Genomic DNA, 46,022 nt, shown 5'->3' on the forward strand with positions numbered 1-46,022 from the left:
GTCGGGCATGACACGTAACTAGAGAGGTGAAAGTCCTCTTGCCAGGTGTTCGCAGGCGGATGGCGGCCCCAGCCGAAGGCTAAGAGAAGGGCAAGGGCGTTGTCGCGTGGCAGGGACTCCGGAGCGCCGGCCGGCCGCAAGCGCCTCCCTATCCCGATTACATTTTTGGTTGAGACTGAGCGAAATGAATTACATTAAAAGTGGGTTGTTTGTTTTTACTTTTACGGTTGCTCCTTTTCTGATGTGGTATTTGTTACAGACAACACACGCTTAAAACAACGCGGCCTATGGCCGCTTGCTTCTCAACAAGTTGCTCGCCGTTTAGGCTCGTTGAGGCTGTAGAAAAACCTCGGAGCTAAAACACTAACGTACGCTATGTTAAAAGTTTTTGTTGTTCAATGGTGAAGCCTATCCAGATTTCTCGTAGCGATGCGTTATTAAGGTGTATTTTGGCTAATTTTTATATTGAATTTTAAGTTGAGGGCTTTTCTACACCCTCGTTATATTTTGGGAGAGCTTAATGAAGCGTCTATTATTAGCTTTAGCGTGCTTTTCACTTGCGGCATGCCAGTCAACACCTGCCGTTTACAACCCATCTGGTATAGCTACTAATGAGCTTGCTGAGCTTTCAACAAAGTCAGTAGGGTTCTTTGAAAATGAAGTTCAGGCCATGATTGTTGGTGTATATGACCTCGATGGAAAACAACTAATCGGATATACATCACCATTTTCGACAGATAGGTGGAAAACCGTCTATTTAGATTCTGGTGTATACACCATAGTAGCGATCTGTATGTTAGGAAACAGTTACGCTCATCCAAGAGCTGTGGTACCTATTGATGCAGAGGCAAAATACACTTATAGCTGTTTAACTGAATATAAAAAGAATTTTTTGGGTTTAGAGCAACCGGATAAATCAACGTTGGTGTTTGAAAAAATATAACATGCAAATTTTATCGCTAGCAAAAAGCGCTGGCTGCGAGCTCAACCCGCTGCACGGCTTCCGCGCTAAATTTGGGCGTTAAGGCTCAATTCGCTCAAAGCAAACAGTAATGGCTTCTCAATTTAAACCTGCGCATACAGATTACAACCACGAGGATGTCATGGTTTCTATTCGCGCTTTAATGCCTTTGAGCATGACAAGCGTGTAGTTGAGGTATTAATAGGGGCGCCCAATCCAGGTGACGTGGGCGCCCAACAAGCGAGACCTTATCCCAACCAGGGTTGGCTGGCTTTACGGCTTTGTTCGTAGTCGGTAATTTGCGCGGTTAGCTGCTCACTGGAGCCGATAAAATCCAGCCCGGATAACAGCCGTTGTTTAATGTCGGCATCGATTTTAAAGCCCAACGCCGCATTATTACCGAACATAATTTCCTGACTGGCTAAGTCAATCTGCCACTGCTGTGGCCCTTGCTGACAACGGTTAAACAGTAAATCGATATTGGTTTTACTTAACTGAATTAATAACATGCCGTTATTAACGCTGTTATTAAAGAAAATATCAGCAAAGCTTTCGGCGATAATCACATTAAAACCATATTGCTTTATAGCCCAGGGCGCATGTTCGCGGCTAGAGCCGCAGCCAAAATTGGCGCGGGTCAGCAAAATACTGGCTCCCTGATACTCAGGCTTATTGATCACAAAATCCGGATTAGGGCTGCCGTCGGCTAAATAGCGCCAGTCAAAAAACATCGCCTCGGCAAAACCATCGCGACTAACACTGGTTAAAAACTGCTTCGGGATAATTTGATCGGTATCGACGTTATTTTTATCTAACGGGCACACCAGGCCCTGTGCAAAAACTTTACTCATGGCAGCTCTCCCGTGCCGCTCGCTGCGGCAATACTTGTAGTAGCAATATTGACAAACTTACCGGCGATTGCCGCTGCGGCGGCCATGGCCGGGCTCACCAAATGAGTGCGGGCACCGCGGCCCTGCCGGCCTTCAAAGTTACGGTTACTGGTGGAAGCACAGCGCTGGCCGGCTGCAACTCTGTCATCGTTCATGCCCAGGCACATACTGCAGCCCGGCTCACGCCACTCAAAACCGGCGTCTTTAAAAATAGCGGCCAGGCCTTCGGCTTCTGCCTGACGCTTTACTACACCTGAGCCCGGCACCACTAAAGCGCGCACGCCGGCGGCGACTTTTTTGCCCTGTACTACAGTAGCGGCAGCGCGTAAGTCTTCAATGCGGCTATTGGTGCAACTGCCAATAAATACCACATCGACCTGGCAATCGGTTAACCTTTGGCCGGCAGCTAACCCCATATAGGCCAGTGCCCGCTCGGCGGCATCGCGTTTCGTGGCATCGCTGAAACTGTCGGGCGCTGGTATTGGTTGATCAACCGCAATCACCTGCTCAGGGTTGGTGCCCCAGGTAATTTGCGGGCTAATGCTGCTGGCATCAATGTTGACGACTTTATCAAATTGCGCATCGGCATCCGAATACAGGCTTTGCCAGTAAGCGACGGCGGCATCCCAATGCTGTGCTCCAGGCGCATGGGCTTTGCCTTTGATGTAGTCAAAGGTGGTGCTATCCGGCGCAATCAGCCCGGCTTTGGCGCCCATTTCAATGCTCATATTGCACAGTGTCATGCGCCCTTCCATGCTCATGGCGGCGATAGCACTGCCGGTAAACTCGGCGACATAGCCATTACCGCCAGCAGTGCCTAACTGGCCAATTACCGCTAAAATCACGTCTTTTGGCGTAACATGGGCGCTTAATTCGCCATTAATCTCGATTTTTAACGTTTTTGCCTGCTGCTGTGGCAAGGTTTGGGTGGCCAGCACATGCTCCACTTCTGAGGTGCCAATACCAAAGGCCAGCGCGCCAAAGGCACCGTGGGTAGAGGTATGTGAATCGCCACAAACGATAATCATGCCGGGCTGGGTTAAGCCTTGCTCCGGGCCAATCACATGCACTATGCCCTGATCCGGGTGGGTTAAATCCAGCAACGGGATCTGGTTAGCGGCACAGTTTGCTGCCAGTGCTTCCAGCTGCTTGCGTGACGTGTCACCGGCAGCATCCAGACTACGGCGCTGAGTGGAGACGTTGTGATCCATAGTCGCAAAGGTCAGATCAGGGCGACGCACGCTGCGCTTGGCCAGTTGCAGCCCGGAAAAGGCCTGTGGCGAGGTTACCTCGTGGATTAAATGCTGATCGACATATAATAAGTCGGTGCTGGCATTTAACTGACCAACAACATGGCTGTGATAGATTTTCTGGTATAAGGTCTGGCCCATTACACGGCCTCCTGTTGCGAAATAGTGGCAAGAATAGCCGCCGCGACTGCGGCTGTGCCATAGGTAGATTTACTGTCAATGTCACGGGTAACAATATGCTGCTCTAAGCAGTGCTGTACCGCTTGCTCAATGGCACTGGCGGCGGCTTCTTCGCCAAAACTGTAACGCAGCATTAAGGCCGCGCTTAAAATTTGCGCTATGGGGTTGGCAATGCCCTGGCCAGCAATATCCGGGGCGCTGCCACCGGCCGGTTCATACAAACCAAAGCCACTGCCGTTTAAGCTGGCCGAGGGTAATAAGCCCAGCGAGCCGGCGATAGCGGCAATTTCGTCAGATAAAATGTCGCCAAATAAGTTATCGCATAACAGCACATCAAATTGCTGCGGGCTGCGGATCAGCTGCATAGCGGCATTGTCGATATACATATGCTCCAGTGTCACCTCCGGGTAGTCTTTGGCAACCCGCTCTACTGTTTCACGCCATAAAATACTGGTTTGCAGCACATTGGCTTTATCTATAGAGGTCACTTTGTTGCTGCGTTTTTGCGCTGCAGCAAAGGCGACCCGGGCAATACGTTCAATTTCCCGCACACTGTAGCGCTGGGTATCAAAGGCATCGTGCTCGCTGCGGCCTTTTTCACCAAAGTAAATGCCACCGGTCAGCTCGCGTACGCACAGCACATCCATGCCAAGGCTGCTGACGCGCGGGTGCAGCGGTGATAGCTCGGCAAAAGCCGGGTAAATCTGGCCGGGGCGTAAATTGCAAAACAAATCAAAGGTTTTGCGCAGTGGCAATAAAGAGCCGCGCTCCGGCTGTTGCTCAGGCGGCAAGCCGTTCCACTTAGGGCCACCCACTGAGCCAAATAAAATGGCATCACTGTCGTGGCACAGTTGCAGTGTCGCCTCAGGCAAAGGCTGGCCGGTAGCATCAATAGCGGCGCCGCCTACCAAGGCTTCGGTCAGGGTTAAACCAAACTGGTATTTGTCGGCAACCAGCTGTAATACTTTGATGGCCTGCTGCATTACTTCCGGGCCAATGCCATCGCCCGCTAAGACGGCGACCTTATAATCTTTGTTCATTTTTCACCTGCATTTAATGTTGCGTCATTCATTCGGGCTTGTTTATGGGCGTCAATGCGCTGGGCGCGCTGGATCATGTTTAACACATGCACATAGGCCAGCACTGAGCTGCGCACTATGTCGGTTGCCAGCCCGGCGCCATGAAAGCGGCGGCCTTCGTGCTCGGCAATAATATCTACCTGGCCCAACGCGTCTTCGCCACTGCCTTTGGCCTGTAAGTTAAAATCGACCATATTAATGCGTAGTTTGCTGATGCGGGCGATGGCACTAAAGGCGGCTTCTACCGGGCCATTACCAGTGGCGGCTTCGGTAAAAACTTGATCGCCACAGCGCACACCAACAGTGGCGCTGGCCACATGGCCGGTATGGGTGGAGGAGCTTAAAAACTCCAGTGCATAGTAATCATCCTGGTCCTGCATGTTTTCGAAAAACACCAGCGCTTCTAAGTCGTAGTCAAATACCCGGCCTTTTTGATCGGCCAGCGCCACAAAGCTTTTGTATACTGCTTCTAAATCGTAATCTTCAGCGGTGTAGCCCAGTTCGGCCAGGCGGTGCTGAATAACATGGCGGCCAGAGCGTGAGGTTAAATTCAGCTCGTTCTGGCGAATACCCACCTGCTCCGGGGCGATAATCTCGTAAGTGTTTTGCGCTTTTAGTACGCCATCCTGATGAATGCCGGAGCTATGCGCAAAGGCGTTTTCACCGACAATGGCTTTGTTTGGCTGAATAGGCATATTGCAAATCTGGCTGACCAGATGCGAGCTGCGGTAAATCTCTGTGGTTTTAATATCGGTATACAGCGGCGCTAAAATATCCTTGCGGGTATTGATAATCATTGCCACTTCTTCCAACGAGCAGTTACCGGCGCGCTCACCAATACCATTTACTGTACATTCAATTTGCCGGGCGCCAGCCTGAATAGCACTGATGCTGTTGGCCACCGCTAAGCCTAAATCGTTATGGCAGTGCACACTTAACCGGGCTTTATCGATGTTCGGCACTTTATTACGCAAGGTGCTGATAATGGCCGCAAATTCATTGGGGATGGTGTAGCCCACGGTATCGGGAATATTAATGGTGGTAGCGCCAGCATGAATGGCGCGCTCAATAATCCAGCACAAATCATCAATAGGGGTGCGCCCGGCATCTTCGCAGGAAAACTCGATATCATCGGTATAGCGGCTGGCCAGCTTAATCGCCGCCACGGCTTGTTCCGTGGCCTGGGCCAGGGTTTTGCGTAACTTATATTGTAAATGCAGTGGCGAGGTGGCAATAAAGGTATGAATACGGCGCCGCTCGGCCTGCTTTAACGCTTCGCCGCAGGCTTCGATATCGGCGCTGACGGCCCGTGCCAGGCCGCAGATCACCGGCCCTGTTACTTCGCGGGCGATACGTTGCACCGAATCAAAATCGCCGGGGCTGGATACCGGAAAGCCTACTTCCATCACATCGACATTTAAGCGGGCTATCGCATGCGCCAGCTGGATTTTTTGCTTTTGACTTAAACTGGCCCGCAAGGCCTGCTCGCCGTCACGCAAGGTGGTGTCGAAAATCCAGATTTTGTTATCAGCACTCATTGCCTGTTCCTTTTACTTTGGGTTTGCCACTCGTGTTACATGCCAGGTCATAGAAAACAAAAAACCCCGGCCTTGGGCACGGGGTTGTTGGTTTATCAGTAGCGTTACATCTTTACCAATAAGCAAAACCCCGCGCAGCGCGAAGGAGCACGAGGAGGCTTAAAGTGATAACGTTACGGTTAAAATTCATTTATTGCTCTGATTAAGTCAGTGGTTTCGCAAAACAGTATTAGTAATAACATGGTTATTTTTTATCTGCAACAGTATAGATGGCTAAATGGATAAAAAAAGCGGCAAAGCAGACCAGCGCCGCTTGTGTTAGCCCCGGCAGATGGTTAGATTGAGCAAGATAACGCTTATTTGTGATAAGGCCTTCCCCCCATGTTCCAACCTATAACTGTTTTGAAAAGCTGGTCGCTGCTGTTGCTGTGCAGCCTGTTTATGCAAGGTTGTAAACCTGCACCTGAACCCGTTTCCTCGACACCAGCAACAGCTGAAGTACAGCTGGAGCAGTTAGCAGCCGATTACGTCAAGCTGGTGCTGGCACTGGGCCAGCATGATGCCGATTACGTCGATGCCTATTATGGCCCGCCACTGTGGGCTGAGCAGGCAGCAGCCTCTGAGCTAAGCGCGGCAGAGATTGCTAATCAGGCGTTGCAGTTACGCGAAGCCTGGCTGAGTGCGCCGGTAGAGGATAACCCCATGTATACCTTGCGCCGCCATGCGCTGGATCGGCAACTGGTGGCGTTAGCGGCTCATGCCACAGCCTTAGCCAGTGGCCAACGCAGCAGCTTTGAGCAACAAAGCCGCGATTTATATGACACTGTGCCGCCAGAGCATGAGTTTGCCGAATTTGATGCGCTGTTGCAGCAGCTGCAGCAATTAGTGCCGGGTGAGGGCAACCTGACTGAGCGGGTACAGGCGTACCGCCAGCAGTTTGTGATCCCGGCTGACAAGCTGGATCAGGTTTTTGTGCGGGCCATCGCCGAATGCCGCCAGCGCACCTTAAAGCATATCAGTTTGCCGGCAGGCGAAAATTTTGAGCTGGAGTATGTGCAGGATAAGCCCTGGAGTGGTTACAACTGGTATAAAGGCAAAGCGTTCAGCCTGATCCAGATTAACAGCGAGCGGCCGATTGATATTTCCCGGGCAGTAGATTTGGGCTGCCATGAAGGCTATCCGGGCCACCATACCTATAATGCGCTGCTGGAACAGAATCTAGTTGAGCAGCAAGGCTGGGTAGAATTTAGTGTCTATCCGCTGTTCAGCCCGCAATCGCTGATCGCTGAAGGTACCGCTAACTACGGTATTGAGATGGCATTTCCGGGCGATGAAAAATGGCAGTTTGAGCGCGATGTGTTATATCCGCTGGCGGGCTTAAACCCGGCGCGCGCGCAAGAGTACCATCAATTTTTGCAATTGCTTGGCAAGCTTAGCTATGCCGGCAATGAAGTGGCCCGACAGTATCTTAACCAGCAAATAGATGCCGAACAGGCCGTGCAACTGCTGATGCAATACAGCCTGAACAGTGAAGCCGAAGCACGGCAGCGGCTGCGGTTTTTTGATAAATACGGCGCTTACGTCATTAACTACAACTGGGGTAAAGACTTAGTCAAAGCTTATGTGGAGCAGGCCGATACCGACGCCATGCGCTGGCAGCGTTTTATTCGCTTAATTTCTACGCCACAGGTGCCTTCGTCACTCAGTTGGTAATGGCGCTTGGTAAAAAATAACCGCCAGTCTGCCTTGAAGCGGCGGCTGGCGGCCACATATCGGCATCTAATCAGGTAAATATTGTAAAGAGACTATATGGAACATCGTTTTGAACGGCTGATGTACGCTACCCGCTGGATTATGGCCCCGATTTATTTAGGGTTAAGCCTGTGTTTGTTGGCCTTGGGAATCAAGTTTTTTCAGGAAGTGCTGCATATTCTGCCGATTATTTTCAGCATGAAAGAAGTCGATTTAATTTTGGTGGTATTAAGCCTGATAGATATTGCCCTGGTGGGCGGTTTGATCGTGATGGTGATGTTTTCAGGCTATGAAAACTTTGTGTCGCGGCTGGATCTGCACGGCAACGAGGACAAATTGGGCTGGCTGGGCAAGATGGATTCCAATTCATTAAAAAATAAGGTGGCGGCGGCCATAGTCGCCATTTCATCTATTCACCTGTTAAAGGTGTTTATGAATGCTGAGTCTATCTCTAATGATAAAATTATGTGGTACCTGCTTTTGCATATTACTTTTGTAATGTCGGCCTTTGCCATGGGCTTTTTAGACAAGTTATTGCGCGAAAAAGGGCCAGTCAGCAAACCTTAGTCACATAAAAGGCTTGCATATCTTGTCAGCCTTATTTATGATGCGCGCCGTTCTGCCAGCACTTTTAGCTGCAACACGACCTTGCCCGGGTGGTGAAATCGGTAGACACAAGGGATTTAAAATCCCTCGGGGGAAACCCCGTGCCGGTTCAAGTCCGGCCCCGGGCACCATTTAATGCTGACCAGCAGTATTAAATGTTATATATGCGAGTATAGCTCAGCTGGTAGAGCGCGACCTTGCCAAGGTCGAGGTCACGAGTTCGAACCTCGTTACTCGCTCCAAATTTCGCAAAAGCCGCTTTAAAAGCGGCTTTTTTGCATCTGCGATTCTCCTGCCAAGGGGGGACTGACGCTTTAGCATTATCATAAAACTGTTTTATCACTAATGTGACTAAACGCTTCAGTGGTGAAGGAACAATAGTTAGCTCACAGCTAGCTGTATTTTGAGTTTATTGATCACGCTGACAGCCGCGGGTGATAAGCTCCGCTGCGCCAAGGAAAATAAACCTAAAGTTGACTGCAAAGGCGGCTGATCGTTAATAGTTAACGGTATTAATTTGCCTTGCGCTAATTCTGTTGTTACGGCGCCATAAACCATGCCGAGGATAGTATCTGTTGTCTGCGCAACGGTTTTTAATAATCCTACATCATCACATTCGACGGCCACACTTAACTGTTGCTCTGAGACTAAACCTAACGCTGCCCCTAACTGGTTTCTCACCTCGGGTGGTAAGCGGATAGTGGCAAAGCCAAAAGGTAATAAATCTTGCATTTTCAGGCTGCGGTTAGCTAAGGGATGCTTGGGATGCACAAAAAATCCGGCCGCTAGGGTTGTTAAGGGGTGTAAATCAACGTCGGGATCTGGTTTAGAAAAGTGCTGGCAGTCTGCAATAAAAAACTCAAGCGCTTCAGCCTTCAATTGCGTCATTAACATCTGCCAATTATGTACTTCAATCTTTAATTGCAAATGCGGCGCCTGTTGGCGTAAGTCAATTACTAGATGTTGTAACAGCATGGCGGCTGGAAAGGGTCCCATCCCAAAAACCAATTGGCCTAATTCAGCACCTGCGTAACGCTTAACATCATGCACTAAGCCATGATAAGCAAATTGGATCGTTTTGGCGCGAGCTAACAAAAACTCTCCGGCCGGGGTGAGGCTCACTCCACCCGACTCTCGGTCAAATAACTGCAAATTGGTCGCTTGCTCTAACGCCAGAATGCTGCGGCTAAATGCAGGCTGACTTAAATGGACGCGGGCGGCGGCACGGCCAAAATGTCGCTCTTCCGCCAAAGCAATCAGATGTTGTAGGTGTTTTAAATTCACTTCATGCATCGCCTGCATCAGGAGTATGCAAATAATGCATTTGCTGCATTATTTGCTTTCGCATAGCTTAGCATAGTCTACTATAACTCGGGGTTAGCATGAGTTCATTTATTAGAAGTATCCTGGTGTGTTGCAGCCTGTGGTTGCTAGGATGCGATGCTCACAAAGCCATGCCACCGCGTGATGCGTCAACCGCAACTGCTGAGGCTAGTGCACAGTGGCAGCAACGCGATCTCACTATTGATAGTGCAACGCATGAAGCGTATCGCGGCCTGATTGCCGCGCCCAGCGGGAAAATCTATGGCCCTGAGGGTGAGGTGTTGGTTGATTTTAATGAATTTACGTTTATCAACGGCGCGGCACCCGCGTCAGTTAATCCCAGTTTATGGCGCCACGCCCGTTTAAATGCGCAAGCCGGCTTGTTTAAGGTAACTGAAGGCATCTACCAGCTGCGGGGCTTTGATCTTGCCAATATGACCCTTATTGTTGGCCAAAGCGGCTGGATAGTCGTCGATCCTTTAACCAGCAAAGAAACGGCTGCGGCAGCCTTAGCTTTTGCCAGGCAACACTTGGGTCCAGTACCGGTCACGGCTATTATTTTTACTCATTCTCATGTTGATCATTTTGGTGGCGCCTTGGGTATTGTGTCTTCGGCCGAGCTGGCAAGCCGTCCTATCCCCATCATTGCACCAGCCGGATTTCTAGAAGAAGCCACCAGTGAAAATATTTTGGTCGGCCCTATTATGAGTCGGCGTTCTATGTATCAGTTTGGCAAGAACCTGCCAGGCGGCCCGGATGGTTTTGTTGATAATGGCTTAGGTAAACGCGTGGCATATGGCACTATCGATATTCTGGCGCCAACACATTCGATTAGTCACACCCTTGAGCCGCTATCTCTAGACGGCATTGAGTTTATTTTTTATAACACACCCGGTGCGGAAGCGCCGGCTGAACTCACCTTTAGGATCCCACAATATCGGGCTTATGCTGGGGCGGAATTGCTTGGCCATACCATGCATAATTTGCTGCCGGTCAGGGGAGCAAAAGCCCGTGATGCCTTGCGCTGGGCGCAGTATCTGCAAGAGGCGCTCGAGCAATTATATGATACGGAGGTGTACTTTGGTCAACATCATTGGCCGGTATGGGGGCAGGAGCCGATCCGTGAATTTATTAGTAAGCAGCGGGATTTATATAAGTACCTGCATGACCAGACTATCCGCCTTGCTAATGCCGGCTACACACCATTGGATATTGCAGAGCAGATCCAGTTGCCGGCAAGTTTAGCCACCTACTTTGCTAACCGCGGTTACTATGGCGATATCCGGCATAATGTAAAAGCCATTTATCAGTTTTATCTTGGCGCCTATGATGGCAACCCGGCAAATCTTAATCCATTATCCCCCGTCGAAGCGGCCACACGCTATGTGGCCTTGATGGGCGGCAGTGCTAAGGTTTACGAAGCAGCAGAGCTCGCCTACGCGGCAGGGGAGTATCGTTGGGTGGCACAGCTGCTCAATCATGTTGTGTTCGCAGCGCCTGATTATTTGCCAGCAAAGCAGTTACTGGCACAAACCTATATGCAATTGGCTTATCAAGCGGAGGCTTCAACCTGGCGAAATAGTTATCTTACTGCCGCGCAGGAGTTGATCCAAGGTCCACCTACTGCCGGTGTCAAACGCCAACACCTTTTTGGCTTAATGCTCAGTACCCCTACTGAACGGTTTTTAGAGGCATTGGCAGCAAGTGTAAATGGCCCTAAGGCCGATGGCGCAGGGCTGATACTGCACCTGCACATTACGGATACGGCCGAATCCTTTGTCTTATGGTTAGAAAACGCGGTATTACATCACCGGCCCTTGCGTCCTGAAGTCACGCAGCCAGCGGCTGAGGTGAGTTTGCATATTACCAAGCCCTTGTTGTTACAGCTATTAACAGGTTCAGCTGGGATCAGTGATTTACTCCTGAATAAAAATGTACAACTCTCAGGTAATACACTGCAATTAGTGACGTTTTTCCGATTGCTGGACAAAGCCCCGGAGAATTTTCCAATTGTGACGCCGCGTACCCAGTAGGGCTACCCAAATGTATTATTCTGACCATTAAGAGGCTTTAGCTATGCATCTAGTCAGTCGTATCCGTATTGTCTTGAATCGTTTGGTATGCCAGTGGGATGAAGCGGCTGATGGTCGTGAGCGATAAAGGGCTGTTGCAGACCGGTAGACACAAGGGATTCAATCTACCTTAGGTGTTGAGCCTGACGATACGAGTAATTGACGTTGTAGTTGATAATGAAAAACCGGCGCATCAGCTGCACATTCTGCGGGCCCTGTTTTGTTACAAAGCGTGGTGCGGTTAAGGAGTAGAACACCTCGAGTATCGGGTTGAGGCGTAAAGCCGGCAATCACCTCGTGAAATTCTGCGCCATCGAGCAGCATACAATCTTGGCGCTGATCAGCTTGGCAAGGCGCTTGTGAGTAATGCACTGCTATTACCCGCGTGTCGCCAGCTACCGCAGGGATTAGATGCTCGGGATAGCTTAGCCCTGCTATGACACAACGCTTGCCAAGGCCAGGTGTGATCTTAGATAAAGACTTATCAATACGAGGCTCTCCCCCCGAGGCTAAGCAGCTACCCTCAAAGCTATTTTTATTACTGTGATTCTCATCTAAGGCTCTATTGGGCCCAAAAACCATTATGATTAAAAGCATCAAACTGGATAAGATGGTTAGTGGGTGCTTTTTTAGTCGTTTGTGAAGGAACCTCAATAGGTCGCCTAGTATTTTTGCGGTGACAGTCCTGAGGCTTGGTCTAAAGCGATACTGCGCGATCAGTTCAAAGTCGTCGATATCAGCAGTATAGTCAGGTAATACCACTGCAAACTGATCACGCAGAGTGATATGTGCATTACGGAAAATAAGATTAGGTGGCTCGGTGTCAGAAGATGACCAGAGTGTTTTAAAAACGACTAGGTTGCCAATTAATCCTTCAACATAGCGATGAAAGGGGTAAAGCATTATCGGTGTGTTAGGTAACTTTTGTGCTTGGTAAGTAAGGTACTCGTAAACCTCGATTCTGTTTATGTCGATTTCTTTATCGCTGACATGCATCGCCGTTATGTGGCTATCAACCGCAAATGCTTCTGCGTGGGTCAGTTGGCGAATTTCTTCTGTATAGCATCCAAAGCGTAGCAGCTTAAGCTCACCGCGTTCAGCCACGGCAACAAAATCACTTTCTTCATCATCGCTATATGAGGAAAGTACTTGAGTGTTAAACATTTGGCTAAGAAATATCGCCTCATGCAAGATTTCTCTGTAAATTTGAAAAGAGTCAAATTTATTGGGGTGTTCAGTTAAAAATGCTTCAAATTCTGGGCAAATAATATCGGGTATTTTGATAAGGCTATCATAATGCGCGCCGAGACTGGGTGGTGCGCCTTCAGGTGCGAAGGCATCAAGAAACCATGCGGCTTTATCTTTTACATGGTACAAACGCCAACTTGTTGTACTCATTTCCCGCAGCAAGCTTATCTCGGGTTTATCTTTAAAAACCGTTAGGCGTTGTCGCCACATGACGGTTACTCCAGTTTGCGGAATATTTCAGGCTAATTGGTTAAAAGTAGAGAGTTAGTCAGAATTCGTCAATCTGTCCACAGAGCAATTTTTGCTCTGTACTATCTTGGTTCGGCGCATCAGAATGGATATAAAATCCCTCGAGGGAAACCACGTGCCGGTTAAAGTGTTCGCCACATCCTTGTGACTCACTCGCCATTGGCGGGCCAGCTGAAGCTGTCAAATATTGCTCCCGGCAATATTTTCCGGCCTCAGCACCATAAAGCATTAACCCCAACCCTATACGGTAAATATTTTTGCCAGTTTGCATATTTTTTGCTACTTTGCTGCAGCAAAAATACCTCATTTGGATGACCGCCTTGAAGAACACTAGCCTGATGTTGTTTCCCCGCCCGACGTTGCTGTGTGCCCGCTTGCTATCTGGCTTAATGTTACTGGGAGCTGTTGTTTTTCCGGCGGCAGCAGCTGAGCCTGGCGCGGCGCCAATATCGGCCGTGGAGCTACCTGTGGCGGCGTTTGCCAGTGCGCCAACAGCCGAGTTGTTAAGCTTGTCGCCAGATGGCACTAAATTGTCGATGCTGCAAACCATCAATACGGAAAAAGAGCAGTTAGTGCTGGTCACCCTGGTAGATTTAGATACGGGTAAACGCAAATTTCTGGTTAAAGCCGACAGCCGTGATCTCAGTATTTATTCGTTGATTTGGGCCAACAATAGTCAGTTGCTGATGAAAGCGTCTTATGCGGCGCATCGCTTTGGGACTCCGGTAACTGAAACCCGGCTGGTGGTCATTGATGTTGAAACCGGCCAGAACCGTAATGCCATCCGGGGCCAGTTGCAGCGGCGCTTAGTGCGTACGCCGCAATTCCAGTCAAATATAGTGGCGTTGATGCCAGAGCAGGAGCACCACTTTTTACTGGCGTTAGATGGCTTGCAGACTGAAATGGGCGTCAGTGTCGTAAGGATGAGCCTGAACGGCGAGCTTAACGCTATAGTGGCGCATGGCCGCAAAAACCTGATTGACTGGGTGGCTGACCGCCAGCATCAGCCGCGGATCGCAATTTTCCGCGATAATGCCGAGTATCGCATTACGGAAAAAGCAGCAGATAGCAACCAGTTTCGTTTGTTATGGCAGTTTGAAGCCTTCTCTGAAGATGCCGTTTGGCCCATAGGCTTTGATGTAGATCCTAATATCTTGTACGTCTCAGCCTACCATGATGGCCGCCGTGCTATTTTTAAGGTTGACCTGAGCGCGCCGGAGCTGATGTTGGACCTGGTTCAGGCCGATGACGATTATGATGTGCCGGCATCGATTGGTTATTCGTGGCAGGATAATCAAATTATTAGCATTGGCCGGCACTATGTTGCGCCACGCTATCAGGCATTTCAGCGCGCGCTGGATGCTGCCCTGCCAGACAATAACAACCAGATCATCAGCATGAGTCATGACCAAAACCGCTATATAGTGCGTTCCAACAGTGTTACTGATGCAGGTTCCTATTTATTGGGCGACAGACAGGCGAAAAGCATGGAATACCTGTTGCCTAAGTACAGCCAGTTAGCCCCTGAATTGATGGTGCCGAAACAAAAAATACAGTATCAGGCCCGGGATGGCCTGACGATAGAAGGCTTTTTAAGCACCCCTAAAGGCTATACTGCCGGACCTATTCCAACCATTATTTTTCCGCACGGTGGGCCTATTTCCTTTGATGACGAGGGGTTTGATTACTGGACGCAGTTTTTTGCCAATCGAGGTTATGCTGTGTTGCAAATGAACTTCCGTGGCTCTTCCGGTTATGGTTTTAATTTTATGCAAATGGGCCTGCAGGGCTGGGGCTTGCAAATGCAGGATGATGTTGAAGATGGCACCCGATGGCTGATTGAGCAAGGTGTGGCTGATGCCTCGCGTATTTGTATTGTCGGTGCCAGCTACGGGGGCTATGCCGCCTTGATGGGTGCGGTGAAATCGCCTGAGCTGTATCAGTGTGTGGTCAGTTTTGCTGGTGTCACTGATGTGGAAGATCTGGTGAAATCGCATCGTCGTTATTCCAACTATGAGATCGTCAAAAAACAAATCGGTGACAATTTTCGGGAACTGCGCCAGCGCTCACCGCTAAGCCATGTGGAAACCCTATCAGTCCCGGTATTGCTTATCCACGGCGATAAAGACCGCTCTGTACCGGTAAAACAAAGTCGGGTACTTTACCGGGCGCTGCAACAGCAAAAACAACCGGTGCAGTATATAGAGTTAAAAGACGGTGACCATTATTTAAGTACTTACAGTCACCGGCTGGAAACCTTTGAAGCAATGGACCGCTTTTTAAAACAGTATCTGCGCCCTACAGCCAGTGCGGGTTAACGGCTAGTAATATTTCAGGCCGTCCGCCTTACCCCGAAAAGCGTAGTACGCCAGTGCGGTATAGGCGGCAATGACCGGTATCACCACCACAGCGCCAAAGAAAATAATCAGCAGGGATTCTCTGGAGCTGGCCGCCTCGTACAGGGTGAGCTGGTTTGGCACCACAAAGGGGTAAAAACTCAGGGCCAGGCCGACAAAACTGCTGATAAAGATCACCTTGCAGATAAAAAATGGCAGCCAGGCGCCTTTATCATCGACCAGAGGCAAACGCTTTAAGGCCTGATAGCCCAGCGCAAACATGGCAAAACATAACAGCGGTATAGCAGCAAATAAATAGGCCAGTGGCGGCTGTGTCCATACCTGATACACATTGGCATTGACCAGAGGGTTAATCGCACTGACTGCGAGAATACCGCTAAAGGTCCATACCCCGGCCAGCTTACATTGGCTTATCGCATGCAGTTGCAGCTCGCCATTAGTTTTGCCAATCAGCCAGGCATTACCAATTAAGGCATAGGCAGCGGTAACGCACAGCCCGCTAAAGCAGGCAAAAATAATACTGCCCAACGAGTATTGCAGCCCCATCACATAAATACCCAGCATAAAGCCCTGACTGAAGGTGGCCAGCAAGGAGCCAAATTTAAAGGTCCAATCCCACAGCAGTTTGCGCCGGGGTTTTACTTTGGCTCTGAAATCAAAGGCCACGCCACGTAAAATCAGGCCTATCAACAGCAGGGCCGCTGGCAGATACAAGGCATACAAAATAGCGCTATGCGCGGCCGGAAAAGCCACCAGCAGTAAGCCCACCGCCATCACCAGCCAGGTTTCGTTAGCATCCCAGAAAGGTCCTATTGACGCTATAGCCGTATCGCGCCATTGCTCGTTGTGCATTGGCAGGGTAATGCCGACACCTAAATCATAGCCATCTAAAATGGCATACAATAATAAGGATAAGGCGGTGAGAGCAGCAAAAATCAGCGCCAGTGTTTCTGCAGTCAGCCAGTTCATAGGTTAGCTCCGCTTGCTGTATTGGCCTGCTGCTCGGGTAGGCCGGGCAGGGTTAAATCGTATTCTTCTACTTCAATAGCACGCCGCGCCAGCCAGAACAGGGTTTTGATATAGGCGACCAGTAATACCAGATACAGCACTAAGTACAGGCTCAGTGTCAGGGCCACCTGCTCGCTGGCAATAGTGGTGACGGCATCGCGCGTTTTTAATACGCCATAAACCAGATAAGGCTGCCGGCCAATTTCGGTCACATACCAGCCAGCCAGAGTGGCAATCCAGCCTGAGAACGTCATGCCAATAAGGACCTTCGTTTGCAGCGGCGTTAAGTTGCCGTGGCGCAATAGCCGTATGCTGCTCCACCAGGCTACCAGCAGCATTAATATGCCAATGCCCACCATTACCCTGAAGCTGTAAAACACCGGCGCCACCGGCGGGTGCTGGCCGCTAAACTCATTTAACCCTTTAACTTCGCCATTAAGGTCATGCGTTAAAATTAAACTGGCCAGCTTAGGTATTTCCACAGAAAAACGGTTTTGCTGGTGTTGTGCATCGGGTATCGCAAAAAGTACCAGCGGCGCGCCTTGCTGGGTGTGCCAGATCCCTTCCATTGCCGCCACTTTTTGCGGCTGATGTTCCAGCGTATTTAAACCATGAAAATCGCCGACCAGGGCCTGAGTAGGCGCCAAAATAGCCGCGCTGAACAAGGCGGTTTTTAACGTCAGGCGTGGTGCTTTTTTGTTATCGCCACGCGACAGGCGATAAGCCGAAATGCCGGCCACCAGAAAGCTCACGGTCAGGGCAGATGCCAGCAGCATATGGGTAAAACGATAGGGAAAGGACGGGTTAAAAATGATCACCAGCCAGTCGGTGGCATAGGCGACACCGTCGCGCATTTCAAAGCCGGCCGGGGTTTGCATCCATGAATTGAGCACCAAAATCCAGAACGCCGATAGCGTGGTGCCGACAGCCACTAACAAGGTGGCCAACGTATGCAGCCAGCGTGGTACCTTATTAAAGCCAAACAGCATAATGCCAAGCATAGTGGCTTCGAGGAAAAAGGCCGTTAATATTTCATAGGCCAGCAGCGGGCCGGCAATATTGCCGACTTTTTCCATAAAACCTGGCCAGTTAGTACCAAATTGAAACGACATAGTAATGCCGCTGACCACGCCTAACGCGAAAGTCAGTGCAAATACCTTTACCCAAAAGCGATAGGCACGCATCCACACCGGGTGCTGGGATAAATCGAAGCGGATTTTAAAGTACACCAGTAACCAGCCCAGCGCTATGGTGATGGTGGGGAATAAGATATGAAAACTAATATTCGCGGCAAACTGGATGCGCGACAGGATCAGGGTATCTAACATAATAACCTCGCTACAACATCATTAAGGCTGTGGTGCCTGCCTGCGCTAGGCCTCTTTTGAGGTGTCCTTTTTGCCTAAAAATTTATCGGTAAATTCCAGTACTTTGCCCACGCCTGAGCCGAGCTTCATCAGCGTATTAAGTTTTTCCGGCGATAACGACTGCAGGCTTTGCGTCCACTCGGTAATGTTTTCCAGCAGATCATGGATTTCGGCAATACGGGTTTGGGCGTAGGCTTCATCGCTATTGGCAGCTTCGTCCATCATAATGTCGCGCAGCAGCGACAGCGTTGGGTCCATTTCGCGTTTACGGCGTTCTTCAAACACTTTATTGGCCATGTCCCAGATGCTGCCGCGGCAAAAGTAATACTCTTTGCGATCACCGGCTTTATGTTGCACCTGTACTAGCTGCCAGCTGCCCAGCTCTTTTAAGCCCATGCTGACATTGCCGCGGGAAATGCCTAATAGCTCGCCAATCTCGTTAGCACACAACGGCTGCTCGCTAATCACCAGCAGGGCATAGATTTGGCCCACGGTACGGTTAAAGCCCCAACGGCTACCCATTTCGCCAAAATGAAACACAAAAGATTCGATCATCGGTGTCATTTGCATTTTGCTTTCCTTATTGAACATTCAGAAATTTCTGAAACAATTGTACGACTGAATATTGATCTGGATCAAGCTTTTTGTTGGCGTGGTTTTAACCATGACACTGCCAGTTCTCATCAGCTACTGGCAACCAGGGCTGACACTACAACCGCTATGCTTGCCTGGCACAATTGCCAATGATGGCTTACCTGTTATACTGTATAAAAAACCAGTTAAGAGGCCGCTATGCTAGCAGTATTTATAGGTAACGCCGATGTCTGGCCAAGGCAGCGTGTGCCGTTTTACAGCGATCCGGTGAAAGCCGGCTTTCCTTCTCCGGCGCAGGATTACGTCGAGCGCACGCTGGATTTAAACGAGCTGTGTATTCGCCACCCCACGGCCACTTTTTTTGTGCGGGTAGAAGGCGACTCGATGATCGATGCCGGCATTTATGATGGCGATGTACTGGTGGTGGACCGGGCTATTGACGCTGAACATGGCGATATCGTGGTTGCCGCGCTGGGCAGTGAGTTTACGGTAAAGCAGCTTGCTACCCGACCGCAGTTGCAATTACTGCCACGTAACCCAGCCTACCAACCTATTTGCCTGCGAGAAGGTGACGAGCTGAATATATTTGGGGTCGTGACTAACGTGATCCGGCAAATGAAACGCAAATAATCTGAGTAAGCCGTTGATGAAAGAAAGCGTGTTTGCGCTGGTAGATTGCAATAACTTTTATGCCAGTTGTGAAAAACTGTTCCGGCCTGACTTAACGCATAGGCCTGTAGTGGTGCTGTCTAATAACGATGGCTGCGTAGTGGCGCGCTCCAAAGAAGCCAAACAGCTGGGCGTTAAAATGGGGGTGCCGCTGTTTCAGGTGCGCGAGCTCATGCAACAGCATGGTATAGTGGCGTTTTCATCTAACTATGCGCTTTATGCTGATATGTCGCAGCGGGTGATGAGCACCTTAGAAAGCCTGACGCCCCAGGTTGAAGTGTATTCTATTGATGAAGCCTTTGTTGATTTAAGCGGTGTGGCCCAGCTGCACAGTCTGACTGCCTTTGGTTTGTCGCTAAGGCAACATATTCAAAAATGGATAGGCATCACAGTGTGTGTGGGCATAGCGCCCAGTAAAACCCTGGCCAAACTGGCTAATCATGCCGCTAAAACCTGGCCGAAAACCGCGGGTGTCGTTGATTTAACCTGCGCCAGCCGCCAGCGCAAATTGTTGGCGCTGCTGCCGGTAGCCGAAGTGTGGGGCATTGGTAGCAAGCTGAGCAAACGCTTGCAGCAGCTGGGTATTCACACGGCATTACAACTGGCCGATGCTAACCCTAAGTTTATCCGCCAGCATTTTTCGGTGGTGGTAGAGCGCACGGTGCGCGAGCTAAATGGTGAGTCGTGTATTGCGCTGGAAGACATGGCCGCCACCAAACAACAAATTATCTCCAGCCGTTCCTTTGGCGAGCGTATTACCGATAAACAGCAAATGCGCGAGGCAATAAGCGAATATATTTGCCGCGCCTGCAGCAAACTCAGGCACGAGCAGCAGTATGCCAAACACCTGACGGTATTTTTGCGCACCAGCCCCTTTAGTGACAAAGACGCACCCTATAGCGCCAGTAAAAGTATGGCGCTTGATAGACCTTGTAATGATACCCGGATATTTTTAGCGAAAGCCATGCAGCTACTGGATGGGCTGTGGCTGGACGGTTACCGCTATGCCAAAGCCGGCGTTATGCTGGCTGATTTTTATGATCCGGGTGTTTATCAGCCCGGCTTGTTTGATGAACCTGCAGCGCACCCGGATAAGCAAGACAGCGATCAAAAATTGATGCAACTGATGGATAGCCTTAACGCTAAACACAGCAAAACCATCTGGTTTGCCAGCCAGGGCGCGAAACAGGAATGGGGTATGAAGCGCGAGCTGCTATCCCCTGCTTACACTACTAACTGGCAGCAGTTGCCTATCGTCAGATAGGCTGGAATGCGCTAACGAAAATGCAGCCGCAGTCTGTGCAGCTGCAAAAAGAGCCAGTGTGCTGTGCTACTGAGCCGTTTCTCTGATCACGACTGTGCCGGCGAGCTTGTCATGCCAACCTTGCTTTTTCTTGTCAAACCCCACCCAGATCAGACCCAGCAGCAAAGGCAAACTTGAGACGTAATACCCCAGATAACGGCCAATTAAGCGGCCAACAGGTACCGCTTGACCAGTATTAGCGTCTACCACTTTAAGGCCCAGCGCCATTTTACCCGGTGTTGCAGACTTATAAATCCAGAACAGAATAATGGCGACTGCCGGTAAAATGTAGTTCAGCAGCAAATCCCAAAATCCGTGAAACATTTTTTCGTTGGCCCAATACTCACTGCCGTAAATGAGTGTAAGCAGTGGCAAAATAATAATTAACAGCAATACAGTGTCGATTATTGACGCGGCCACTCTGATCCAGAACCCGGCGTATTTTACATTTTCCATATTCACTTCCCGATATTTTTAATGGTTATTCGGCAAAAAAGCGGTTAATAAGCAGTCTGCTTAGTGTCCATGTTAATGCCGTGTTGAACATTACGCTGCTTCAAACGCCATTGCAACATCTTATAGGGACAACAGGGAGCTATTGGTCTGGCAGTGCACAGAGCTGTTGCTCTCATCTTGCTGCGCTGCCTCGATTTGTCGCTAACTGCTAAGTAACTTCTCATCTTCAGGTGCCAGCCTTAGTGCCGAGGCCATTAACTCTGCTGCTTTAGAATGACAACTCAGGCCACTTAATAGCATTGCGTAGTTGTTCAGGTAAGGCACTTGCTGGCGGGCAACAGCCAGGCCTTGCTCAAACCAGTGCGCTGCCATTAAAGGCTGGCTGGAAAAGTAGTGATTACCCAATAAAAAATAAGGCCGCCAGTACTCAGGCCATTGCCGGGTGGCGGTGATAAGTGCCGTCACCCCCGCCTCTGCCTGCTGGGTGTTAATTAAATCCTGACAGGCCTTGGTATATATAAAAGCGTCAAGGTGTTCACTGCTTTTATCCGGCGGTAGCATAGCCAGCAGCCAGTAATTGCCGCGCTGCCAGGTGCGCTCGAAGGTGGAAAAATTCAAGCGGTGCGCTTCGGTTACCCCGGTATGTAAGATCACTTCCTTTGCTGCAAGGTCATAACCTACTACCACGGCGTAATGCCACTGCGGCAGCCAGTTGATTGAATTATTTTGCAGCACTATCACCGGGATGTTATCGGCCACCAGGCTTAATAACTGGCTCATAGTGCCACGTTGTTCGTACGCCACTAACCCCAGTTGTCGGGTGGCGGCGGTCATTTCAATTTGTAGCGTCCCTTCCAGGCCGGGAATAAAGGTGGCAGGGGCTATATCGTCGGGGCTGGCTTGCAGGCCATAAAAACCGGCCACTTCTGATAAGGTCGTCGGGCCGCAGAAAAACGCCTGCTGCGGATAAAAGGGTACCTGCGCAATCTGGTGCGCCCGGGCTATTTCAGGTGGTGTGGCCAGCAAGGCTTTGGTTTGAGGCGGTGTCTGACAAGCGGTAAGCGCAAACAGCAGACAAACCAACAAACCGGCCAACAGGCCGGAATGCTGAAATGAGCGCATCAAGAATTAACTGATGGGACGAATAAAAGGATAAACGTCAGTAATGCCCATCAGGTCGAGCACTGCGACAACTACCAGCACAGTTACTATGGTGCCAACGATACCACCGGCCGGCATGTCATTGAGCTGGTTATTTAACGCATCTAACTCAGCCGTGGTCATGTTAGCGATACGTAGCCTGGCATCTGCAGGGCTGACACCCAGCTCCATTAGCTTGCTTTGTACTTGTGCACTATCGACGAAAGACAACACCTGCTGTTGCGTGTACTGGTGTTGTTGCTGTGCTATCACTTGATCTGAAGTGTAAATGCCTGCGGTTGCCTGACCCATACCGAAGAGTAATATTGCAGTTGCAACACTGGCTGTTAAATATTTATTCATCATGAGTGGATCCTTGAAAGTAATGTTTGAGGGGCAAAGTTGTGTTGAAAAAAAGACTTACAACACTGGCGGGTAGAAAGCTGATGCTTTTGAGAGTAGACGATTACCAAGCCCTTTGCAACAAAGCAAGACCGTAGCCACTGGGGCATTAGCAGAAAAAAGCCGCCACACGGGCGGCAAAAGTATCATGTAAATACCTTGGTGAGGTATGTAAGCACTACCAGGTGCAGCGCTTGGGGTAACAGTGTAAAGCGCCTGAGCGTTATGCAAAGTATTTTTGTGTACACTTTTGTAGCAATAGCTAACTGACGGTGGCGACATGCTTTATTGGCATAACTGAGATACACTTTACTCAGTTTAACACTGCTCTGGAGTGCCGATGCCCCATTATTCTGCCGCCTTTATTCATGATATGCCCAAATCTGACTTACACCTGCATTTAGATGGCAGTTTACGGCTGGATAGCCTGATAGCCATGGCCAGGCGCAACAAAACCCCGTTGCCGTCGCAAAGTGTTGCGGGTTTGCAGGAATTAGTGTTTAAAAGCCAGTATCAGAACTTAGGCGAATACCTGCATTGTTTTCAGTATACCTGTGCGGTGCTACGCGATATGGAAAACCTGCAGCAGGCGGCTTATGAGCTGGCGCTGGATAACCAGGTTGAGGGGGTTAACTATATAGAAGTCAGGTTTGCGCCTCAGCTGTTGATGGATTTAGCTGCTGGTATCGACTTTGACCGGGTAATGCATGCGGTGAACAACGGCCTGAAACAGGCGATGCAGCAATATAATCAAACTGCAGCAGTGCTTAGTGGTGAAAAACCCCCTTTTTATTACGGCATTATTAATTGCGCGATGCGGATGTTTGGCGATAAAGGCTTTTCGCCTTATTACACCAACCTGTTTCAGCTAATGCGCGATTTTGCCCCTATGGATGTCATTAAGCTGGCTGCTATGGAGTTGGTACGAGCCAGTGTACGGCTGCGTGATGAAGAGGGCATGCCAATAGTTGGTTTGGATTTGGCCGGGCAGGAGTCAGGCTATCCGGCCAGTAAATTTAAAGAAGTATACGAATTTGCCCACCAGCACTTTTTATTAAAAACGGTGCACGCCGGCGAAGCCTATGGTGCCGAAAGCGTGTTTGAGGCCATTACCGAATGTTATGCCGACCGCATTGGCCATGGTTATTCGATGTTTATCCCTGAGATGATTAGCTCACCGGCAATCGTAGATAAGGCGCGTTATATCCGCGATCTGGCGTCTTATATTGCCGACAAGCGCATTGCCATCGAGGTGTGTTTAACCAGTAACCTGCAAACCAACCCAGCGCTTACCGATATAAAACAACATAAATTTAAGGAGATGCTGGCTAATCGCATGGCAACGGTTATTTGTACCGATAACCGGCTGGTATCTAATACCACGGTCAGCAAAGAGTATCAGCTGGCGCTGGACAACTTTGATGTGCCATTAAAGCGCTTAAAAGACATGGTGGCTTACGGCTTTAAAAAGAGTTTTTTCCCCGGCAGCTATGTAGAAAAACGCCAATATGCCAAACAATGTCTGGATTATTTTGATCGGGTAGCGCAGCGCTATGGATTTATTTAATAAAATCATAGCTTTGCACAGTGTGTCGCAAAAGGCATACAGTGCAACATATTGATATATAAAGATTAGTTCAAACCGCTTAAATAGCTGTCTTCAATTAGCGACAGCTAACACCTTACAACCTCACTATCACTTTGCTTTTTTGTTTAAGTTAATGAATTTTATAGATAAAATAAACATGGCACGCTAGTTGAATGACCTTAAGTAATAGATGTTCTGGCCTGTACCTGCAGCCTGTGCTGCTAAGCCTCAACGGAGTATTACTATGGATATGTTTTTAAGTGTGATTGTACTGTTTATGGTGGCGAATCTGGCGATCGTTGTCAGCATGTTACGCCGGGTAGATTTGAATAACGACAGCGTACTGGCCTGGGAACAGGCGCAGCAGCATGCAGTTGAGCCGCATGCTGTTACTGTCTCTACTACCAGTTCAATGCAGTTATCTTCTTAACACACTTATCCAGCGCCGTTGCCATGCAGCCGCGCATCTTGTCAAAGCCATCCCATGAGTTCAGTAGCAAGCTGACTCTTTTGTAGCCGGTGCAAGCCGGCTTTTTTTATGCCGGTTTTGCGTAAATCAGGGTATGCTAAGACCAGGTTACGGCTATCGACAGTTGTTATGCAATTTTCCATTCAAACCGCGTCATTAAGACAGCTAGTTATTCTCAGTTTTATTCTGGCCCTGATCCCGGTGGCCATGTTGCTGTGGCAAAGCTATCAGGCACTGTCCAAAGTGAGCCAGTATGCCATTACCGAAGCGCAAACCGCGGTGAACAGCGTGCAGCAAGCCGAAAACATGCGAAACCTGATTGTTGATATTGAGCGGGCGGTGCGCCAGTATTCTGTGGTGCGCACTGATGCCCTGCAACGGCTGGCAAATAGCCATCTGGAGCAGCAGCAGCGCACGTTGCGCCAGGTGTGTATCGAATTGCCGACACTGCAACATTGCCAGGCACAGCAACAGGATTTGGCCCAGCTTTCTGCTGGATTTACGGAACTGGACAGCGCCTCACTGGAGCCTTTACTACAACGTATACGCCAGCAACAACAGCAGATTTCACAGCATATCTCGAAATTATTAGAGCAACGGCTGGCTACGCAGCAGCAATTTGTCGCATCGAATCAGCAGCAACTGGCCTGGCAAACGGTATTGCTGGTGGTGCTTACTTTAGTGCTGGTGCTATGGGCATCGGGGCGCATTGCCGCACCGGTGCGCAAACTGGATCAGATGATCCGCGCTATTGGCGCACCTCAGCATCAGTTTCCTGATGAAAAGCTCCGCGGCCCGCGTGAGCTGACCGAGCTGGGTGAGCAACTTCGTTGGCTCAGTGCCCGCTTACAAAAACTGGAAGCTCTGCGGCTGGTATTATTACGGCACGCCTCACATGAGTTAAAAACGCCCCTCTCCAGCATTCGCGAAGGTTGTGCACTGTTAAGTGAGCAATTAGTCGGGCCGTTAAATGCCAAACAGCAGGAAGTGGTAAGCTTACTTAATGGCAGTGCTGATAGGTTAAGTGTGTTGACTGAGCAGTTGCTGGATTATAATCGGCTGTTACAGCAGGCCGAGCCAGATTTAAAGCAGTTGTTACCACAGGCGTTGATTAAGCAATGCATTAATGAACATGCGCTGTCGCTACAGCAGCGGCAGCAAGACGTGCGGCTTAACTGCCAGCTTACTGCACTGGTGACCGATGAAACCCTGTTCCGGCGTATTTTGGATAACCTGATCAACAATGCCCAGGCCTATGGCGCCGAAGGCAGCCCGGTGTGGATTAACCTGTACCGTAAAGAGCAAAATATTATGCTGGATGTAGCCAATAACGGTACAACCATCCCCACTGCGCTGCGGCATAAATTATTTGAACCCTTTATGCGCGGTTCTACCCCAAGATTTGATGCAGTGCAAGGCTCAGGGCTGGGGTTGTCAATAGTGGCAGATTGCGCCAGATTACTGGGCGGCCACGCCGATATCGTAGACGTAGTGTTTGCCGATGTCTGTATCCGGGTGGTATTGCCCGAATTAGAGGAAAAAAAATGAAAAAGCAGCTGATCGTGTTAATAAGCATGCTGAGTATTAGTGGCTGCCAGCTGTTGCAAAGCAGTGCTCCTGTCACGGTGGAGCCGGTGATCAACGAGCAGGTGGCAGAAGTCGAAGTAGAAATAGTTGAGCCAGAGCCGGCAAGCCTGGCGCTAACAGATGACGCTGCAACGCTGCAAGCCTGGGTGCAATACCGGGCATTGTTACTGACAGAGCGGCGCAGCGAGGGCGAAACCTTGCTGGCAATGGATGAGCCCGATCCGGTAGCCCGGCTGCAGCGCATGATGTGGCAATTACACCCTGATACACCTTATTTAACCCGGTTACGGATGCAAATGCAGTTGCCGGAGCAACTAAACAGCTTGCCAGCCAATCTGGCTGCGTTACTCAGTTGGGATTTAGCCTTTAATCAAAAGTTACTGGAAGCCGAATCGGCGGTCAGTGCATTAACCCGGCTTAATGCTCAGCAACATGATGCCATTGAGCGACTGCAAAAAAGTAACCGCGAGCTGCAAAAAAAGATTGATGCACTCACGCAAATTGAAGCCCAGTTAAATAAAAGTGTGCAAGAGGACAATAATGGCCAAGGCTAAATTATTGCTGGTCGATGATGACCCAAGCTTACTTCGCTTACTCACCTTGCGCCTTGAAGGCGAGGGTTATCAGGTATTCAGTGCCGGGAGTGCCGAAGCCGCGCTGACTTTGCTCAGCAAACAAAGTGTCGACGTGGTGCTAAGCGATTTACGGATGCCGGGCTTGGATGGTATGAGCCTGTTTGACGAAATCGCTAAGCGTTATCAGGGCTTACCTGTAGTGCTGATGACCGCGCACGGTTCAATTCCGGAAGCCGTTGCGGCCACGCAGCGCGGGGTCTTTGGTTTTCTCACCAAGCCACTGAATAACGCAGAGCTGCGCGACATTTTAAAACAGGCAGTGCACCAGTCTCTGCCGGAACAATCCGGCTGGCGCGAGGCCATTATTAGTCGTAGCCCCTTAATGGCGGAAGTGCTGGAACAGGCCTACAGGGTTGCACAGCGCGATGTCAGTGTATTAATCAGTGGTGCCAGTGGTACCGGTAAGGAATTATTAGCTCAGGCCATTCATCAGGCCAGCCCGCGGGCTAAAAAGCCTTTTGTTGCCATTAATTGCGGCGCCTTACCCGAGCATTTACTGGAGTCAGAATTATTTGGTCATAGCAAGGGCGCTTTTACCGGGGCGGTGACTGAACATAATGGCTTATTTAAAGCAGCCGATGGCGGCACCCTGTTTTTAGATGAAATTGGCGATATGCCATTAGCACTGCAGGTAAAGTTGCTACGGGTATTGCAGGAGCGGCAAATCCGCCCGGTGGGCAGCAGTAAAACCATGGCTATTAACGTGCGGGTGTTATCGGCTACCCATCGCGATTTACAACAGGCGATGGCCGAGGGCAGTTTTCGGGAAGATTTATATTACCGGCTCAATGTGGTCAATCTGGTGCTGCCCAGCCTGGAACAACGCCCAGAAGATATTCCGTTGCTGGCCCGCCATGTACTCATGCAAAGCGCCGAGCGGCATCAGGTGAAGGTTACCCGTTTTTCGGATGATGCTTTGCAGTTGCTGGCCACGGCGAAATGGCCGGGTAATGTGCGACAGTTAGTGAATGTGGTAGAGCAATGTGTAGCACTGACGCAAAGTCCGGTGATTAGCGCAGCGCTGATCGAACAGGCGCTGGCACAAAACAGCAGTTTTTGGCCGACCCTAACCGAAGCGCGCGACCAATTTGAGCGGCAATATCTGATAAGAGTACTGCAGATGACCGAGGGTAATGTCAGCCGGGCCGCCGAGCTGGCAGGGCGCAACCGCACGGATATGTACAAATTATTGAAAAAGCACGAGTTGACCGCGGCTGAAGTGGCCGGGCAAGATGAAACACTGGAGTAAGCTGATGAGCTGTTTTATCATGCGCCGTTACGCACAGCCTGATTTTTAAACCAGCCGAACTTTTTAGCGGAGCCTTGTAATGACTGCGGTAACCCCACCCGATGCCCACCTGATTATTGATGAACATGATCCGGCGTTAATCGAAGCAAAAATTATCAGTGAAACGGCTAAAATAAGCTGGTTAGACTTACAAAAATTTTATGCTGCAGGCTCAGTGCTTAAGGTCGCGGCACAAGCCGATTTAGTTAAGGTGGCACTGGCACTGCAGCAAGATGATACCGCGAAAATTAGCCGCTGGCTGGCCAGTGCAGAGATAGGTCAACCCAGTGTCGAGCAGGCACAGCAATGGTATCAACAGCAAACGCAACTGTGGGCAGTGGTTATTGCGCCCTGGGTGTTAGTGCAACAGCGCGATTAAAGCCGGAGGACCTATGGCAACAGAATACAAAACCGTCGCCAGTTCGCAAATTACCTTATCGCAGCTGATGCTGCCGTCGCACTCTAATTTCAGTGGTAAAATTCATGGCGGCTACTTGTTGTCTTTGATGGATCAAATTGCTTTTGCCTGCGGTTCAAAATTCAGTGGTAAATATTGTGTTACTGCCTCAGTGGATAAGGTCGATTTTTTAAATCCGATAGAAGTGGGCGAGTTGGTTACTTTGCAGGCATCGGTCAATTATGTGGGCACCAGCTCTATGTTGGTAGGCATCAGGGTTGATGCGCAAAATATTCAAACTGGTCAGCTAAAGCATTGTAATTCTTCCTATTTTACTATGATAGCCAAAGATGCCAGCGGTGACACTGTCAAGGTGCCACGGCTTATTTTATCCAGCCGCGAAGAAGTGATGCGCTATTTAAAAGCCGCTAACCGGGTGGTCATGCGCCAACAGCAACCGGCGAATATCGAACCCTTTGCCGGTGACTGGCAGCAGGCGCTGCGCTATTTAACCGAGCAACACGACTGCCAGCTGGCGCTTAGCTGATGTCATAGCCATGGCCTAAAACATAACGCGCCTTGGGTAAACTGGCCCCGGGTTGCTGCGTTTGGCTGTAAAAATGTTGCCAGTGCTTAATACCACTCCAAAACGCTTCTGGCGCTGCCAAATCAGTATTTACGCCGGGCGTTAAATCAAAGCAGACACTGGAAAACAGCAGTTGGATCATTTGCGCTGAGGGCAAGGGTAGCTGCTGTAACAGCGGGTTACTGCTGTTGTCGGTACCCCAGCAAAACCCCAGCCAGGGCAATAACAAGGCCAGCGCATCCACTGCGGCTCTGTTATGTTGAAACTGCTGCAATGCGCTGATGGTGTCTTGCTCGGCGACTGGGATGGCCAGCAATGCCAGGTTGGGCATGCTATCGGCATCAGGCAATTTACTCAAGGTGCTTTGCACTACGCCGTTGCGCAGCGGGGCAAAGCTGGCGGTGGCGGGCTGCAAAAGCGGAATATGATAAAAGCTGTGCAGGCTGTTTTTTTTGGTTTGCAGTAACAGGCAATCTGACCAATATGACGGTAGCATATCGGCTCTGAAATGCGACTGGGCCACCCGCAACCGGAATGACGCCACATCAGTACTGCCGGTAAGTAACACAAAACTCCATGCGCTTAAGTCGCTGAGTTTAAAGTCGGCCAGCGCCCGGTTAACCCAGGCGGCATTGCGCTCTTTAGCGTTGCGGTCAAAGGCTTTGATATCCCCTTTTTTACTGCGGTTACTGGATAAGGTTTGCTTAATCATAATGGCTTCTCACTGGGCTGAGTGTAATTTATAAGGACCATAGCTATCGCTGTGTTGCTGCCGGATACGGGCATCGGCATCGGTGCAGACATACTGCACGCTAAACTCCAGCATGCCGGGACATTGCTGAAACTGCAGCATGGCAACGTGGTCACCTTTTTGCCGGTGTTTAATGTCGAAGGTTAAATCGGCCAGTTTAAAATCGGAGGGTACTGCAGCCGCTTCCGGGTGGCGGGGAAAGGGCTGGCGTTTAAACAGATTACGCAAGCTACTTAGCTGATCGGCGCCAATGGTGGCCACTAAGCGTGACGGCGAGGCTATCACCTCATAAAACAGTACCTTGCCTTGAGTATTCTTGCCCTCGACGATACGGCCCCAATGCACATCGCCGGTAAGATAAATCACCGGTATCTGGGCCCGGATCAAGGTTTCAACCGCGGATTTTAGCAGAGTAAAATCGTCAAAGTTGGGCAGTTCCATATCGGCCACTTTACTTTTCAGCCAGCCATTTTTACTCATTAACAGTGCCTGACCCGAGCTTAACACGCCAATACAAGGCTGACCGGCCTGTTGTGCTGCCAGTAAATCATTTTGCCACTGCGACAGCGCCGTGCGGCAAGCCGGGCTAAGCATATTTTTGCTGCTGCGCTCGGTGCGGCTATCGAGCAATAATATCGATAGCGGTGCAATATCCAGCCGTTGCCAACCACGTTGCATATCGGGGGTGGCTTGATATTGCTGAAATAAGGTGCCGGCCAGTTGCTGCCAATTGCGCCTGTCAGCGGCTTTGTGGGTATTGAGCAGTTGCGCCTGAAACAACGGGTAATTATTCCAGAACTCATGATCATCAGGCAGGCTTACCACCGGCGCCATTTGTAACAGTTGGCCAAGGCTAGGCTGGGCGCTATGGCTAAACCAGCTTTGTAAATACTTATGGCCGAAGCGCTGTGCTAACGCCTGGCGTGCTTTAGGCAGGTTTTCCAGTGAGGGTAAATCCAGATACACCTGATCACCGGCGAGCAGGGTTAAGTCTGGTTGCAGCTTTTGCTGGGCAATAATCTGGCTTAGCGCTGAGGCTTTGTCGTTGGGCTGATAATAACAAGAGGCCAAGAGCAGCCGAAATGGGCTATCAGGTTTACTGGGCAAAGCGCGCGGCAGTGGTTTATGGCGCAAGGTGGTGCTAAGTATGGTGCTGCTATGCAGATTGGCCGCATCCGGCGCGCCGGCGCTGACAGTTAATGGCAGCGCAGGGGTGTCTGCTGCCGTCTGCGGCCAGTCAACGCTATATAAAGCGCGATGATTCAGCGGCCGCTGCTGCGCATCCAACACTTGATCCCCCATAGGACTGAACGGGCTGTGTAGCGTTGCAGTAACCGGCTGTTGATAAATACGAAAACTGATGGGTGGCGGCGTGGCCGTGCCATAAATGCCTACCCAAATCAGGCAGGCATGCTGGCTATCGGCCAGGCTATAAGCAAAAAGTTGCACCGGCAGCGGCTCTTAGTCAGTTGAACGATGCCCTTGAGTATAGTTAAAAGCCGCTAGTCTGCCAGTGAGGTCAAACAGTTCGGTTAATAACCAGCAGCCTGGCCATCCTTGCGCGATTCTGACGCGCCAATCCAGGTGCCGTTTTCATGGTCTTTCATAATGGCCTGATAACCCCCATAGCCACCTAAGCCATAACGCACGTTGTGGCCCATCTTCATCAGCTCGCGCACAGTCTGGTAAGGTACACCGCGCTCTACTTCAATATAACCGCCGTTAGTCAGATACATGTCCTGGCCATCAGTTGGCTCAGTGCTGCCTAAATGCTGCCAGCGTGCGGCATCACCGGCTTCTTGCAGGTTCATGCCGTAATCGACCATATTGACCAGAATTTGCACATGGCCTTGCGGCTGCATAGCGCCGCCCATCACACCATAGCTGATCAGCGGTTTGCCCTCTTTAGTGACAAATGCCGGAATAATAGTGTTAAAAGGCCGCTTGCCCGGCTCATAGACATTGGCGTGGTTTTTATCCATAGAAAACATCTGGCCGCGATCCTGAAACACAAAACCCAGCCCGGGCACCACGACGCCCGAGCCCATGCCGCGGTAATTACTTTGGATCAGTGACACCATATTGCCGTCTTTATCTGCGGTGGTCATATAAATAGTATCGCCTTCATACAGATGCGGGTTACCGGCATCTACCCGCTGCGCTGCCCGCTCGCCAATCAGTTTGGCGCGTTCAGCACCATATTCGGCAGAAATTAATCCGGCAATCGGCTGATGACCAAAATCACTGTCGGCATAAAATTTAGCGCGATCTTCAAACGCCAGTTTTTTCGCTTCTACCAGGGTATGAATGCTCTGCGCACTGTTAAAGCCCATGGCAGCTAAATCGAAATTTTTCAGAATTTGCAGCATTTGCAAGGCGGCAATACCCTGGCCATTAGGCGGTAATTCCCAGAGGGTATAGCCTTTATACTCTACTCCTACCGGCTCTACCCAGGTTGAGCGATGGTTCGCAAAGTCGGCAAAGCGTAAGTAGCCGCCTTGCTCGCGCATAAAGCGGTCAATTTGTACCGTTAATTCACCGCGGTAAAAGGCATCGCGGCCATCTTTTGCCAGTGCTTTTAAGGTATTGGCCAGCGCCGGGTTTTTAAATATTTCGCCTTTGCGTGGTACCCGGCCATCCAGAGTAAAGGTACCCACAAAGTCACCCGGTTGTGGGCTTAGCAGCGGCACAGAGCGGTTCCAGTAATAGGCAATCAGCTCGGTGACCGGAAAGCCTTTTTCGGCATAATTAATGGTCGGCTGCAAAATAGTGGCCATCGGCAGCTGGCCAAATTTGCCATGCAGTTCAAACCAGGCATCCACGGTGCCGGGTACACTAATGGGTAACATGCCATGCGGCGGCAAATCGTGGCGGCCCAGTTTCTCCAGCTCGTGCGCCAGCATGTCATAGCTTAGGCTCAGCGGTGAGCGGCCAGAGCCATTAATACCATGCAGTTTCTGGCTCTTGGCATCCCAGACAATGGCGTATAAATCGCCACCAATACCATTACCGGTCGGTTCCATCAGGCCCAGCGCGGCATTGGCCGCAATAGCGGCATCAATGGCATTACCCCCTTGTTTCATGATATCCAGCGCAATTTGGGTCGCCAGCGGGTGGCTGGTTGCGGCCATCGCTTCGGTGGCAATCACTTCAGAGCGGCTGGCAAAGTCGGCGCCGGTAATGCGGTCAAACGCCATTGCACTGCTACACAGCAGGCCCAGACTACAACAGAAAAAGGATAAAGATTTCATAAAAAGCTCATAAGGCAAAGTGTGGCTAAAAACTAACCCAGTCTGCTACGGATTACCATTGCTAACTAGACCAGTGGGGCGTTGTTGGCGTTAAAAGGGTGGGCCTGCCAATCTTGCTGGCGGCTTTGTTTAACTAAATAGCATGCTGCTGCAGGGCCGCGCGAATGTCGGGGCTGAGCGCTTTGGTGGTTTGGCTTTGATAGTCAAACTGCACCATCACTGCGGTGCCTGATACGCATTTAATGCCGTTTTGCCAGGCTTCCTGATAGACATCAAAAGAGCTACCACCTAAGCGGCTGATCTGGGTAAGGATTTCAACGTTTTCGCCGTACTGGGTCTGCGCATGAAACTCCAATGTCACCTTAGCAATAATCAGTGGCCATTGTGTTACATTTAAATCTGGGGTAAAAATCCTGAACACGGGCGTGCGACACGCCTCAAACCACACCGCAAATACGGTGTTATTAATGTGACCCAGCGCGTCTGTCTCTGAAAAGCGCGGCTCAATAACTTGTGTAAACATAACCTGGACAACCTGATGACGGATTTTATAGAGGTATACGATAATGCGTTAAGCCCGGCCTTTTGCCAAGCGCTGATCGCCCAGTTTGACCAAAGCCCGCATACTCAGCCTGGTCGCACCGGTGCTGGCGTGGATACCAGCAAAAAAATCAGTACCGATTTATATTTAAATGAACATGCCGACTACCAGGCGGCGTTGCAGCAGATTATTGAGGTGACCAGCCATTATGCGGCCGAGTACTTTAAAAAGTACCACTTTGCTTTGATTGCGCCTGTGGGCATTACTATTCCACACCCGCATAGTGGCCAGCCCCTCCCTATTACCCATGATAATTACGCGGAATTTGGTGCCCCCAAGGCCGCCGATTTTATGCGCACCTTATACCGCTTAGGGCCTATTCAGGCGCAAAAATATCAGGCGGGTAAGGGCAATTACAATTACTGGCATTGCGAAGTCTACCCACAGTTACCACAAAACGAACCGCTGCACCGCACCTTGTTATTTATGTTCTATTTAAATGACGTGGCTGAGGGCGGCCAAACCGAATTTTATTATCAAAATAAAGCCATCACGCCGAAAACCGGCCGCATGGTCATCGCCCCGGCTTATTTTACCCACACCCACCGCGGCTGTACGCCGGTCAGCAATGATAAATATATCTTAACCAGCTGGATTTTATTTAACCGTGCCGAGCAGTTGTACGGGGCAAGCCAATAAAAAATACTCAAATCTAAATGAGAATAGTTGCTATTAGTATTATTGCCTGCTAAGCTGCCGGCCATTATCTACTGATAACTATTCTCATTTAGGAGTTGTGTATGTCGTGCTCTGTTGTCTTTCGGCCCAGCTTACTGGCCAGAGCTGTTACCCTTGCTTTAATGCCTTTTACCTTACTAGCCGAGCAGACCGCTGCGGCGCCAGAGTCTGCTGCCAAGGCAGAGGCGTTAATGCCGAACATAGAAGTGATCCGGGTCAACGGCCAGCAACTCAGCCATGCCTATGATGAAACCGGTACTGTGGTGTTAATTAACCAAGCGCAGATTGAGCAAATTCAGCCGTTGTCGATAGAAGATGTGCTGCGCCGGGTGCCGGGCATTAATATTAAAGGTGAAGAAGAAACCTCGATAGTGGCTAACTTTGGCCTGCGTGGTTTGTCTGCCAGTGAGTCAAAATCTTTAGTATTAGAAGATGGTGTGCCGGTTGCGCCAGGTTTGTTTATTGGTAATGACCGCTACTTCAGCCCGCGTATCCAACGGATGCAAGGCATTGAAATTTTAAAAGGTTCAGCGTCGTTGCGCTATGGCCCTTCTACCATAGGTGGTGTGGTTAACTTTAAAACCAAAACACCGGATGACGGCGTGCAACTGTCTGGCCGGCTGGGTTCGTTTAATCTGCAGGAAGTGAATCTGGAAGCCGGTGGCCGCAATACCTCAGGAGATGCCTTTGCCGGCGTAGTGGTAACCCATGCAAAAAGCGATGGCTTTATGGATAAAGGTTATGAAATGACCGATATCATGGTCAAAGCCGGCACGGCCATTGGCGCTAACCAAAAGGTGGGTGTGAAGTTGTCGTTTCATGAGAATGACGCCAATATCTCTTACCGCGGCCTGCTGTTAAACGATTATCTGGCAGGTGAGCGCTACAACCCGGCACCTGATGATTGGTATCTGACCGACAGAGTGGCTTTTGATGTTAATCATCAATGGCAGTTGAGTGACACCACGTCACTGAAGACCGTGGTGTACTGGAGTGATGTCACCCGGGATTACTGGCGCTATGGCGTCAATACTGCCGCTTCAAATGCTGCCGGGCGTTGGGTCTATACCGATGCATTGACTGGCAATAACCGCAGTTTTGAGCGTTATGGTATAGAAAGCCGCTTAAGTGTCAGCCAGTCGCTGTTTGGGCTGGACGCCACCAGCGAATTTGGTGTACGCCTGATGCGTGAGCAGTCAGACGATCAGCAAATTGCCACTACCCGCGCCGCCGATCGTACTGGCATTAATCAGCGCCATATTAACGACTCGGCCGACAGCGTGGCAGGCTATGTGCAAAGCCGGCTACAGGTCACCGAACAATTCGCGGTAACCCCTGGCCTGCGGGTAGAGAGTTATCAGCAACAGCGGATTATTCTTAGCAATGAGGGCGACTCTGCCACGACCAGCAATGCCGAATGGTTACCTGGTGTTGGTGTGACTTATGAGTTGAGCGACGCCGCTCAGTTATATGGTGGTGTGTACCTGGCGTTTTCACCAGCCAGTAATGGCGTTGCCCTGGATGGACTAGTGGATCAGCAATTAGATGGCGAACGCGCTACCAACTATGAGCTGGGGTTGCGTGGCACCGCAGGCGCAGTTAACTATGAAATTGCTGCTTTTCATATGGATTTCAGCAATCAGGTGGTGACAGGAAACAGTGATCCTAACCTGTCGCAATCTAATGCCGGTAAAACCAGTCACAGCGGTATGGAGCTGGCCGTCGCTTACCCGTTAGTTGCCGGCTTTAGCATTGACAGTAATCTGACCTGGATCCCGACCTCTGAATTTCAAACCGGTGTGAATAAGGGGAATCGTTTACCTTATGCACCTAAATTGCTGGCTAATCTGGCGCTTAATTATCAGGCAGAACAACTCAGTGCCGCCTTAAGCATGCATCACCGTGGTGAGCAGTTTGGTACGCCAAATAATGTAGAGGCGATACCTACGGGGGCGGCTGGTGGGATCTGGGGCGGCTTATTGCCAGCCTATACCGTGTTTGATATCACCGCTCAGTATAAAGTGAGTGAGCCCTTTACTTTGTTTGCCTCAGTGAAAAATCTGGCCGACAAACAGTATATTGCCAGCTTACGCCAGGGCATTTACGTTGGCCCTGAGCGCACCTTTGAAGCAGGATTCCGTTATCGCTTTTAAGCATGAAAGTAATGGGCTGTGCCACTTCGCTGCGTCAGGAAGTGGCCGCCAGGATCATTTTCAGGTGCGGAATATCATCTTCGAGGTAGGGTTCACTGGCCGGGTTGAAGCCACAATCCTGATAAAATTGTTGCAGGTAGCATTGTGCAGAAATATGGATATCCGTCGCTGGCCACAGTTGCTGACATACCTGCAGCGTTTTATCTACCAGAACCCGACCAAGGCCAAGGCGACGTGCTGTTTGCGATACACAGACCCGGCCAATACCGGGGAAACCCTCAAAGCTGACATTGGGCGCCAGTACCCTGGCATAGGCAATCACCTTATCGCCTTTTTTTAGAATAATATGGCGAGTGAGCGGATGTAAGTCTTTATCGTCCAGCTCGGGGTAGGGGCAATGTTGTTCAACCACAAATACATCTACCCGTAGTTGTAACAAAGAATACAGTGTCAGGGTGTCTAGTTCGGCAAAGGTTTGAACTTGCCATTGCATAGTCTGGTTTCCTGTTAATCAAGCGCATTCGCACTATAGCAGAGCCAGTACCGGCTTCGCCAGCCCTTAACTATGCTGCTTTTTACCCGCTTGTAGCGCAGTGTCTTGATAATAACACCAGGCATGGTGTTGTTGTTTGCTCAGATACATCGCCTGATCGGCTTGTTGCAGTAGCTCTTCGGCAGTGACCGGGTTGGTACGGTTAAACACACTGATGCCGATACTGCAACTCAGCTGCAGCGGCGTTGGCAGACCCAGCTGATAAGGCTGGCTCAGACTTTGGCTGATACGCTCTACAGTGGTATTCAGTTCTGACTGCTGTTGGATGTGAGATAAAATCACCACAAACTCATCGCCTGCCAGTCTGGCAGCAAAATCGGTATTACGAATGGCCTGTTGTAAGCGTGTGGCGACCTGTATCAGTAACTTATCACCGATATCGTGTCCACAGCTATCATTAAGCTGCTTAAAGTGGTTTAAGTCAAAAAACATTAATGCCAGTTGTTGCTGTTGGCTGCGGCATTGCAGCAGTCGCTGTTTTAATTCGGCATTAAAATAACGACGATTTGGCAACTGAGTCAGGCTATCGTGGTTGGCCACTTGTTTTAAAGCACTAAAGCGCCAGATTAACCACCAAAGTAATAACAAAATTAGAACTGCACTGAGGATGGCATACAACCATTTAGCTAAGGAACTAAAATACCATGGTGCGCTAAGAGTCAGTTGAATATCCGTACTGTGCGGGTTCCACACGCCTTCAGCGTTGGTCGAGCGTACTTTTAGCTGGTAGCTACCATAGGGCAGCCGACTCAGGCTGAGTTGGTTACTTAACATCGGCTGCCAATCGTTCAATAAAGGGGTTAATTGATACTGATAATGAATGCGCTCCGGGTTTAAATACTCCAGCGCTGAAAACTGAAACGCATAATAGCTGGCATCAGAGGGTATAATTAGCTGATTATCGTGCACCACCACCCGGTCGGTCATGATTTGGGCGGAAGTTAAATGCACCTTGGGGAATTCATGCTGCTGTGGTAGTGCTCTGGCATCAAAGAAAATAATACCCTGATTGCCGCCAAAGGCCAGTATAGAACCAGTCTGACGCAAGGTGGCATTGGCATGAAATTCCATATCTAACCAATGCAAATGCCGGGATAAGCGCCGAATGCTCAGTGTGTCGGGGTCAAGCTGGCTTAGTGTTTTCATACCCGTGACCCATACCTGGCCTGCCGTGTCGAGCGCTAGTGAGCGTAACTGATTCTCAGCTAAACCATCGCGCTGTGTCAGTTGCTGAACTAAATGCCACTCAGTACTGTGTTGCTGCAATATCAGCAAGCCATTATCCTGGGTGGTTGCCCATATTTGCTCGCCCACTGCCAGTAAGCTGGTGACGTGCAGTGCCTGCGCGGCCAGCTTTGGCAGCCAAAGCGTCAGGGGCAGCAACTGATCATCGGCTAATTGAAACAGGCCATTGTCCGTGGCAAGCAAATAACCTTGCTGCACTGGCAGCATATCGGTAATGTACTCAACACCATCAAGCTGTTTATGCTGAACATATTGTTGGCTGCTCAGATCGTAAACGGCAAAATAGCTGTCATAGTAACCTATTAACAATTGTTGTTGATGTTGCCGCAGGCTATAAGCAGGCGTCGGCAGATTCGTTTGCTGCCGGGGCGGTGCCGGCCATCTGCGCACCGCGGCAGTGTCGGTATTAAAGGCCAGTAAGCCTTCATTGGTCGCCAGCAGCAGCTCATCATCCAGTGGTTGCATACTCCAGATCACCGTGCGCGGCAGCAGACCGGCGTGTTCACTGCTGTGATATACCTGCAGCTGATGGCGGCTTAGATCAAACTTATTTAAGCCATTTTCACTGCCAAACCATAGCTGATCACCATGCTGCGCCATAGACCAGACGTGCTTATCACTGATTTGCTGGTATTCACCCAGGTGCCGTATGGCTTGATCAGCCAGATTGGTTACCGCCAGCCCGTTAGTGGTGGCCATCCATAACTGTTGTTGTTTATCTACTAGCAACTGGCTGATGTTATTATGTGGCAGGCTATATTGAATTTGCGCATGGTGCTGGTAATGCTGCAGGCTGCCATCGATTAGAGATAAGCGGCTGATACCATCAAAGAAGTAGCCCAACCATAATTGCTGATCATGTTGCACCAGACTCCATATGCTGTTGCCGGACAGTTGATCACGCCGCAACCATTGTTGTAGTACCTGCTGCTGAGCTGGATCGAACAGCAGCAGGCCATCACGATCCGTGGCGATATAAAAATGCTTATCGACGATAATGGCATCAAAGATCCGTTGTTGGCGAACTTCTATATCCGCAGTACCCTTAAGGGGTACGTGGGTAAGTTGCGGTGTAACGTCGGCTAAGTCCAGTACAAACAAGCCCTGTTTAGTACCTAGCCACAATTGGCCGGCAAAACCAAGCATCACTTTAACTTCAAGCTCAGCACCATAGTGCACTGCCTTAACACCATGAGGACTATTATCATCAGCTGTCAGCTGAAACAAACCTTTATCAGTCCCGGCCCACAAGCCCAGTAGCGGGTGCTGAAACAAGCTTAAGATAGTGGGCGCCTGCGCGGCTAAAGGGATATGTTGGAACTGCTGGCGGTAATCATCAAATAAAAATAGGCCACGGGCTGTACCAACCCATAAGCGTTGCTGTTGATCTTCGACTAAGCTCAGCACGTCATTGCTAATCAGGCCCGTTTCTGTGCTGATATGCATATTGTTAAAACGCTGGCCGTCAAAGCGGCTAAGGCCACCCTTACTGCCCAGCCAGATAAAGCCATCCTGCCGTTGCAGTATAGTGTTGATATAAGCGGATGGCAGGCCATCGCGAACGGAAAACCGGCGCAGGTGTAATTCACTGTCGGCCAGCTGCAGGCTGTCGGCAAGCACATTGAACATCAATAAACTGCTAAGCAATAGTGCCAGACTTATTTTCATTGCTGTTGAATGCCAGGGTAAGTGTTGTTTCACCATAGCAAACACAGCGCGGATATTCAAAGATATCAGTGTGATTACCTAATATAAAATGATAGGGTTAATTTGTTGTTTTTAAAATAAAACAACAGATTAACTTGTTGCCGTGACTTAGAGCGCAGCGGCGTGCGTACCGGTGCTCAGCTTAAGCGGTCGGCGCCATAAGTAGCGCCCAAACTGCCACAATAGGTAAAGGGACAGCAGTGGAAATAATAGCGTTTGCAGCGTATACACCACAATCAGCTGTACAAAGCGTTCTACCATATTATCGGAAAACAGCTTAACTGCACTGATAATATCGCTGGTTTTACCGCTGGTTTGGCGTACCCAATTCAGCAGACCGCTGCCGTCAGTGTCTGTTTGCTGCTCAACATTGGCTAATTGTGCTGTAACCAGATTCAGCTCAGTTTGAGCGGCAATCCGCTGCGGCGTCAGTAATTGCTGTGATAGCAAATCAGTACTGTAGGCTAACAAGGGAATGCCAAGTCGCACCAGCAACAAAATCCAGAGACTGTTTCGGCAAATCAGCAAGGCTTTGCTGCGCCAGTAGTGTGGTCCCAGTAGCCAGCATAAACCAGCAGCAATGCTAACAAAGCCAAAAATCTGCAAGGCGAGTATTTTGCCAAACTCCAGCAAAATCAGCTGAATACCAACAGAGGTCATGGCCAGTACCATTAAATCGGCATACCGTACCGCCATATCCTGTAATGGCTTGAGTAACTGGCCGGGCTTAACACTGGCTACACCCACACCCACTTCAGCTTCAGACATAAAGGCGACACCGCGGTCGATTAACCGTGCCGTAGCAAAGGAACTACTGGCCAGTAGCAGGCTGCGTTTCAGTGCCTGTTCGGCCCGCTGATCTAAAGGTGCAAGTGCAGGATTAAACAACTGCTGTTGCACCAGACCGCTGTATAGCCCCAGCCCCATAGCCAGTAACAGCACTATGCTCAACAGTCGGCGGCGCCAATCCTGGTAAAAAGTGCGATGCTCCAGCGTCATAAGGCTCCTGTCAGCGTTTTTTCGGGATCCAGGCCCAGGTCATCTCGGCGTTAACCGGCGCTATTGCCGCGCTATCGGTAATGGTCACTGCTACAGTTACCTCACCCTTATCATCGTTATGCATGGCGGCAATTTGGGCGTCGGTCAGCGTGGCTACAGCCATTAAATCACCAGTGGAGCGTTTAATATAGTCAATTTTCATTTGCTTCAGAAGCGGCAGCTTGCTGTCGGGCAAGTGGATACCGACTAAAAAGCCGGTGGCCGACTCGGCCAATAAACCGGTGGCGGCAGCATGCACGGAGCCGATATGGTTCTGCGCCTTTTTACGGTTTTTAAGCCTTAATACCGAGCGCGCGCCTTTTAACTCCAGTACTTCTACCCCGGCAGTTCCGGCAAATTTAATTACCCTGCCAAATACAGTGCTCAGGGCAAAGGCTTGTAATGCCTGTGGCAGTTTATAGCACCGAGTGACAATACGCTGTAATTTGTTCGGTTTAGTTTGAATGTGCAGAGGATAGTTGCTTTGATTCATAGTGGTCTGACCTGGTTAGGGGTTAGACCACTATGCCAAGCGCCGCAGACAATAGCAAGTGGCCTAAAGTGTGATTAACCAATGCCTGCTAAAAAATATTTGAGGACAAATAACGATCGCCACGGTCACAAATAATGGCCACTATTACCGCATTGTCATGTTGCTCGGCCAGTTTTATTGCAGCGTGCAGTGAACCACCAGAGCTGACACCGGCAAAGATGCCTTCTTCACGCGCCAAACGGCGCATGGCGTTTAGCGCATCGTCTTGGCTGATATCCATAATCTGATCAACCCGGGTTTTATCAAAAAAGCCAGGCAGGTAAGCTTCAGGCCAGCGGCGAATGCCCGGAATGCTGGTGCCTTCTGCCGGTTGCAGGCCAATGATTTGAATGGCGGGGTTTTGCTGTTTTAAATAACGTGACACGCCCATTATGGTGCCGGTAGTGCCCATACTGCTAACAAAATGCGTCACCTGCTGCTGGCTTTGCTGCCAAATTTCTGGCCCGGTACTGGCATAATGCGCTGCCGGGTTGTCAGGGTTATTAAACTGATCCAGCACTATGCCTTTACCCTCGGCTTGCATTTGCAGTGCTAAATCGCGGGCGCCCTCCATGCCTTGCTCTTTGGTCACTAAAATCAGCTCAGCGCCATAGGCGCGCATCGAACTTTTGCGCTCTTCGGTGGCGTTATCTGGCATTATAAGCGTCATCGCATAGCCTTTAATCGCCGCTGCCATGGCCAGCGCTATGCCGGTATTGCCACTGGTCGCTTCAATAATGCGATCGCCGGGTTTGATATCGCCACGCAGTTCGGCTTGTACAATCATATTCAGCGCCGGGCGGTCTTTAACCGAGCCTGCCGGGTTATCCCCCTCCAGCTTTAGCAATACGATACTGTTTGTATGGGCTGCCATCCGCTGCAATTTTACCAGCCGGGTATTGCCAACCGCATGCTCAATAGTGAGAAATGTCATGATAAACCGCCAGAGTAATTACTTCAAAGTGGCGCCTAGTTTAGCCCAAAGCAGCTGGCTTGTTAATTGTTAAGCGTTAGCTTAATAAACAAGCTATATTAGCAAGCCAGTCTATGTAATGGGTTAATGTCATATTTAACATGCTGAGATCTGGTTCAGTTTTATGTGACAGGGGAGGTGTGATGTTAATAGTCAATCATCAGCGGCGCGGCATGCCATTAAAGCTTTTTTTTACCGCTCCCCTGTTAGCGCTGTTTATTTTTATAGCAGGCTCAATTGGCTTTATTGCCTACCTGAGCAGTCAACATGCTGCGGCTCAATTCAGTCAGAAACTGGCTTTTCAAATTACCCAGCGTACCAACGAGCAAATCGCTCTGTTAGTGAGTGAACCCAAAACGATTATCCAAAATGCGGTACATGCCTTCCAACATGGTATGGTGGATCGGGATACAGAAACTGACATCGTTAAATATTTGCTGATGCAAATGCATTATTCGCCATACTTAACCTTCGTTTCTTTAGGGCGGAACAATGGCCAGTATGTCGCGGTTAACCGGGACCATAAATCCGGTGAGCTATCCTTACTGAGCTCTTTGAACAACTCTGACCTTATCAGAAGCCGATATCATATCCAGCCAAATGGTGAACCCGGCGATGTCCTGGAACAATTGGATAGGTATGATGCCAGCGAACGCCCCTGGTTTACGCATGCCAAGATGACAGGAGTCATCAATTGGTATCCTGTTTATCAATATGCATTGGCTGAAGGCTTTGGTGTAGGCTTGTCGGCGCCATTATATGACGATAAAGGTCAATTAGAGGCAGTCATAGCAGTTGATTTTAGCTTGTCTCTTATAAGCTATTATTTGCAATCATTACAATTAGATACAGGTGCCACAGTATTTGTTATTGGTCCGGAGGGCAATATTGTGGTGGCATCAAAAGCCGAATCAGATGATGCCTCTGATGATATGAATACGCTTATCCAGGCATCTCAGAGTAATAACCCGCTGATACAGGCATCTGCTACTGAGTTAGCTCATTTTTCAGCTAATGGCATGCATCGTTTTGAACATAATGGCCAGTTCTATTCACTTAATGTCACTGAGTACAGTGACCAAGCTGGGTTAAGTTTTAAAACGGTGGTGTTACTACCCCAGCGAGAGTTGTTGAGTTTTTTAAATCAGTATTTATACAATGCATTGTGGATGATGCTGTTGGCGGTAGCCTTAGGCGCAATGCTTACGTTGCTGCTCAGCCGGCGTCTGGTTAAACCGATAGAAGCGTTACATCGCAGTGCTGATCAGCTTGCTATAGGCAATCAAGTTCCAGAAAAATTGCCTGAATCCGAAATATTTGAACTCAATGGTCTCGTTCAATCCTTTGAATTGATGGCAGCCAAGATTGCTGCGTCTTTTTCGCAACTTCAGTTTAAAGCCGAGCAAGATGCAGCCAGCTTGTATCGTTTATCTATGGATGCACTGGAACACCAGCAACGAACCGAACGTCAGCGAAGTGCATTAGCACAACTGGTATTAGATGATGCTGTCGCCAAAGGGGATGAACAAGCATTTTCGCGCAGCCTGACACAGATCACGGCCAATGCTATCCAATGCCAACGAGTCAGTGTTTGGTTACTGTCTGCTGCTGGGAATGAAATGCGCTGTATCGCACTGTACCAAGAACAGCTTTTGCCATTGCAGGATTATGTCCGGTTAAAACGAGACGACTATCCAGATTATTTTGCTGCCATCACTCAACATGGCTGGATTTGTGCTAACGATGCACTGACCAATAGTGCTACCCGTGAATTTGCAGATCATTATCTGAAACCACAGGGTATAGGAGCCATGCTGGACGCTGGTATTTTGATTGCCGGTGAGGTAGCCGGAGTGGTTTGCCTGGAGCATGTTGGTGCTGTCCGTGAGTGGCAACCTGATGAAGAAGCTTTTGTAGGTGCTGTAGCGGCAGTATTGGCTCAGGTGATTTCGATTGGTCAGCAACAGCTAGCCGAGCAGATGAGTAAAGAGCACGCAGAGCATACAGAAACCATATTAAATAGTGTGGTTGATGGCATTATTACTATGGACAGCGAAGGGGTCATCATCAGCCTGAATCCTGCTGCATTAAAATTGTTTGGTGGAGCAGCGCTTGACTATATTGGCCGCCATGCCAGTACCTTGCTAAGTGCTATTCTTTCAGCGACTGATCATCAGATAACTCAATGTTTTCCATCAGCTAGTCACCAGCCTGTTTTGGGGGTGTTAACTGAAATTGAAGCTGTTCGCGCTGATGGCAGTGACATGGCTATTGCGTTAGCACTGTCTGCGGTAACGCGGCAAGAACAGCTGGTATATATTGCCACCGTGCGGGATATTTCCGAGCATAAACGCCTGGCCCGTTTGAAAAACGAGTTTGTCTCGACGGTCAGCCATGAATTACGCACACCACTGACGTCGATTACCGGTGCCATAGGGTTGGTTAAAAGTGGTAAGTTAGGTGAATTATCAGAAAAAGCCAGCCACCTGATGACGGTAGCTTATAAAAATTGTCAAAACTTAACTTTGCTGGTGAATGATTTATTGGATTTTGAAAAAATCTCTGCGGGTAAGATGACCTATGAAATGCAAAATGAGTCTGTCTTGCCATTACTGCAGAAAGCGATTGAAGTTAATAAGATGATGGCAGCGCAAAAGGAAATTCAACTCAATTTACAGTTTCCAAATCAAGATTGCCTCATTTTTGTCGATGCTCACAGGCTAATGCAGGTATTGTCAAATTTTCTCAGTAATGCGATTAAATTCTCACCGCAAGGCTCCAGTGTAGTGCTGTGCTTAAGTATTGATGGGCAGCAAGCCCGTATTGCTGTAATCGATAAGGGGCCGGGAATTGCAGCAAACTTTTATGACAAAATTTTTCAACGGTTCTCTCAGGCTGATGCTTCAGATTCCAGGGCCATTGGTGGAACCGGTTTGGGGTTGGCGATATCAAAAGAGCTGGTTAATGCTATGCATGGGGATATCGGCTTTGAATCGGTGGAGGGCAATGGTGCCGAGTTTTATTGCTGTTTCCCGCTGATAAAAGCATAGTGCTAGCGATAAAGCCAAACATGTCTGTCTGGCGCATACTATTTTTCAGTTGTTTTTGCACCACAGCTAAGTCTGAGCAAGTTATCGCAAATCACCGCAGCAGCGATGCCGACATTCAGTGACTCAGCGTTACCAAAGGCGGGAATAGTGATTTTGCGGCTGACATACTGGCCCAGTTCAGCACTGATGCCATTGGCTTCGTTACCTAGCACAATAAAGCCACCGGCCTTGTTTAGGCTAAGCTGATGCACATTGTCGCCACCTAAATAAGCGCCATATACCGGCTGGTTGCTGCGGCTTAGTACGTCGACCAATGGCAGATAATGCAGTTGCACCCGCAAAAATGAGCCCTTAGCAGCGGCGATTACTTTGGGGTTAAAACAGTCGGCGGTGTCGGGCGAGCACAAAATATGCTCAATGCCATACCAGTCGGCGATGCGGATAATGGTGCCGAGGTTACCCGGATCATTAATGTTATCCAGCACTAAGGTCCAGC

Annotated in this window: 39 protein-coding genes and 2 tRNA genes; 19 read left to right on the forward strand and 22 right to left on the reverse strand. The window is 49.7% G+C overall.

What is annotated here, in order from left to right; translation table 11 throughout:
- The first annotated feature begins 520 nt into the window (after positions 1-520).
- Positions 521-943, forward strand: coding sequence for a hypothetical protein (locus V7D78_RS03610; RefSeq protein WP_333607063.1), 423 nt, complete (start codon positions 521-523; stop codon positions 941-943).
- Between the two features lie 266 nt (positions 944-1,209).
- Here V7D78_RS03610 and leuD read toward each other — a convergent pair whose 3' ends face one another.
- The 4 genes from leuD to leuA are packed head-to-tail and all read right to left on the reverse strand — an operon-like array spanning position 1,210 to position 5,898.
- Entirely contained in the window at positions 1,210-1,812 is a 603-nt protein-coding gene (leuD, locus tag V7D78_RS03615) for a 3-isopropylmalate dehydratase small subunit (RefSeq protein ID WP_333607064.1), read from the reverse strand.
- Positions 1,809-3,242, reverse strand: coding sequence for a 3-isopropylmalate dehydratase large subunit (gene leuC / locus V7D78_RS03620; protein WP_333607065.1), 1,434 nt, complete (start codon positions 3,240-3,242; stop codon positions 1,809-1,811). Before leuC ends, leuD begins: the two co-directional genes overlap by 4 nt.
- Positions 3,242-4,321, reverse strand: a complete 1,080-nt coding sequence (leuB, locus tag V7D78_RS03625; RefSeq protein ID WP_333607066.1) for a 3-isopropylmalate dehydrogenase — start codon at positions 4,319-4,321, stop codon at positions 3,242-3,244. The genes leuC and leuB overlap by 1 nt, the downstream gene beginning before the upstream one ends.
- The gene (gene leuA, locus V7D78_RS03630) at positions 4,318-5,898 is read right to left on the reverse strand and encodes a 2-isopropylmalate synthase (protein ID WP_333607067.1); all 1,581 of its coding nucleotides are present in this window, start codon (positions 5,896-5,898) and stop codon (positions 4,318-4,320) included. The genes leuB and leuA overlap by 4 nt, the downstream gene beginning before the upstream one ends.
- Before the next feature lie 381 nt (positions 5,899-6,279).
- On the opposite strand from leuA, the gene V7D78_RS03635 reads away from it, so the two are divergent.
- The 4 genes from V7D78_RS03635 (at position 6,280) to V7D78_RS03650 (ending at position 8,498) form a co-directional block, all read left to right on the forward strand.
- Positions 6,280-7,611, forward strand: coding sequence for a hypothetical protein (locus tag V7D78_RS03635; RefSeq protein ID WP_333607068.1), 1,332 nt, complete (start codon positions 6,280-6,282; stop codon positions 7,609-7,611).
- Between the two features lie 96 nt (positions 7,612-7,707).
- Positions 7,708-8,217, forward strand: a complete 510-nt coding sequence (locus V7D78_RS03640; protein WP_333607069.1) for a TIGR00645 family protein — start codon at positions 7,708-7,710, stop codon at positions 8,215-8,217.
- An 83-nt stretch (positions 8,218-8,300) separates the two neighbouring features.
- A tRNA-Leu gene (locus V7D78_RS03645) sits at positions 8,301-8,387 on the forward strand.
- A 35-nt stretch (positions 8,388-8,422) separates the two neighbouring features.
- Positions 8,423-8,498, forward strand: a tRNA-Gly gene (locus V7D78_RS03650).
- Positions 8,499-8,637: 139 nt separating this feature from the next.
- Here the strand turns inward: V7D78_RS03650 and V7D78_RS03655 are convergent.
- Positions 8,638-9,540 carry a LysR family transcriptional regulator gene (locus tag V7D78_RS03655; RefSeq protein ID WP_333607070.1) on the reverse strand — a complete coding sequence of 301 codons (903 nt, stop codon included), beginning with the start codon at positions 9,538-9,540 and terminating at the stop codon, positions 8,638-8,640.
- Positions 9,541-9,638: 98 nt separating this feature from the next.
- Between V7D78_RS03655 and V7D78_RS03660 the strand changes: the two genes are divergently transcribed.
- Complete coding sequence (locus V7D78_RS03660; RefSeq protein WP_333607071.1) at positions 9,639-11,612, forward strand: alkyl/aryl-sulfatase; 1,974 nt, start codon at positions 9,639-9,641, stop codon at positions 11,610-11,612.
- Between the two features lie 159 nt (positions 11,613-11,771).
- Here the strand turns inward: V7D78_RS03660 and V7D78_RS03665 are convergent, their stop codons facing one another.
- Entirely contained in the window at positions 11,772-13,109 is a 1,338-nt protein-coding gene (locus V7D78_RS03665; protein ID WP_333607072.1) for a hypothetical protein, read from the reverse strand.
- Between the two features lie 359 nt (positions 13,110-13,468).
- Here V7D78_RS03665 and V7D78_RS03670 point away from each other — a divergent pair, with 359 nt between their 5' ends.
- Complete coding sequence (locus V7D78_RS03670; protein ID WP_333607073.1) at positions 13,469-15,466, forward strand: alpha/beta hydrolase family protein; 1,998 nt, start codon at positions 13,469-13,471, stop codon at positions 15,464-15,466.
- A 3-nt stretch (positions 15,467-15,469) separates the two neighbouring features.
- On the opposite strand, the gene V7D78_RS03675 is transcribed toward V7D78_RS03670, so the two are convergent.
- The 3 genes from V7D78_RS03675 to V7D78_RS03685 are packed head-to-tail and all read right to left on the reverse strand — an operon-like array spanning position 15,470 to position 18,450.
- Complete coding sequence (locus tag V7D78_RS03675) at positions 15,470-16,474, reverse strand: cytochrome d ubiquinol oxidase subunit II (RefSeq protein ID WP_333607074.1); 1,005 nt, start codon at positions 16,472-16,474, stop codon at positions 15,470-15,472.
- The gene (locus V7D78_RS03680) at positions 16,471-17,841 is read right to left on the reverse strand and encodes a cytochrome ubiquinol oxidase subunit I (protein ID WP_333607075.1); all 1,371 of its coding nucleotides are present in this window, start codon (positions 17,839-17,841) and stop codon (positions 16,471-16,473) included. Before V7D78_RS03680 ends, V7D78_RS03675 begins: the two co-directional genes overlap by 4 nt.
- Before the next feature lie 45 nt (positions 17,842-17,886).
- The gene (locus tag V7D78_RS03685) at positions 17,887-18,450 is read right to left on the reverse strand and encodes a GbsR/MarR family transcriptional regulator (RefSeq protein WP_333607076.1); all 564 of its coding nucleotides are present in this window, start codon (positions 18,448-18,450) and stop codon (positions 17,887-17,889) included.
- Between the two features lie 222 nt (positions 18,451-18,672).
- On the opposite strand from V7D78_RS03685, the gene umuD reads away from it, so the two are divergent.
- Both umuD and umuC read left to right on the forward strand, forming a co-directional pair.
- Complete coding sequence (umuD, locus tag V7D78_RS03690) at positions 18,673-19,104, forward strand: translesion error-prone DNA polymerase V autoproteolytic subunit (protein WP_333607077.1); 432 nt, start codon at positions 18,673-18,675, stop codon at positions 19,102-19,104.
- Positions 19,105-19,120: 16 nt separating this feature from the next.
- Positions 19,121-20,407, forward strand: a complete 1,287-nt coding sequence (gene umuC, locus V7D78_RS03695; protein WP_333607078.1) for a translesion error-prone DNA polymerase V subunit UmuC — start codon at positions 19,121-19,123, stop codon at positions 20,405-20,407.
- A 66-nt stretch (positions 20,408-20,473) separates the two neighbouring features.
- Here the strand turns inward: umuC and V7D78_RS03700 are convergent, their stop codons facing one another.
- From V7D78_RS03700 to V7D78_RS03710, 3 genes are all read right to left on the reverse strand, one after another.
- Entirely contained in the window at positions 20,474-20,902 is a 429-nt protein-coding gene (locus tag V7D78_RS03700; protein WP_333607079.1) for an RDD family protein, read from the reverse strand.
- A gap of 201 nt (positions 20,903-21,103) precedes the next feature.
- Positions 21,104-22,024: a PA2778 family cysteine peptidase gene (locus V7D78_RS03705; protein WP_333607080.1), complete on the reverse strand. Its 921-nt coding sequence runs from the start codon at positions 22,022-22,024 to the stop codon at positions 21,104-21,106.
- Between the two features lie 6 nt (positions 22,025-22,030).
- A complete protein-coding gene (locus tag V7D78_RS03710) occupies positions 22,031-22,408 on the reverse strand; it encodes a PA2779 family protein (protein WP_333607081.1) in 378 nt (125 codons plus the stop codon).
- A 376-nt stretch (positions 22,409-22,784) separates the two neighbouring features.
- On the opposite strand from V7D78_RS03710, the gene V7D78_RS03715 reads away from it, so the two are divergent.
- From V7D78_RS03715 to V7D78_RS03745, 7 genes are all read left to right on the forward strand, one after another.
- Positions 22,785-24,011 (forward strand): adenosine deaminase family protein, encoded by a 1,227-nt coding sequence (locus V7D78_RS03715; RefSeq protein ID WP_333607082.1) that lies wholly within the window; start codon positions 22,785-22,787, stop codon positions 24,009-24,011.
- Positions 24,012-24,276: 265 nt separating this feature from the next.
- Positions 24,277-24,462: a hypothetical protein gene (locus tag V7D78_RS03720; protein ID WP_333607083.1), complete on the forward strand. Its 186-nt coding sequence runs from the start codon at positions 24,277-24,279 to the stop codon at positions 24,460-24,462.
- A 168-nt stretch (positions 24,463-24,630) separates the two neighbouring features.
- A complete protein-coding gene (locus V7D78_RS03725) occupies positions 24,631-26,049 on the forward strand; it encodes a sensor histidine kinase (RefSeq protein ID WP_333607084.1) in 1,419 nt (472 codons plus the stop codon).
- On the forward strand, positions 26,046-26,642 hold the full coding sequence (locus V7D78_RS03730) for a hypothetical protein (RefSeq protein WP_333607085.1): 597 nt from the start codon (positions 26,046-26,048) through the stop codon (positions 26,640-26,642). Before V7D78_RS03725 ends, V7D78_RS03730 begins: the two co-directional genes overlap by 4 nt.
- Entirely contained in the window at positions 26,629-27,972 is a 1,344-nt protein-coding gene (locus V7D78_RS03735) for a sigma 54-interacting transcriptional regulator (protein ID WP_333607086.1), read from the forward strand. The genes V7D78_RS03730 and V7D78_RS03735 overlap by 14 nt, the downstream gene beginning before the upstream one ends.
- Before the next feature lie 79 nt (positions 27,973-28,051).
- Positions 28,052-28,390, forward strand: coding sequence for a DUF2288 family protein (locus V7D78_RS03740; RefSeq protein WP_333607087.1), 339 nt, complete (start codon positions 28,052-28,054; stop codon positions 28,388-28,390).
- Positions 28,391-28,403: 13 nt separating this feature from the next.
- Positions 28,404-28,955 (forward strand): acyl-CoA thioesterase, encoded by a 552-nt coding sequence (locus V7D78_RS03745; protein WP_333607088.1) that lies wholly within the window; start codon positions 28,404-28,406, stop codon positions 28,953-28,955.
- On the opposite strand, the gene V7D78_RS03750 is transcribed toward V7D78_RS03745, so the two are convergent.
- The 4 genes from V7D78_RS03750 to V7D78_RS03765 form a co-directional block, all read right to left on the reverse strand.
- Positions 28,948-29,706 (reverse strand): hypothetical protein, encoded by a 759-nt coding sequence (locus V7D78_RS03750; RefSeq protein WP_333607089.1) that lies wholly within the window; start codon positions 29,704-29,706, stop codon positions 28,948-28,950. The two genes, V7D78_RS03745 and V7D78_RS03750, sit on opposite strands and share 8 nt — an antisense overlap.
- 9 nt (positions 29,707-29,715) lie before the next feature.
- Positions 29,716-31,194 (reverse strand): alkaline phosphatase D family protein, encoded by a 1,479-nt coding sequence (locus tag V7D78_RS03755; protein WP_333607090.1) that lies wholly within the window; start codon positions 31,192-31,194, stop codon positions 29,716-29,718.
- Positions 31,195-31,277: 83 nt separating this feature from the next.
- Positions 31,278-32,996: a gamma-glutamyltransferase gene (gene ggt, locus V7D78_RS03760; protein WP_333607091.1), complete on the reverse strand. Its 1,719-nt coding sequence runs from the start codon at positions 32,994-32,996 to the stop codon at positions 31,278-31,280.
- A 133-nt stretch (positions 32,997-33,129) separates the two neighbouring features.
- Positions 33,130-33,519 carry an acyl-CoA thioesterase gene (locus V7D78_RS03765; RefSeq protein ID WP_333607092.1) on the reverse strand — a complete coding sequence of 130 codons (390 nt, stop codon included), beginning with the start codon at positions 33,517-33,519 and terminating at the stop codon, positions 33,130-33,132.
- Positions 33,520-33,534: 15 nt separating this feature from the next.
- On the opposite strand from V7D78_RS03765, the gene V7D78_RS03770 reads away from it, so the two are divergent.
- Together V7D78_RS03770 and V7D78_RS03775 are read left to right on the forward strand one after the other, a co-directional pair.
- Entirely contained in the window at positions 33,535-34,236 is a 702-nt protein-coding gene (locus tag V7D78_RS03770) for a 2OG-Fe(II) oxygenase (RefSeq protein WP_333607093.1), read from the forward strand.
- A gap of 101 nt (positions 34,237-34,337) precedes the next feature.
- Complete coding sequence (locus V7D78_RS03775; protein WP_333607094.1) at positions 34,338-36,428, forward strand: TonB-dependent receptor family protein; 2,091 nt, start codon at positions 34,338-34,340, stop codon at positions 36,426-36,428.
- Between the two features lie 34 nt (positions 36,429-36,462).
- Here the strand turns inward: V7D78_RS03775 and V7D78_RS03780 are convergent, their stop codons facing one another.
- The 5 genes from V7D78_RS03780 to cysM form a co-directional block, all read right to left on the reverse strand.
- Positions 36,463-36,921, reverse strand: coding sequence for a GNAT family N-acetyltransferase (locus V7D78_RS03780; RefSeq protein ID WP_333607095.1), 459 nt, complete (start codon positions 36,919-36,921; stop codon positions 36,463-36,465).
- Between the two features lie 66 nt (positions 36,922-36,987).
- Positions 36,988-39,930, reverse strand: coding sequence for a diguanylate cyclase domain-containing protein (locus V7D78_RS03785; RefSeq protein ID WP_333607096.1), 2,943 nt, complete (start codon positions 39,928-39,930; stop codon positions 36,988-36,990).
- Between the two features lie 111 nt (positions 39,931-40,041).
- Entirely contained in the window at positions 40,042-40,932 is an 891-nt protein-coding gene (locus tag V7D78_RS03790) for a hypothetical protein (protein ID WP_333607097.1), read from the reverse strand.
- Between the two features lie 10 nt (positions 40,933-40,942).
- Complete coding sequence (locus V7D78_RS03795) at positions 40,943-41,464, reverse strand: DUF4442 domain-containing protein (protein WP_333607098.1); 522 nt, start codon at positions 41,462-41,464, stop codon at positions 40,943-40,945.
- 88 nt (positions 41,465-41,552) lie between these two features.
- Positions 41,553-42,437, reverse strand: coding sequence for a cysteine synthase CysM (gene cysM / locus V7D78_RS03800; RefSeq protein WP_333607099.1), 885 nt, complete (start codon positions 42,435-42,437; stop codon positions 41,553-41,555).
- Positions 42,438-42,619: 182 nt separating this feature from the next.
- On the opposite strand from cysM, the gene V7D78_RS03805 reads away from it, so the two are divergent.
- Positions 42,620-45,526 carry an ATP-binding protein gene (locus V7D78_RS03805; protein ID WP_333607100.1) on the forward strand — a complete coding sequence of 969 codons (2,907 nt, stop codon included), beginning with the start codon at positions 42,620-42,622 and terminating at the stop codon, positions 45,524-45,526.
- Positions 45,527-45,564: 38 nt separating this feature from the next.
- Here the strand turns inward: V7D78_RS03805 and V7D78_RS03810 are convergent.
- Positions 45,565-46,022, reverse strand: a 458-nt coding sequence (locus tag V7D78_RS03810; RefSeq protein WP_333607101.1) for an RNA methyltransferase, incomplete at its 5' end; no start/stop codon positions are given.

This window comes from Arsukibacterium sp. (genome assembly GCF_036735525.1).
In the GTDB taxonomy this organism is placed as follows: domain Bacteria; phylum Pseudomonadota; class Gammaproteobacteria; order Enterobacterales; family Alteromonadaceae; genus Alishewanella.

Bases quoted from the DNA above. Each gene is read 5' to 3' on its own strand.
- V7D78_RS03775 (WP_333607094.1), top strand. From the start codon at position 34,338: ATGTCGTGCTCTGTTGTCTTTCGGCCCAGCTTACTGGCCAGAGCTGTT.
- V7D78_RS03790 (WP_333607097.1), bottom strand. From the start codon at position 40,932: ATGACGCTGGAGCATCGCACTTTTTACCAGGATTGGCGCCGCCGACTG.
- ggt (WP_333607091.1), bottom strand. From the start codon at position 32,996: ATGAAATCTTTATCCTTTTTCTGTTGTAGTCTGGGCCTGCTGTGTAGC.
- umuD (WP_333607077.1), top strand. From the start codon at position 18,673: ATGCTAGCAGTATTTATAGGTAACGCCGATGTCTGGCCAAGGCAGCGT.
- leuB (WP_333607066.1), bottom strand. From the start codon at position 4,321: ATGAACAAAGATTATAAGGTCGCCGTCTTAGCGGGCGATGGCATTGGC.
- V7D78_RS03685 (WP_333607076.1), bottom strand. From the start codon at position 18,450: ATGCAAATGACACCGATGATCGAATCTTTTGTGTTTCATTTTGGCGAA.
- V7D78_RS03700 (WP_333607079.1), bottom strand. From the start codon at position 20,902: ATGGAAAATGTAAAATACGCCGGGTTCTGGATCAGAGTGGCCGCGTCA.
- V7D78_RS03795 (WP_333607098.1), bottom strand. From the start codon at position 41,464: ATGAATCAAAGCAACTATCCTCTGCACATTCAAACTAAACCGAACAAA.
- V7D78_RS03610 (WP_333607063.1), top strand. From the start codon at position 521: ATGAAGCGTCTATTATTAGCTTTAGCGTGCTTTTCACTTGCGGCATGC.
- V7D78_RS03735 (WP_333607086.1), top strand. From the start codon at position 26,629: ATGGCCAAGGCTAAATTATTGCTGGTCGATGATGACCCAAGCTTACTT.
- V7D78_RS03720 (WP_333607083.1), top strand. From the start codon at position 24,277: ATGGATATGTTTTTAAGTGTGATTGTACTGTTTATGGTGGCGAATCTG.
- V7D78_RS03730 (WP_333607085.1), top strand. From the start codon at position 26,046: ATGAAAAAGCAGCTGATCGTGTTAATAAGCATGCTGAGTATTAGTGGC.
- V7D78_RS03740 (WP_333607087.1), top strand. From the start codon at position 28,052: ATGACTGCGGTAACCCCACCCGATGCCCACCTGATTATTGATGAACAT.
- V7D78_RS03770 (WP_333607093.1), top strand. From the start codon at position 33,535: ATGACGGATTTTATAGAGGTATACGATAATGCGTTAAGCCCGGCCTTT.
- leuC (WP_333607065.1), bottom strand. From the start codon at position 3,242: ATGGGCCAGACCTTATACCAGAAAATCTATCACAGCCATGTTGTTGGT.
- V7D78_RS03680 (WP_333607075.1), bottom strand. From the start codon at position 17,841: ATGTTAGATACCCTGATCCTGTCGCGCATCCAGTTTGCCGCGAATATT.
- V7D78_RS03665 (WP_333607072.1), bottom strand. From the start codon at position 13,109: ATGTGGCGACAACGCCTAACGGTTTTTAAAGATAAACCCGAGATAAGC.
- V7D78_RS03805 (WP_333607100.1), top strand. From the start codon at position 42,620: ATGTTAATAGTCAATCATCAGCGGCGCGGCATGCCATTAAAGCTTTTT.
- V7D78_RS03710 (WP_333607081.1), bottom strand. From the start codon at position 22,408: ATGATGAATAAATATTTAACAGCCAGTGTTGCAACTGCAATATTACTC.
- umuC (WP_333607078.1), top strand. From the start codon at position 19,121: ATGAAAGAAAGCGTGTTTGCGCTGGTAGATTGCAATAACTTTTATGCC.
- V7D78_RS03635 (WP_333607068.1), top strand. From the start codon at position 6,280: ATGTTCCAACCTATAACTGTTTTGAAAAGCTGGTCGCTGCTGTTGCTG.
- V7D78_RS03765 (WP_333607092.1), bottom strand. From the start codon at position 33,519: ATGTTTACACAAGTTATTGAGCCGCGCTTTTCAGAGACAGACGCGCTG.
- V7D78_RS03640 (WP_333607069.1), top strand. From the start codon at position 7,708: ATGGAACATCGTTTTGAACGGCTGATGTACGCTACCCGCTGGATTATG.
- V7D78_RS03715 (WP_333607082.1), top strand. From the start codon at position 22,785: ATGCCCCATTATTCTGCCGCCTTTATTCATGATATGCCCAAATCTGAC.
- V7D78_RS03785 (WP_333607096.1), bottom strand. From the start codon at position 39,930: ATGGTGAAACAACACTTACCCTGGCATTCAACAGCAATGAAAATAAGT.
- V7D78_RS03660 (WP_333607071.1), top strand. From the start codon at position 9,639: ATGAGTTCATTTATTAGAAGTATCCTGGTGTGTTGCAGCCTGTGGTTG.
- V7D78_RS03705 (WP_333607080.1), bottom strand. From the start codon at position 22,024: ATGCGCTCATTTCAGCATTCCGGCCTGTTGGCCGGTTTGTTGGTTTGT.
- leuD (WP_333607064.1), bottom strand. From the start codon at position 1,812: ATGAGTAAAGTTTTTGCACAGGGCCTGGTGTGCCCGTTAGATAAAAAT.
- V7D78_RS03750 (WP_333607089.1), bottom strand. From the start codon at position 29,706: ATGATTAAGCAAACCTTATCCAGTAACCGCAGTAAAAAAGGGGATATC.
- V7D78_RS03780 (WP_333607095.1), bottom strand. From the start codon at position 36,921: ATGCAATGGCAAGTTCAAACCTTTGCCGAACTAGACACCCTGACACTG.
- cysM (WP_333607099.1), bottom strand. From the start codon at position 42,437: ATGACATTTCTCACTATTGAGCATGCGGTTGGCAATACCCGGCTGGTA.
- V7D78_RS03675 (WP_333607074.1), bottom strand. From the start codon at position 16,474: ATGAACTGGCTGACTGCAGAAACACTGGCGCTGATTTTTGCTGCTCTC.
- V7D78_RS03745 (WP_333607088.1), top strand. From the start codon at position 28,404: ATGGCAACAGAATACAAAACCGTCGCCAGTTCGCAAATTACCTTATCG.
- V7D78_RS03725 (WP_333607084.1), top strand. From the start codon at position 24,631: ATGCAATTTTCCATTCAAACCGCGTCATTAAGACAGCTAGTTATTCTC.
- leuA (WP_333607067.1), bottom strand. From the start codon at position 5,898: ATGAGTGCTGATAACAAAATCTGGATTTTCGACACCACCTTGCGTGAC.